Annotated in this window: 45 protein-coding genes and 2 pseudogenes (1 of these 47 cut by a window edge); 26 read left to right on the top strand and 21 right to left on the bottom strand. The window is 68.9% G+C overall.

Annotation, left to right across the window (positions count from 1 at the left end; translation table 11 throughout):
• Positions 1-579 precede the first annotated feature (579 nt).
• Together ACFYZS_RS33635 and ACFYZS_RS33630 are read right to left on the bottom strand one after the other, a co-directional pair.
• Positions 580-1,200, bottom strand: a complete 621-nt coding sequence (locus tag ACFYZS_RS33635; protein WP_389021060.1) for a hypothetical protein — start codon at positions 1,198-1,200, stop codon at positions 580-582.
• Positions 1,201-1,586: 386 nt separating this feature from the next.
• The gene (locus ACFYZS_RS33630) at positions 1,587-1,754 is read right to left on the bottom strand and encodes a hypothetical protein (protein WP_389021057.1); all 168 of its coding nucleotides are present in this window, start codon (positions 1,752-1,754) and stop codon (positions 1,587-1,589) included.
• Between the two features lie 347 nt (positions 1,755-2,101).
• Between ACFYZS_RS33630 and ACFYZS_RS33625 the strand changes: the two genes are divergently transcribed.
• The 3 genes from ACFYZS_RS33625 to ACFYZS_RS33615 all read left to right on the top strand — a co-directional run bounded on the left by ACFYZS_RS33625 (position 2,102) and on the right by ACFYZS_RS33615 (position 4,124).
• A complete protein-coding gene (locus tag ACFYZS_RS33625; RefSeq protein ID WP_389021055.1) occupies positions 2,102-2,740 on the top strand; it encodes a hypothetical protein in 639 nt (212 codons plus the stop codon).
• Positions 2,741-3,291: 551 nt separating this feature from the next.
• Positions 3,292-3,645 carry a hypothetical protein gene (locus ACFYZS_RS33620; RefSeq protein WP_389021052.1) on the top strand — a complete coding sequence of 118 codons (354 nt, stop codon included), beginning with the start codon at positions 3,292-3,294 and terminating at the stop codon, positions 3,643-3,645.
• A gap of 92 nt (positions 3,646-3,737) precedes the next feature.
• On the top strand, positions 3,738-4,124 hold the full coding sequence (locus ACFYZS_RS33615) for a hypothetical protein (RefSeq protein WP_389021049.1): 387 nt from the start codon (positions 3,738-3,740) through the stop codon (positions 4,122-4,124).
• Here ACFYZS_RS33615 and ACFYZS_RS33610 read toward each other — a convergent pair.
• The 3 genes and pseudogenes from ACFYZS_RS33610 to ACFYZS_RS33600 form a co-directional block, all read right to left on the bottom strand.
• Positions 4,118-4,708, bottom strand: a complete 591-nt coding sequence (locus ACFYZS_RS33610) for an IS630 family transposase (protein WP_389021046.1) — start codon at positions 4,706-4,708, stop codon at positions 4,118-4,120. The two genes, ACFYZS_RS33615 and ACFYZS_RS33610, sit on opposite strands and share 7 nt — an antisense overlap.
• Complete coding sequence (locus ACFYZS_RS33605; protein ID WP_389021043.1) at positions 4,705-4,980, bottom strand: winged helix-turn-helix domain-containing protein; 276 nt, start codon at positions 4,978-4,980, stop codon at positions 4,705-4,707. Before ACFYZS_RS33605 ends, ACFYZS_RS33610 begins: the two co-directional genes overlap by 4 nt.
• 19 nt (positions 4,981-4,999) lie before the next feature.
• A pseudogene (locus ACFYZS_RS33600) lies at positions 5,000-5,212 on the bottom strand (helix-turn-helix domain-containing protein); the annotation flags it as partial.
• A 225-nt stretch (positions 5,213-5,437) separates the two neighbouring features.
• Here ACFYZS_RS33600 and ACFYZS_RS33595 point away from each other — a divergent pair.
• The gene (locus ACFYZS_RS33595; protein ID WP_389021041.1) at positions 5,438-5,686 is read left to right on the top strand and encodes a hypothetical protein; all 249 of its coding nucleotides are present in this window, start codon (positions 5,438-5,440) and stop codon (positions 5,684-5,686) included.
• Positions 5,687-5,808: 122 nt separating this feature from the next.
• Here ACFYZS_RS33595 and ACFYZS_RS33590 read toward each other — a convergent pair whose 3' ends face one another.
• A complete protein-coding gene (locus tag ACFYZS_RS33590) occupies positions 5,809-5,976 on the bottom strand; it encodes a hypothetical protein (protein WP_389021039.1) in 168 nt (55 codons plus the stop codon).
• A gap of 332 nt (positions 5,977-6,308) precedes the next feature.
• Between ACFYZS_RS33590 and ACFYZS_RS33585 the strand changes: the two genes are divergently transcribed.
• The 8 genes from ACFYZS_RS33585 (at position 6,309) to ACFYZS_RS33550 (ending at position 12,568) form a co-directional block, all read left to right on the top strand.
• Entirely contained in the window at positions 6,309-6,647 is a 339-nt protein-coding gene (locus ACFYZS_RS33585) for a hypothetical protein (RefSeq protein WP_389021036.1), read from the top strand.
• A 957-nt stretch (positions 6,648-7,604) separates the two neighbouring features.
• Positions 7,605-7,949 carry a hypothetical protein gene (locus ACFYZS_RS33580; RefSeq protein WP_389021033.1) on the top strand — a complete coding sequence of 115 codons (345 nt, stop codon included), beginning with the start codon at positions 7,605-7,607 and terminating at the stop codon, positions 7,947-7,949.
• Positions 7,946-8,257: a hypothetical protein gene (locus ACFYZS_RS33575; protein WP_389021030.1), complete on the top strand. Its 312-nt coding sequence runs from the start codon at positions 7,946-7,948 to the stop codon at positions 8,255-8,257. Before ACFYZS_RS33580 ends, ACFYZS_RS33575 begins: the two co-directional genes overlap by 4 nt.
• 911 nt (positions 8,258-9,168) lie before the next feature.
• Complete coding sequence (locus tag ACFYZS_RS33570; RefSeq protein ID WP_389021028.1) at positions 9,169-9,546, top strand: hypothetical protein; 378 nt, start codon at positions 9,169-9,171, stop codon at positions 9,544-9,546.
• A gap of 170 nt (positions 9,547-9,716) precedes the next feature.
• A complete protein-coding gene (locus tag ACFYZS_RS33565; RefSeq protein ID WP_389021026.1) occupies positions 9,717-9,995 on the top strand; it encodes a hypothetical protein in 279 nt (92 codons plus the stop codon).
• 116 nt (positions 9,996-10,111) lie between these two features.
• Positions 10,112-10,813, top strand: coding sequence for a hypothetical protein (locus tag ACFYZS_RS33560; RefSeq protein WP_389021024.1), 702 nt, complete (start codon positions 10,112-10,114; stop codon positions 10,811-10,813).
• Positions 10,814-11,134: 321 nt separating this feature from the next.
• Positions 11,135-11,728, top strand: a complete 594-nt coding sequence (locus ACFYZS_RS33555) for a hypothetical protein (protein ID WP_389021022.1) — start codon at positions 11,135-11,137, stop codon at positions 11,726-11,728.
• Between the two features lie 489 nt (positions 11,729-12,217).
• Complete coding sequence (locus ACFYZS_RS33550) at positions 12,218-12,568, top strand: hypothetical protein (RefSeq protein WP_389021019.1); 351 nt, start codon at positions 12,218-12,220, stop codon at positions 12,566-12,568.
• Between the two features lie 383 nt (positions 12,569-12,951).
• On the opposite strand, the gene ACFYZS_RS33545 is transcribed toward ACFYZS_RS33550, so the two are convergent.
• The 5 genes from ACFYZS_RS33545 to ACFYZS_RS33525 all read right to left on the bottom strand — a co-directional run bounded on the left by ACFYZS_RS33545 (position 12,952) and on the right by ACFYZS_RS33525 (position 19,126).
• Complete coding sequence (locus tag ACFYZS_RS33545; RefSeq protein WP_389021016.1) at positions 12,952-13,293, bottom strand: hypothetical protein; 342 nt, start codon at positions 13,291-13,293, stop codon at positions 12,952-12,954.
• Positions 13,294-14,243: 950 nt separating this feature from the next.
• Positions 14,244-14,510 carry a hypothetical protein gene (locus ACFYZS_RS33540; protein ID WP_389021013.1) on the bottom strand — a complete coding sequence of 89 codons (267 nt, stop codon included), beginning with the start codon at positions 14,508-14,510 and terminating at the stop codon, positions 14,244-14,246.
• Between the two features lie 1,090 nt (positions 14,511-15,600).
• Positions 15,601-17,475 carry a hypothetical protein gene (locus ACFYZS_RS33535; protein ID WP_389021010.1) on the bottom strand — a complete coding sequence of 625 codons (1,875 nt, stop codon included), beginning with the start codon at positions 17,473-17,475 and terminating at the stop codon, positions 15,601-15,603.
• A gap of 787 nt (positions 17,476-18,262) precedes the next feature.
• Positions 18,263-18,586 (bottom strand): hypothetical protein, encoded by a 324-nt coding sequence (locus ACFYZS_RS33530; RefSeq protein WP_389021007.1) that lies wholly within the window; start codon positions 18,584-18,586, stop codon positions 18,263-18,265.
• Between the two features lie 150 nt (positions 18,587-18,736).
• Entirely contained in the window at positions 18,737-19,126 is a 390-nt protein-coding gene (locus ACFYZS_RS33525) for a hypothetical protein (RefSeq protein WP_389021004.1), read from the bottom strand.
• 351 nt (positions 19,127-19,477) lie between these two features.
• Here ACFYZS_RS33525 and ACFYZS_RS33520 point away from each other — a divergent pair, with 351 nt between their 5' ends.
• From ACFYZS_RS33520 to ACFYZS_RS33505, 4 genes are all read left to right on the top strand, one after another.
• Positions 19,478-20,536, top strand: a complete 1,059-nt coding sequence (locus tag ACFYZS_RS33520) for a polyprenyl synthetase family protein (RefSeq protein WP_389021001.1) — start codon at positions 19,478-19,480, stop codon at positions 20,534-20,536.
• A 68-nt stretch (positions 20,537-20,604) separates the two neighbouring features.
• A complete protein-coding gene (locus tag ACFYZS_RS33515; RefSeq protein WP_389020998.1) occupies positions 20,605-21,981 on the top strand; it encodes an MFS transporter in 1,377 nt (458 codons plus the stop codon).
• Between the two features lie 245 nt (positions 21,982-22,226).
• Positions 22,227-23,303 carry a hypothetical protein gene (locus ACFYZS_RS33510; RefSeq protein ID WP_389020996.1) on the top strand — a complete coding sequence of 359 codons (1,077 nt, stop codon included), beginning with the start codon at positions 22,227-22,229 and terminating at the stop codon, positions 23,301-23,303.
• Between the two features lie 134 nt (positions 23,304-23,437).
• Entirely contained in the window at positions 23,438-24,493 is a 1,056-nt protein-coding gene (locus tag ACFYZS_RS33505) for a hypothetical protein (RefSeq protein WP_389020994.1), read from the top strand.
• Between the two features lie 584 nt (positions 24,494-25,077).
• Here ACFYZS_RS33505 and ACFYZS_RS33500 read toward each other — a convergent pair.
• The 6 genes and pseudogenes from ACFYZS_RS33500 to ACFYZS_RS33475 form a co-directional block, all read right to left on the bottom strand.
• Complete coding sequence (locus ACFYZS_RS33500; RefSeq protein WP_389020991.1) at positions 25,078-25,392, bottom strand: hypothetical protein; 315 nt, start codon at positions 25,390-25,392, stop codon at positions 25,078-25,080.
• Between the two features lie 93 nt (positions 25,393-25,485).
• Positions 25,486-25,590, bottom strand: a pseudogene (locus ACFYZS_RS33495) (HNH endonuclease); the annotation flags it as partial.
• A 130-nt stretch (positions 25,591-25,720) separates the two neighbouring features.
• Positions 25,721-26,749: an ATP-dependent DNA ligase gene (locus tag ACFYZS_RS33490; RefSeq protein WP_389020988.1), complete on the bottom strand. Its 1,029-nt coding sequence runs from the start codon at positions 26,747-26,749 to the stop codon at positions 25,721-25,723.
• An 808-nt stretch (positions 26,750-27,557) separates the two neighbouring features.
• A complete protein-coding gene (locus ACFYZS_RS33485) occupies positions 27,558-28,181 on the bottom strand; it encodes a peptidase inhibitor family I36 protein (RefSeq protein ID WP_389020986.1) in 624 nt (207 codons plus the stop codon).
• A 664-nt stretch (positions 28,182-28,845) separates the two neighbouring features.
• Positions 28,846-29,268 (bottom strand): YidB family protein, encoded by a 423-nt coding sequence (locus ACFYZS_RS33480; protein ID WP_389020983.1) that lies wholly within the window; start codon positions 29,266-29,268, stop codon positions 28,846-28,848.
• A gap of 352 nt (positions 29,269-29,620) precedes the next feature.
• Positions 29,621-31,609: a hypothetical protein gene (locus ACFYZS_RS33475; RefSeq protein ID WP_389020980.1), complete on the bottom strand. Its 1,989-nt coding sequence runs from the start codon at positions 31,607-31,609 to the stop codon at positions 29,621-29,623.
• Positions 31,610-32,071: 462 nt separating this feature from the next.
• On the opposite strand from ACFYZS_RS33475, the gene ACFYZS_RS33470 reads away from it, so the two are divergent.
• The 4 genes from ACFYZS_RS33470 (at position 32,072) to ACFYZS_RS33455 (ending at position 34,212) form a co-directional block, all read left to right on the top strand.
• Positions 32,072-32,323: a hypothetical protein gene (locus ACFYZS_RS33470; protein ID WP_389020977.1), complete on the top strand. Its 252-nt coding sequence runs from the start codon at positions 32,072-32,074 to the stop codon at positions 32,321-32,323.
• A 317-nt stretch (positions 32,324-32,640) separates the two neighbouring features.
• Positions 32,641-33,495, top strand: coding sequence for a hypothetical protein (locus ACFYZS_RS33465; RefSeq protein WP_389020974.1), 855 nt, complete (start codon positions 32,641-32,643; stop codon positions 33,493-33,495).
• Between the two features lie 133 nt (positions 33,496-33,628).
• A complete protein-coding gene (locus tag ACFYZS_RS33460; protein WP_389020971.1) occupies positions 33,629-33,961 on the top strand; it encodes a DUF6233 domain-containing protein in 333 nt (110 codons plus the stop codon).
• Positions 33,962-33,984: 23 nt separating this feature from the next.
• Positions 33,985-34,212, top strand: coding sequence for a hypothetical protein (locus ACFYZS_RS33455; protein ID WP_389020968.1), 228 nt, complete (start codon positions 33,985-33,987; stop codon positions 34,210-34,212).
• Positions 34,213-34,293: 81 nt separating this feature from the next.
• Here ACFYZS_RS33455 and ACFYZS_RS33450 read toward each other — a convergent pair whose 3' ends face one another.
• A complete protein-coding gene (locus tag ACFYZS_RS33450; protein ID WP_389020965.1) occupies positions 34,294-34,506 on the bottom strand; it encodes a hypothetical protein in 213 nt (70 codons plus the stop codon).
• Positions 34,507-35,084: 578 nt separating this feature from the next.
• Here ACFYZS_RS33450 and ACFYZS_RS33445 point away from each other — a divergent pair.
• Genes ACFYZS_RS33445 through ACFYZS_RS33435 form a run of 3 tightly spaced genes read left to right on the top strand, consistent with a single transcriptional unit; the run spans position 35,085 to position 37,748 of the window.
• Positions 35,085-35,390: a hypothetical protein gene (locus ACFYZS_RS33445; protein ID WP_389020962.1), complete on the top strand. Its 306-nt coding sequence runs from the start codon at positions 35,085-35,087 to the stop codon at positions 35,388-35,390.
• 5 nt (positions 35,391-35,395) lie between these two features.
• Positions 35,396-35,995, top strand: coding sequence for a hypothetical protein (locus ACFYZS_RS33440; protein WP_389020959.1), 600 nt, complete (start codon positions 35,396-35,398; stop codon positions 35,993-35,995).
• A complete protein-coding gene (locus ACFYZS_RS33435; protein ID WP_389020956.1) occupies positions 35,988-37,748 on the top strand; it encodes an IclR family transcriptional regulator C-terminal domain-containing protein in 1,761 nt (586 codons plus the stop codon). Before ACFYZS_RS33440 ends, ACFYZS_RS33435 begins: the two co-directional genes overlap by 8 nt.
• Positions 37,749-38,171: 423 nt before the next feature.
• Here ACFYZS_RS33435 and ACFYZS_RS33430 read toward each other — a convergent pair whose 3' ends face one another.
• On the bottom strand, positions 38,172-38,705 hold the full coding sequence (locus ACFYZS_RS33430; protein ID WP_389020953.1) for a hypothetical protein: 534 nt from the start codon (positions 38,703-38,705) through the stop codon (positions 38,172-38,174).
• A gap of 171 nt (positions 38,706-38,876) precedes the next feature.
• On the opposite strand from ACFYZS_RS33430, the gene ACFYZS_RS33425 reads away from it, so the two are divergent.
• Together ACFYZS_RS33425 and ACFYZS_RS33420 are read left to right on the top strand one after the other, a co-directional pair.
• Positions 38,877-39,068, top strand: a complete 192-nt coding sequence (locus ACFYZS_RS33425; RefSeq protein WP_389020950.1) for a hypothetical protein — start codon at positions 38,877-38,879, stop codon at positions 39,066-39,068.
• A gap of 475 nt (positions 39,069-39,543) precedes the next feature.
• Positions 39,544-39,783, top strand: coding sequence for a WhiB family transcriptional regulator (locus ACFYZS_RS33420; RefSeq protein WP_389021093.1), 240 nt, complete (start codon positions 39,544-39,546; stop codon positions 39,781-39,783).
• A gap of 8 nt (positions 39,784-39,791) precedes the next feature.
• Here the strand turns inward: ACFYZS_RS33420 and ACFYZS_RS33415 are convergent, their stop codons facing one another.
• Positions 39,792-40,769, bottom strand: coding sequence for a DUF4238 domain-containing protein (locus ACFYZS_RS33415; RefSeq protein ID WP_389021090.1), 978 nt, complete (start codon positions 40,767-40,769; stop codon positions 39,792-39,794).
• Between the two features lie 102 nt (positions 40,770-40,871).
• On the bottom strand, positions 40,872-41,534 hold the full coding sequence (locus tag ACFYZS_RS33410) for an HNH endonuclease family protein (RefSeq protein ID WP_389021087.1): 663 nt from the start codon (positions 41,532-41,534) through the stop codon (positions 40,872-40,874).
• 1,434 nt (positions 41,535-42,968) lie between these two features.
• Between ACFYZS_RS33410 and ACFYZS_RS33405 the strand changes: the two genes are divergently transcribed.
• Positions 42,969-43,604, top strand: partial view of a phosphotransferase gene (locus ACFYZS_RS33405; RefSeq protein ID WP_389020947.1) — the 5' portion only. It continues 387 nt past the right edge of the window; only the first 636 of its 1,023 coding nucleotides appear in the window; it begins with the start codon at positions 42,969-42,971; its stop codon lies beyond the right edge, outside the window.

Genomic DNA, 43,604 nt, shown 5'->3' with positions numbered 1-43,604 from the left:
ACGGGGCTCGGCTTCGCCGAGCCAGAGCCGGCCCTTCGGGCCGGAGTCCTACGCTTCGCTCCGGACAGGTTCGGGGTTTCGCTTCGCTGCACCCCGAACGGCCTGCTCCGCAGGCCTGAATGACCCCGTTTCACGGGGTCCGGGCCTCCGGCCCGTTGGGCGGGTCCGCTCCGCTCCCCCACCCCGGGCCCTTCCGGCTCCGCCTCCAGGACCAGGACCCGCTACGCGGGCCCAGCCAGCAGCAGAACGGGGTGAGGCGCCCTGGCCGGAGCCTGCCCTGCAGAAGGCACGGCCTTGACCAGAGACAATCCCACCCCTGACCACTGACAAACGCAGATCATCAGGGCCCGGCTCTGCGCTTCGCTCCGGACTGGCTCCGTTCCGCTGCGCGGGGCGAAGCTCCTGCGCTTCGCTCGGGGGTGACCCCGCTTCACGGGGTCACGGCCTACGTCGAATTGAGCAGGGTCCGCTCCGCTGCCCACCCTGACGCACCGCACCGGGGTACATCGGAGTTTCCGTGCGGGCCGGTGCGGTTCATCCATCGCCGTGTCAGTAGTGACAGCTACATCACTGTCAGCCTCAGCGGGCGTTCACCTTGAGGGTGAACGCCCGCTCGATGGAGCCACCCCCCTGGTCCACAGCTTTGATCACGCACTTCTTCTCCATGGCTACCAGCGGAATCTTGCCTTCGAGAGTGCCGTTGATCTCGTTGAACCGCAGACCCTCCGGCAAAATCGCCGGGGTCTTACCATCACTCTCGAAAAGGCTTGCCCGGATGGCCCCCGATCCGCCGGACACCCTTACGACCTGGAGCGGAGCATCAAGCCGCCCACCGGCAGTCACCTGCACATTTGAGACGTCCATCCTGATCGGTGGGTTAACGACCAACACCATCGATTCATCCACCACGCCGCCGTCCTGGTACCGGACACGAACCTGGTACTCATACCTCGATGACTTCTCCGTGATCGCTGCCAGCGTCCCACTCAGAGAACAGTCCGAGCCAAATTTGATGCCCTCCGGCAGCTTCGCCGCCGTTTGGCCATCCGCGGCGAGAAGATCGCAGGCCCTCTCACCAGTCCCACCCGAAGTGTTCAGCAGCCTCATCCCGACTTCCGCACCCGCGGTGAACGTGAAGGCATGAACAACATTCTCCGGAGACGCACTGCCAGCCGCGGCCGACACTTCACTGCCATCCATAGCATCCACCCCGTGTTCGGAGAGTTACGGTCCCCAAGATCGTAGCGACAACACCCCCACACCGAGCGCCCCTTCCTAAAACGGCCACTCCTTCGGCCCCACCCGCGCCCCCGGTTCCGCCGCGCTCCACCAAGGCGGGCCCCAAAGACTCCCGCACTTTGTGACGGGAGGTGACCCCGTTTCACAGGGTCCGGGCCTACGACCCGTTGGGCGAGTCCACTCCGCTCCCACCTCGGGTCTTTCCGGCCCCGCCTCCAGGACATCCCGCTCCGCGGGCGCTGGCTACGCAGCCGGGGAGGGGCTACTGCCATCAGCCGGGTGCCGGCCCCGAGCCGCAGGGGCGTCCGCTGCCGCCTGCGGCCGGACCGTCACCCGACCCCTGGAAGTCACTCAGGAATCGGCTTAACGATCGTGTGCGTGATGACCTGCCCCCGGATCTCCTTCGTCTCCAGCCTCTGACGCCCCGCCACGACAGTCGGCTTCTCCACCGGAGCCTCCTCAGCCGTGACCTCAACCTCTTGCTCGTCCGCCATGACACTCTCCCTCTCTCCCATAAACCACTCCTACCCGCCCAATCTCCCCCACCACAGCCCCCAACAACCGGCGACTACACGCCGCCAAAACAGCCACAACCAAGCCACCACCCCTCGCCCGTACCGGCCCCCAGTCCCGGAGCAGGCCAACACCAGCCCCACGGAACGTCCATGCGCTGCATCAAACTGAACCACGGATGGAAACAGGAATCAGACAGACCCACCACCACGCGATTCGAGTATCTATATAGATTGAGAGACCGGCTACGGCCGGGCCGGCGCACGGGCTCGTCTCAACTGGCCGAGCAAGGCTCTGACCTGCTGGAATCCGGCCCGAACCGCCCGCTCGGCGAGGAATGATGGAGGACATGGGACACACCATGGTCATCGCGGTACCACCCGCCGACCTCGACCGGCTTGACGCCTACGTGGACGCGCAGAAGACCGCCGAAACCCGCTGGCAGGCCGCCGCCGAGCAGCAGGCCGGCCTGCTCGATCTGCGAGGCCCCGCCCTGCGGGCCGCGCGTGCACGGATCCGCGGCGAGCGCGACCGGCTGCGCGAGACAGGGACCCACCGGGTCACCCGGTGGCGGGCCCTGGCCCCCCTGCTCCGCGCCGAGCTGGACGCGCGCGGGCTGCTGCGGGATTGGGAGCCGATCCCCGAAGGAGCGCAGCAGGCCGGGCAGAACCTCGGCGGTACCGGCCCGTACGGAGGCGCCGGATACACCGCGCGCCTGTGCGTCACCCTGCCCGACGCGCTCGCGGTACCGCTGCTGCGCGGGGTGTACTGGACCAACCTCCCCCACGTCCAGGCCCTCCAAGCATGGGGCGACCAGTGGGGAACCGACACGATCAGCAGGCGGGCCGCGCCGGACGAGGCCCTCGCCGAACGGGCCCAGGCCGCCGCGCAGATCGTCACCACCGGGGTCATCCTGCGTGCCGCCCTGGACCGCACCATCAGCCAACGGCCGAACGCACAGGCCGTGTCCACGAAACCGGGCACATGAGTGAACGCCGCCCCCTGGGCGCGGGCCCCCGCCCCACGACACCTGCCGCGCCGCCCACGGCTGCGCGCCGGGTCCGCCTCGCCGTCGAGCCGGCCGAGCAGCCCGCCACGGCGCCGGGGACGCCCACCGTGACCCGCTCCCCGGGCCGACGCACCCTGGGGCCCGGGGCGGATACCGCCGGCCACTGACCGGCCATCACCGGGCCGGTCCCTCCTGCCTGCTTGAGACAGACCGGTGGTACTGCTGCCCCCAGAGCGCTCTGGGCACCCGGCCTCACCCGCGCACACCATATCGGCACGGGCTGCCAGTGGACGTTCTCGGCCTCGGGCAACACCACAGCAGTGCGGGGGTCTCCACCGAACCCGGTGGAGACCCCCGCACTGCTGTGCCGACCCGGTGAAACAAACCAGTCAAGGCCCCACACGGGGGAACTCGTTCACGCCACCGTGTCGATTCCTGGCCGTTCCGCCAGGAGTCACAGCAAAGTGACACTCTGCACTGCAACCCTCTGACCAGGTCAGCAGCACGCCGACCGGAGAGGGAACACAGACATGGCTTACGAGAAAGACGCACTGCCCGTTGACGACTTCATCGGCGAAGGAGTCGTAGACGTCGACAAGTCAGCCAAGATCGACACCAACCAGGTAGCCGACGCGGCCCTTATCCCGGCAGACCAGGTCAAGCCCGAGGACATCGGCACGCTCAGCCTCCGCTACGTCGACGGTGTGCCCCAGCTCGTCGTCAGCAGCGGGACGGCCATCCCGGCAGGGCTCACGGTCGTCGACGCGGCCGGAAACGCTGTAGCGGCGTATACGGCTGCTCCATTGAAGACTGCGCCGACCGCGAGGGTAGCGGACGGTTACATCACCTTGGAGATCAGCGACACCATCCAAATGCGCCCCTAGGAAACAACTCTGCCCTGTGGACAGACAGCAGAGCGGTTGATCGTTCCCGTCCGTATCCCCACTCCCACACGCTCACCAACACTGGAGACTCCATGTCCAAGACCACACCCGAAGCCAACGACCACGGCCCCGCCCCGACACAGATGTCACCCGAGCAGGCCGCAAACCTCGGCCTGACTCCCACCCCCGAGGGCGCAGTCCCCACGGAACTCGTGCTCATCCCGGCATCTGAGGTCAAGCCCGAGGACATTGGCACACTGTCGATCGAGTACCGCGAGGGTCAACCGGTGATCGTCGTCAGCGGCGGGACTGTTATTCCGGCAGGGCTCACGGTCGCAGATGCGTCCGGCGACGCTGTCGCCGCGTACACGGCTGGTCCCATCGAGACAACCACACCAGCGAAGGAGAGGCTCTTTATCGGGTCGCTGTCCTGGGGCGCCGACAATAACTCCTTGAAGGACCGCTCTTCCGACTACTGATCTTTTCGTAAGTTCGGTGGGTCTGGTGGGTGGATGGTCAGGCCGGTGTGGGTGAGGAATGACCACGGCAGTTGAGGGTTTGTGTTGATGCGTTGGATGCCTTGCTCGGTGGCGTCGGCGACGTCCGCGAGGTGGTCGCCGGCGAGGTTGGCGAGCTCACGCTTCTTGAGCGAGGACCACAGCAGTTCTACCGGGTTCAGCTCGGGAGCGTAGGCGGGTAATCGCTCCAGGGTGAGCCAGCCCTGTTCGGCGACCCACGCCCGCATCGCCCGGCTCCAGTGAGCGGACAGGCCGTCCCACACGAGGACCACGTTTTCGCCGCGGTAGAAGATCTTCATCTGCTCCAGGACCTCGATGAGCCCGGCAGTGTCGTAGCTGCCGGGCTTGAGGTGAAAGCACAGGCGGGCCCCACGGTCGGGGTCGGTGGAGTGGTAGCCCAGTGCCCCGGCCATCGACGCGCGCTTCCAGTTCAGGCGGTGCCGTAAGAGGGGGGTGCGGCCCCGGGGCGCGTAGGTGCGGCGGATCTGCGGGAGGAGCGAGACGCCTGATTCGTCGAGGAACACGATCCAGGCACGTGTGTTCACGGCCCCTTTTTGATGCGCGGCCACTCATGCGCGATCCAGCGGGCGATCTCCGACTCGTCCCGCTCGACGGCCCGCCGCTCGGGCCGTTGCAGGCTCCATCCGAGCCGGCCGGTCAGCAGTCGCCACACCGACGCCCGTGAGAGGGACACCCCCGTCACACGCTCGACCACCACACCGACCCGTTCCAACGTCCACAGATCGGCCTCGAAGCCGTGGGCCTGGGCACCCCGCTCCAGCGCGGCCCGCACCTCTTCCACCTGGGCATCGCCCAACTTCGGCCGGCGACCGGATGCCGGCCGTCGCCTGAGCTCCGCCGTTCTCCCATGCGCGTCTCCACCGCCGCACACTTTCGGCATGGACTCCCACCATCCCCGCGATCTCGGCGTTCGAGCGGCCCTGCCCGAACAACTCGGCCGCACGGACTCGCCGAGCCTCCGCCAACTGCGGCCTCGACAACGGAGGAACAGACCATCCAGAAACCGTGGACGATGATTGAGACGACACGACAGAAGACTCTCACCCATCCACCCACCAGACCCACCGAACTTACGAAAAGATCAGTAGGCCGTCTCTTTCAGATCTCCGTTGGAGGCCACCGCTGCACGCTTCGATGAGCTGCCCATGGCATCGTCTCAGGTATGCGACTTGGGCACGGGTCGTCCGATGGCTCGATAGGCAGAACTGCCGCGGACCGGGGTTACGTATGCGGGTCAACATCGTTGGCCAGGCATGAACAACAACACCAAGCGCGTAATTGCCGCTGTCACCCTCGGGGCCGCCGCATCCCTGGGCATGCTCACTACGACCGCGCAAGCCGAAACTTCCGACCGCGGGTGCCATCGCTCCGACGTATCAGAGATCGCTGGGGCTACCCGTTCCTCTGATTCCATCGTCGTCAACCTGGCGTGCTCGGGGGCAGAAACGATGGACATCGGAGGGTACGCATACAAGGACCGCAACCTGCTCGAGGAGTTGTAGGCGACGGATCGCGTTCTCGGCCGTGCCCGCCCCAAGCTGCCCTCACCCGGAGGGGTGAGGGCAGCTTGGTGTTCCCGCTGATGGTTCCACGTTCGAAGAATTCACCGACGCGCCGACAGGGCTCAGAGCAGGTCTTCATCCGTCGCAATGACCGCGTGCACGAAGGCCGCGTCAATCTCACTGCGCTCGGACACTGCGACGTCGTCGGCCGCCTCCATCAGCAGCCAGTCAGACAGGGGAGGCAGCGCAAGCAGGGTGCGTTCCAGTCTCATGTCCTCGTCCTCGATCAAGTCGAGGCTGTCCCCCAAGGTCTCCCTCAAGGCGTCCGCCGCCTTGTCGAAGTCGACAGAGCTTCACCGGTCCCGCTCCGGGATTCATGGGGCGCGACGGTGAACTCGTAGAGGTTGGAGTACACGGCTCTCCGGGGACTGGACATCACCAGCGGCCCCGCGTTGCTGCCCCGGCTCACTGAATAACCAGTCAAGGCCCCACACGGGCGATCTCGTTCACGCCATCATGTCGATTCCTGGCCGTTCCGCCTCGAGCCGGCAGCAAGGTGACACTCTGCACTGCCACCCTCTGACCAGGTCGGCAGCACGCCGACCAGAGAAGGGACAGAGACATGGCTTACGAGAAAGACGCACTGCCCGTTGACGACTTCATCGGCGAAGGAGTCGTAGACGTCGACAAGTCAGCCGCGATCGAGACCACCGAGGTCGCCGACGCGGCCCTTATCCCGGCAGCCCAGGTCAAGCCCGAGGACATCGGCACGCTCTCCATCGAGTACCGCGACGGGGTACCCGTGGTTGTCGTCAGCGGCGGGAGGTCACTCCCCAACCGAATCGCGATCGCCCGAGCAGACGGACAGTCCAGGAAGTACCCCCCAGCGGAGCAGTACATCCAACACAAGGACGAGCTCTTCTACGTGATGGATGTCTACCACGACCTCGACCGCCACTGATACGACAGCCTCACCGCATGCGGTTATGGTCTGATAAGACCGTATGCGCGCGATGCCCCGGCGAGGGCCGCCCCGCCGGTCCAGGGCCGGCAAGGGGCGGCGAGCCGTTCCGCAAGGGTTAAAGAGCCCTCGCGCTATACGTCGTGCGGGAGGGCGGCCCGCCGCCGTGACGGCCCTCGGCCTGCGGGCAGCCCCAGCCCTACGGGGCGCGGGTGAACTCGACGTCGCTGCCGCCACAGCCGGCCGCGATGTCCCACAGCCGGTCCCGCTCCGCCTCGTCCACCGAGAGACCCCAATGGTTTTCACGCCTTGCCAACGATCTTGACGGCCCGCCGCCACCGGTGATCCCAGGTGACGCGCGTCGCGGGCACTCACCAAGCCTTGAACCCGGTGGATCGTCCACCAGCAGCAGCGCCGCGGCGGGCTCGAAGCGGGCAACCGCCCTGGCCGCCATCGGCGTGGAATGGGCGCAGCCGAGCTAGATGTACATCGGCACCTCCGGCGGGGCCGCGGCTCCGGTCAGGTCCGGCCCGTCCAGCACGGTGCCGGCGCGTCCGGCCGCTGCACGGCGGCGATACAGCGTGTGCAGCGGATACCGCCGCCGGGGTGCCACTCCATCACCGGCGCGATGCCCCCGTGTTCCCGGCACCAGACCGCCAGAACCAAGCCGCCGCGGTCCTGCCGGCGGTCCTGGCGGACCACGCGCAGGACGTCCTGGCCGCGTTCTAGACCGGCAGATCCGCTGGCGAGAACGTCACGGTCCGCCCCGCAGGCGGCGAGCACTACCGCTTCCGCCTCTCCGAGCCCCCCCGGCCCCGACGAACTCCACACCCCTGTCCCACCCGCCGGGGCTCGAGGGCTGTCGGGAACCACGCTGATCGGCCGTAACAGGAATCGCCCCCGGCCCCACCGCGGCGCGCACTATCGTGGAGGGCGACGAGCGGAGAGGACGCAATCATGACCACCGCCCCCGGGCCCTCCCGAGGCATCCCCCCGATGCCCGAGCGCAGCATTCCCGCGCTGCGGGCCGCGATCGCCGCTCACGCGCCGCAGCTGCTGGCCGACTTCGAGGCCAACTGGCGGGCGAAGATCGCCGACACCTACGACATCGGCGCCGGCCCCGCCTTTCTGGCGCGCTGGTGGGGCGAGTACGCCCTGGCCCGGGATCCCGAGCTCGACCACCACGTGCGTGATCTTGAGCAGCGGGCCGCCGAGTGCGCCGATCCCGACAAGGCCAAGGACCTCCTGGAAGAAGCCTCCCGGATCCACCACCAGGTGGCGTCCCTCGGGCCCGGCGAGTGAGCGCAGAGTTCACCGGCCCGCCCTGGGCCGCGGACTGGACCAAGCTGGCCGCCGAATACCGCGACGCTCTGCCGACCCGCGTGCGAGATTTGATCATCGACGCCGTCACCGAGCTGAAGGCTTCCCGCCACCCCTACCGCGACGACCACCTCGACACGACGGTGGTCAGCATCGAACCCGCCCGCTCCACCGAACCCCGCGGCGCGCACATCCTGTACTTCGACCGCGGCCACGGCTGGCTCCGCTACACCTTCACCCACCGCACCACAGACCCCCAGATCGTCATCGAGCACATCTTCTGGCAGTAGCCCGAGCGGTCGCCCTCGCACCCCTGCGGCTGCCGCAGTCGGCCGGCCTCAGGGCGCAGGCGGCGAGACCCGCCGGACAGCCAGCACGCGCCAGGTGCCTTCACCCCGATCGCCGCCGTACCCCTGCAGCGCGGGGTGTACTGGACCAGCCTCCCCACACCCAGACCCTCGAAGAACGGGCGAACCACAGGGAACCGACCCGGCCGGCAGCCGCGCTGCCCCGGCCGAAGCCCTCGACGAACGCGTCCGTACCGCCGCGCTGACCACCACCGGCCAGGTCATACGCCAGGACCTCCACCACCCCGTGAGCGGCCGATCAAGAGCGACCCTGAGCCCGTCCGCGACGCTGAGGAAACAGCCGGGCGCCGCCCCCTGGGCCTGCTGGCCCCCACCGCCCAACAACCCCGCACAGCCGGCTGCGGCGCTGGAGGGCCACCTCGCCGCCGAACCGGCCGAGGATGCCGACATCGCACCCGGGGAGTCCACGGTGACCCGCTCACCCCGGCCAGCGCGCCCTGGGACCGGGAGAGGGCACCGCCGCCCGCTGACCGGCCATCACCGGCCGGCGGCCGCCTCGCTGTTTGGGGCGGCCCGGTGGTACTGCTGCCCCCAGAGCGCTCTGGGCACCGGGCCTCACCCGCGCACGCCAACTCGGCACGTGCTGCCAGTGGAAGTTCTCGGCCTCGGGCAGCACCACAGCAGCGCGGGGGCCTCCACCGAACCCGGTGGAGGCCCTCGCTCTGCTGTGCCGACCCGGTGAAACAAGCCAGTCAAGGCCCCACACGGGGGAACTCGTTCACGCCACCGTGTCGATTCCTGGCCGTTCCGCCAGGAATCACAGCAAAGCGACACTCTGCACTGCAACCCTCTGACCAGGTCAGCAGCACCCCGACCGGCAAGGAGACAGAGACATGGCCTACGACAAAGACGCACTGCCCGTCGACGACTTCACCGGCGAAGGAGTCGTAGACGTCGACAAGTCAGCCAAGATCGACACCAGCCGAGCAGCCGACTCGGCTCTCACCCCGGCAGACCGGGTAAAGCCCCAAGACATCGGCACCCTCTCCATCGAGTACCGCGACGGTCAGCCCGTGATTGTCGCCAGTGGCGGGAAGGCCATCCCGGCACGCCTGACCGTCGTTGACGGGGCGGGGAACTCCGTAGCGGCATACACGGCAGGTCCGCCCCTCGCTTCCGATGCCAGAACCAGCAAGCATGAGATTCCGGCGTACCTCACTCAGCATGGCACTGGCCCCTGGGGCGACTATCTGGAACAGATTGATCGCTAGTTGTCGTTGTGATTCCCCGGATTCGGGGCCAGGCCGGGGCCACCGTCAGAACGGCGTGTACGCCGCCCCGGAGTCCCCGCGCGTCTTGGCCTTGCGACACGGGCGGCACAGCCCTTGAACGCTGCCTTCCATACTCGCGTCCCCACTCCCTCACCAACAAAGAGAGCGCCATGTCCGAGACCACACCCGAAGCCAACTCAGCAGATCACCAGACCCAGTCGTCGGCCGTGACCAATGCCCGTGACGCCCTGCTGGCGGCCATTGGCCAGGAGGCCCAGCTCGTCAAGGAGAAGTCCGCGGGGCAGGCATCGGCGGCACTTGTGGAGCTTGCCCGAGCCTACGCCCTGGCGACCGGCCCGGCCGCCGGGACCGTGGCGGCAGCACGATGCCTTCCCCACGTGAACGTCGGCACCATCGGCCACGTCGACCACGGAAGGACCCCCCTCTAAACCCGCCGACCGCCTGACGAACAACCCTTCGCTCTAAGCCCCCGCCTGTCCCCGGTCTTCCAGCAGTCGGGACCGCCTCACCTCTCACCTCGCCGCATCGCCCTCAGGAGCACCCCATGACCAGCAACGAAGCAGAGTCCACGCCTGTCGCAGTCGACGAAGGGGTACAGGAGATCCCGCCGCAGATCACCGTGACCGAAGTACCCGCCGCGACGGAGGCCCGCGACAGGCTTCTGGCGGCTATCGGCGCCGAAGCCCAGCTCGTTGTGGAAAAGTCCACAGGCCAGGCATCGGCGACGCTGGTGGAACTCGGTCGGGCATACGCCGTGACGACCTCTTCGACCTATAGCGAAGGGGTAAGGGCGGCGAAGGCGGTCATGTGGACTGGTGAGGAGGTGGGCCTGTGGGGTGCGCAGGATTACGCGAGGACCCTCGCAAACACCGCCACCCCCACCGACCTCAGCACACCGGAAGAAACCGAGCAGCCTCCGACGGCCGTCGGCGTCTCCGAGGGAATCCAGCAGACCCCCGCGCGGATCATCCTGCCGCCGCTCGCGCCCGCCGCCGCCGACGCCCGCGACAAGCTCATGGCGGCCATCGGCGCCGAGGCCCAGCGGATCACAGAGAGGGCCGACGGACAGGCATCAGCGGCTCTGGCAGAACTCGCCCACGCCTATGCCCTCGTGACCGCAGGTCCGAGGTTGCTGACCGAAGACAAACTCACAGCCGACAGCGTGGCTACCAGGAGAATTGCGGTCCAGAACGCCATTCACGCCGCCCAACTTTTGCGTGATAGCGCCAACGTCACTGCCGACTGATTCGCTCCGCTTGGCGCGCGACGACAGCCGGGGCACGTACCGTGCCCTCATCCCCGCCGACCACGAGCCGCCGCTGGACACCCGGCTGCAACGGCATGGGCGCTGGCGCGCGCCGTCGGCAGGGAAGTGTCCGACGGCGTACTGCGGCGCTCCCTGCACCTCCCGGCACAAGCGGCGCAGCCCGGGTCGATTCGGTCGGGGCCACTCAGGGGCAGAGTGTTGTCCGGCCTCTGATCTGCCAAGCACTCGGGCATGCTGACGCTTCGTCATGGGAAGATCTGCAACGGTCCGGCAGCGAGTCGGCCAGAGGGAGGCAGAGCTGTGTCTGGCGAGCACGACATCACCGAAGTCGCCCCCAGCCCGACCATCGCCGAGAGCACCGATGCGAACCTGATCCCCGCATCCGAGGTGAAGCCCGAGGACGTGGGCATGCTGAGCCTGCGGTACGTGGACCGCGTGCCCGTACTGGTCGTCAGTGGCGGGAGGTTCATGCCGGCACGACTCACGGCCGTGGATACGAACGGGCGGCCTATCGCGGCCATGGCCGAGAGCACCGATGCGAACCTGATCCCCGCATCCGAGGTGAAGCCCGAGGACGTGGGCATGCTGAGCCTGCGGTACGTGAACCGGGTGCCCGTACTGGTCGTCAACGGCGGGAGGTTCATGCCGGCACGACTCACGGCCGTGGACGCGACCGGGCGGCCTATCGCGGCCTTCACAGCCGGGCAGCACCTGACAGCCTCGACACGGATGAATGCCGTGGCGCGAATGGCGCCGGTCGAGATGTTGTCAATGCTGGAGGATGTGATTCATGAGCTTGACGTTGAGCCTGAGCTGATCCAGATCGAGGCGACCGTAATGGACGTGCAGAATGGCCTCCTGAAAGAGCTGGGCTTCGACTGGTCTCTACGCTAATCGGGAATCGCGGCAAAGCTGGTGCGAAGCGCAATCCGGCTGAAGTTCGGGATCCGCAAGAACACGGGTGATTCGCTCTTCTTCTGCCTTGCATCGAGCTGCGGGACCTTCTCATCCGCTGCATCCCGGATCACCGAGAGACTTCAACCTCGCCAAGCCATCTGACCTGCGAAAACATGTGAGTTACTTCAGTCAACACACCGCAGGTTCAAATCCTGTCTCCGCTGCCAACACAACAGCCTCCTCGACCTGACGGTCGAGGAGGCTGTTGGCATGCCAGGACCACCACCGGGGCCCGGCATCTGGCCGGATTCGCCGACCGACGCATCGCCGACCTGGAAGCCCAGCTTCTTGAAACGCGCCAGAAGCCCCCTGGCCAATCACCCTCATGACCGGAAGTCGCTCTTTCGCTCTCCGTAGTCGATCCGCTTCGCTAGGGGCAACGCCCGGCTGAACAGCCGGGACGCACAGCCAGTTCAAGGGGTACTTGTGACCAGCACCGAAAATGAGCCGACCGCCGCCACCGGCCAGGAAGCGGTCCAGCAGATCCCAGCCGTGATCAGAACGCCCGAGGTGCCCGCCGCTACCGAAGCCCGCGACAAGCTGTTGCAAGCCATCGGCAGGGAAGCGGAGCAGGTCGCGGACAAGTTCCCGGGCCAGGCGTCCAAGGCGCTGGAAGAACTTGCCCGCGCCTTCGCTCTGGCGACCACAGGCACCACGACGGTCGCCAAGATCACGGCGCCGGACGGACAGGGCATCACGAGCCGCACCCTGCAGCTCAGCGGTGGCGGTGTCTTCCTCCCGGACGGTGGCGGTGAGGTGCTGGTGCCCTTCGAATAGGGCAGGATCGACCGGCCCGTCGATCTCGGGGCCTCATACAACGGCGTGCGCACGCCGAACACCTGAGGAGCGTGCTGCTAAACCAGCGGCGCCACCTCGCCTGAGCTACAGCCTCACGGCCCCGTCGGCGTTCGCGGACGGGGCCGTCGAGCACCCGGAGCAACCCCAACCACACAGCACACCTTCGGCCTCGAGCAATCTGCCGTCACGGACGCCTACGCGATGCATCGCCCCAGCTCAGCGTCATCGCCGACAACTCGGCGTTCGGAAAACTGGACGGCACGGTAGAGGCCCGCGGCGTGAACGCGAGTTGAGCGTCCCGGCGTCGGCGCCCGCCGGGACCAGGCGCACGACGGCGAGTGGCAGAGCCGGCCGATGGGCTACTACAGGTTCACGAACTTGTCGACGTCAACGACCCCTTCACCACTGAAGTCGTCTACCGGCAGGACTTCCCTGTCGTAGACCCGTGCTTCCACACGAGTACCGAAGGTCGACCGGGCCGTCACCAGGGCGTAGGCCCGGGCGAGCTCCGCCAGAGCCGCAGACGCATGGCCGGCCGACTTGTCCGCGACGAGCTCGGCTTCCTGAGCAACAGCTCGAAGCAGTGCATCGCGAGCCTCGGCTGCTGCCGCCGACACCGGGATCACCGGAACGGCCGCAGGAACCTGCTCCATCCCTCCACTGAGACTGGGCTGCTCTTCGGTCGGGATGGGCTGGTCAGCCACAGCTGTCTCCAAGGGTGCGCACACGGATGTGGGAGATCAGCATTCCGAGACCATCCCAAGCCAACAAGGGTAGAAACGGGCCAGATGGCCTGGACCAAGGGTGAACATGGCGCCGCCGGTTGACTTGAGGTTTGGCCGGTGTGGCCGTCCGCGCCGTCTGAGTCCTGGCGCTCTTGATCATCTATGGCTGCCGGTAGGCCCTGCCGCCCCCAGAGGGGGCCATATCCACAATTGGCCGAGCTCGCGCACTCGGCCCTCACCAGCGAAATCCTCGGAAGGCCGGATCGAACATTCGTCTCGAGTAACCAAAACTCGAGCCTCGCCGGCGAGGGCGGGGCTGCCGCGCGGCCTTGGAGGCAGCGCGGCAGCCGGCGGCATCGGGTCGGAACCGGTGGGCGCGCAGCAACGGTGCGGCTGCCCTGGCCCGCCCGGATCGCACCCCCGCCAATCCGCGCCGCAGCATGTCACCTGCGCTGCACCGGCACAGGGCCGCCTACGGCGATCACGGTTTCACGCCGCGCCCCGCACGCGAGCGACGCCGGCGCTCGACCCGCATGATCGGGGGCTCATGCCACGGACGGCATGTACGGCTACGGCCCTGCCACCGGCAGCGAGGGCTCCTGGTCTGCCGGACCGGCTCGGTGGCGCCGAAGGCGTGGAAGAGCGCGGGAAGGTCGCGAGCTGCAGCCTTGTCGACAGCCTTGGCGTGCAGCTGGCGGTGCGCGTGGTGCTTGCCGGTTCCGGAGGGACAAGGTTAGTGGCGGGCTTGGCGATCAGGCGCAGGCCTGCGGGGGGCGCGGAGTCGGGGCGGATCTGGCTGCTCAGCGGCGGGTTCAGGTGCCATCGATGATGCACCGCCTCCGACGAAGTCGCGCCAACCCACGCCACGACAGCGATCTCCGAGAGCAATCGGAGAAGACGGCCGTCACTTCCCCCAGCCGATCAGCCAGTCACCGAATCGGAGTCCACGGCCCCAGGTAATCCGCGTATTGGACCTTGCTGTTCACGTCGAGCTGCGCGGTGTAGCGGGCCACTACGCGGCCCTCAGCGTCCACGACGTCAATGCTTGCGGGGATGGTATGCCCTTCGCCGATGGACAGGACAGGCACACCGTCCACGTAGGTCGGTTCCAAACCGGGCGCATCCGCGGACGCCGGGGTGGGCTCCGACTGGAACGCGGCCGGACCCTTTGAGTTGGGTGTGAACTGCTCAGCCATGTTGCTCCTCCTTACCGCCGGCTCCTTGCCGGCTCCCCAAAAGCATCCCATAACTGAAAGTAACGGATACGTCGCCTACCGAAAGCAGGGTGAGCGGATCCGTTGATGCCCGATGAGCGCGAGCGTGACATCCCCGCCAACACCGTCCCCGCAACATCCGCCCCCAGTGTCCTGACAGACCCGTGGGCTCAACTTGTGCCGCAGGGCACCCCGGGCCCGGGATTTACTGCGGCCGTTGGGAAGCCCTTGCATGTGCGCCAAGGCGGGCCCCGCCTCCGGGTGCTCCGCGCCCGTGTGCCAATGCCGCCCCCACCCGGATCCGGGCCCGTTCCTCTCATAGACGGTCATTTGTGTGAGTGCCTGTGCGAGATCCTCGCGAGCTGGGGGCCGGGCGGCGGGCTCGCTTGGGAAAGGACGTGGGCCGGCGCTGGTGACCGTGCCGGTCCACCCGTCCGGTTGATCGGATTCGCGCCAGAGAACCTCCAGGCGTCTGTGCGTGAGTTCTTCGGCCTTCCGGTGACAAAGAGCCTTCGCGGTACCAGCCTCGTTCGAGGATGCGGGATCGTTGAGAGCGCCGTCGGGGACGCCCGACGGTTCGGTGAAGTAGATCGCGTACCGCCACCTGTCGACGGTTCGGCAGAGCACGAGAGCCGTCGGAGTCCCGATGGTGTGCCATTACGGCTGCCGGTTGCTTGCTCTGTCCGCACGGTACTGGCCTTGCTCGGGTCCACCGCCACGATCAAGCAGCTCGGGTCAGTGGGCGTTCGCCCCCGGATTCCCTTCTTGCTGCGGATGCGGGCGCGTTCCCTGCGTTGCGCGGCCAGGACATCGGGTTGGCGGGCGTCGGCTGCAACTGGCGGCGCTTGGATCGATGGAACCGTGGTTATCGGTGAGATGGATCCCGGGTGGGGGTGGGCGGGTGATCGCTTCAGTGCAACGTCCTACCCCGACGAGCACACGACCCCGGGGCCGTGGAACCCGGCGCCCACCCGACGCGACAGCCGGGCGACCGGTCTGCCCCGCCGCCGGCCAGAAGACCCGAAACGGCCCGCCGGGCAACCGGCGGACCGTCACGAACATGTGCGGGGTGTCAGATGGTGTAGCGCACGTAGCGGTCGCCCTTGAACAGGTAGACGTCGTTCCTGTTGCCCGGGACCGCGCAGCCAGCCTGGAGGGTGTCGGCGAATTCCGTGTCCGTCAGCCGCGGCCATCCCGCGCTGATGGTCCTGATGCCGTTGTTGATCTGTTCCCTGTCGCAGTTGTAGCGCACGTACTTGTCGCCCTTGAACAGGTAGATGTCGCTCGTGCTGCCCGGCACGCGGCAGGCGGCGTCGAGGCCGCTGGTGAAGATGGTGCCCTTCAGGCCGGGCCATCCCTCGCTGATGGTCCTGACGCCGTTGTTGATCTGTTCCCTGTCGCAGTTGTAGCGCACGTACCTGTCGCCCTTGAACAGGTAGGCGTCGCTCGTGCTGCCCGGCACGGCGCAGGCGGCGTCGAGGCCGCTGGTGAAGATGGTGCCCTTCAGGCCGGGCCATCCCTCGCTGATGGTCCTGACGCCGTTGTTGATCTCTTCTTTGTCGCAGTTGTAGCGCACGTACTTGTCGCCCTTGAACAGGTAGGCGTCGTTCCTGCTGCCCGGCACGTCGCAGGCGGCGTCGAGGCCGCTGGTGAAGGCGCTGCCGAGCAGGCCGGTCCAGCCGGTGGCGATGAACCTGAAGCTGCCCTCGGGCGCCGGCCCGGGAGGCATGGCGCCGGTGTACTTCACGAGCAGGGAGAAGTCGCCCATGCCCGAGGAGCGGGCGTTGAACTGCAGCCTCATGCGCTGGCCCTCGGTGTAGTACAGCGCTTTGAGGTCGGAGCGGCTGAGGGCGTAGCCGCGGGTGAGGATCAGGTCGTCGTCGTTACGGAAGTACTCCCAGAAGTCGGCGATGAGGTTGATGGCCATGATCGCGTAGCCGGCCAGGTCCTGCCCGGGCATGATGCCCGTGGCGTAATCGGCCAGGGTCAGCGCTTTGGCCGCATCCTTCAGGGCTTTGCCCAGCTGCTCGTACCATGCGGCGGTGGAGTCGTCGGCCTCCCAGCAGGTGATGACCACCGCGCAGAGGTTGCCGGTGTAGTTGGCGTCGAAGAACGCCTTGCTTCCCGTGGCGTGGTCGCCGCGGATGGAGTAATTGTTGCCGCCGCGGACCTCGCCGGTCTCGCTGGTTCGGGTGGTGTGCTCGTAGCCGACGGTGCTGGAGACGGCGGTCCAGTAGATCTCGTCGCGTCCGCCCCCCTGGTCGCCGGCCGCCTGGTGGCAACGGAACCCGTCCCACTCCAGTTTTGCCCTAAACGGCGTCCCCGCGCTGGCGGCAGCCTCGTCGGTGCCGGCCGCGCGCTCGTCAGCGGCCTCGTCGGTGCCAGCAGTTTCCTGGCCGGCTTCGGCAGCGCCGAACTGGGCGCCGTTGAACAGGGTCAGCCCGTAGCCGTACGCTTCGGCGGCTTCGGTGAACTCGGGCGTCTCCAACGGCTCCCCCGCCAGCAGGCGAGTGCGGTTCATCCATGCGACGTTCGGCTGGTCGGCCGCAAGTTTGCCAACAGCGTGCGCCTGCGCGGCGAACTCCTCCGCAGTGAACGGCTCGTCGAAGCTGCGGTGGGCAACCACCTGCGGAAACCGCGCCACCGTGAGGGTGTCGCGCTGCTCGCGGTACACGCGCCCGATCGCGCGTACCTCCTCCTGACCCAGCACCTCCTCCAGCGGCGCCAGCAGCGCGCGTTCCCACTCCGTCAGCTCCAGCCCCATGTCGGCACGAGCCGCCGCGTGTAGCCACACCCCCATCGCCGTGCTCGCTTCCGGATCCCGGCGTCGCTGCCGGCGCCCCTCGACCCCCGGCTGCTGACCGGACAGCACCCGCCGAAACCGCTCCAGCCGCTCTTCCCTGCCGCCTGCGGCGTCCGCCTGTCGCGCGCTGGTTCCCGTACTCATCCCGAACCGCCACCTTCCCGTCTTCGGGGTGGCGGCCACCCGCCACCCAGTTGCTCGCGCGCCCGCACCGGCCGCGGCCTCGTGGCCCTCACATCCGGGATCACACCCTGTCGCCAGGCCGCCAACCGGGGAGCCCCGCGAGCGCGGGCGCTCCCGAACCCAGAGCCCACGCATGTCGGAGACATGCCACGCGCCCACAGCACACTCCCGTGATTACAGAACGTGATCGCGCGATCACATCATGGCGCGGGTCGACTGCTGACACAAGGACGAGACGACGTCCCTGGTGTCTTATTCACGCGTTTCCCTTCTGCCTGTCCGCTCGGTACGGACCCTCCCGAATACCCGTCCCGCTCCCCAGCGGCGCCCGCCGGTTTCGGGACGCCTTTCGGGACGGCCCTCGGGGAGGATCGCAACGGCCAGTAGCGACGTCTGGCCGATCTTGATTCCGGTTCGATGACTCTCCCTGTTTCCGCTGATCAGGGCCCCTACCTTCCTACTTGCCCTTCGCCATAGCTTCGGCAGAACAGGGCCGAATCGGGAGGATTCTCCGGCTCCGACGTTCACCACAGGGAGCAGTCGGTGACCGGTGGCGCACTGTTGGCTGGGCGTCTGGTGCGATGCGCACCTGCACCACGGCGAGAAGGGCCCCGCCGCGACATCGCGGCGGGGCCCTTCTCGCCTGCCGGCGCAGGCGCGACCGGCAAGGTATATGCGATCAGACGTCTGATTCGACCGACCATCGGGTCAGATCGGAGCTGCCGATGCTGGGATCTTGACCGGCCGTCTACCGGTCGAAGAACGGCATGATGCCGCCGCTGGAGAGGTCGATGTTGAGGTGGGCGATGGGTTCGGAGATATTGCGGGGATCGAAGATATTGAACCTGGCCGAACCGGCCACGTTTCCGGAACGGTCCTCCACGCGGACAATCGCCGGAATGACCGGCCCGCCGCTGACCACGATCACCGGGACGCCGTCCCGGTACTCGATTGCAAGCGTCCCGACGTCCTCGGGCTTGACCTGATCGGCCGGGATGAGCGGAGGCTGGGTTGCTTCGGTCCCGAGCGTGGCCGGGGCCGGCCCCTTGGAGTTGGGCGTGTTGTCCGACATGGTCTCTCCTCACCGACCGGCTGCCTGCCAGCCGGTCAGAGCGTCCCATAACCCAACGTGACCGATCAATCACGGTTTCTGCTCAACGCCAACGACACCAAGACAACAGCAACATCACTACGCGGCTAGCGGCTTTGGTACCCGAGGCGGTCACCACCGCGGCCGCCGCCCGCCCCCGACCCCGATTATCCCGACCTCGGCCGCCGCGGCGGTGACGGACAGCCCGCCTTCCAAATGGTCGAGGAAGCCACGCCGGCGGTCGGGGGTGAAGCGGGGCGCCCGAGCGGGCGCGGGCTGCCCGGCGCCAAGTTCCTTGACTGCGTCGCAGGCCCTCGCGAACGCCGGATCATCGCGGCGCCAATGACTCGCCTTGCCAGCGCCGCCGAACAGGATCTGCGCGGCCAGGCTCGGGGTGCAGCCCAGAGCGAGGAGCCGCAGGTACTCGGCGCGTTCGGTGATTCCGGTGGCGCCGACTTCGTCAGGGTCGGTGCCGGCCAGGAGCAGGACGAGAGCGGTGTCGGTGCGGGCGGCGGTGAACACCTCCCGCACCTCGAGGCCCGCGGCCCGACCAGGTAGAGATGACCGCTGAAGGGGAACCGGCCTACCACGAACGGGTGATCTCTTTTGGAACCGCTCCACCACGGTCGTGTCTGCTGAGCGTGGAGGGAGCTTCTGCGGCTGGGGTGCTCGGTGGGTCTAACCACCCGGACGTGCGGTTTGGGATCGGGATCACGTGTTTTGCGGCTGTGGTGTGCGCCCGCGCGCTTGCCGTACGCGCTGTACCCGGGGGGCCTGCGCCGTGCTTCATGAGCCTGTCCGGCCGGGCACTTCAGGCGTCGCTTCCGATCAATGACGCCACTTCGCTGCACGTGGGTCTCGGAGGTCTTGTGCATGTCTGTCATACCCCGGCCGTTAGTTCCCCAACGGCTCGCTGAGTCTCGGTCGGTTCCCTCACCGCCTGCGAGTGGCGGTATCGATTCCCTGGAGGGGCTGCTGGCGCAGGAGTTCGCCCGCCGCTGGCCCGAGAACACGGCCGGACTGGACGCGGTGCACCGGTACGCGCTACTGCCGTCCGGAAAGCTGCTGCGGCCCCATCTGCTGGCGCGCTCCGCGCTGGCTGTGGGCGGGAGCCTTGACGCGGTGCTGCCGGCGGCCGTGGGTTTTGAGGCCACGCACACCGGGAGTCTGCTGCACGACGACATCATCGACCAGGACGCGGTCCGCCGAGGGCGCCCCGCCGTGCACACGGCCTTCGGCCCGGAGATGGCCATCGTTGCGGGAAACGCGCTGTTCTTCACCTGGTTCGCCGCGCTGGCCGAGTGCGCCGCGAACGGCATACCCCACGGGCGGATCGTTGCGGCGATGGAGATCCAGGCGGCGGCGGGCCAGCAGATCTGCCGTGGTGTCGCCCTCGAACTCTCCCTGGTCGGGAACCTGGAGGCGTCGCCGGAGACCTATCTGGATATGGCCCGGGCCAAGACGGCCGTGCTGTTCGAAGCCGCCTGTTCGGTGGGGGCCGTCCTGGGCGGCGGCGAGGAGCGGCAGGTCGCGGCGTTTGGTGCGTTCGGCGACCATTTGGGCTGCGCGTTCCAGATCCGCGACGACCTGCTGCCCTACCGCAAGGACGTGAGGGGCGTGGGCAAGCCGGCTGACAGCGATCTGCGCAACCGGCGCCCCACGCTGCCGGTCCTGCTCGCTCACCGTGACGGTACGCCCGCTCAGCGGGCGGTACTGCGCGACTGCATGACGCCCGGGCTCGAGCAGCGGGAAGCTTTCGGGCGGCTGGCCGGAGTACTGCACGCGACCGGGGCTTTGGAGAAGGCCGAGCACAACGCCCAGTACCACGTCGAGCAGGCCCTCCGCGCGCTGGCGCAGATCCCGCCCGGTGCCCACCGTGACGCACTGCTGGCACTGGCATCGGACGGCAGTCCTGTTGCGCGGTCCGCATGAGCAACCGCCTGCAGACTTCTGCCGGCGTCGGGCCGGTGCGGCCGTGGGTGGCGACGGGTGTGCTGTGTATGGGGCTGTTCGTGATCGGGGTGGACATCACCGTCCTCAACGTCGCCGTCCCCTCGCTCGCCGCCGCTCTTCGTCCCGCGCCCGGAGTGCTGGAGTGGATCCTCGACGGCTACACCCTCACCCTGGCCTGCGGGGTACTGGCGGCGGGCGCTGTCGCCGACCGGTACGGCCGCAGGCGTGCCTTCGCCGGCGGGCTGGTGCTCTTCGCCCTCGCCTCGCTCGCGGGAGCCGTCGCGGCGAGCGCGCCCGTGGTGCTGGGCGCCCGCCTGGTGATGGGCGCGGGCGCCGCTCTGGTGATGCCGGCGACGCTGGCGACGATCAGCACGCTGTTCCTGCAGCCGCACCTGCGCAGGCGGGCCGTGGCCTGCTGGGTGCTCGTCGCCGGCCTCGGAGGACTGGCCGGGCCGCTGCTCGGCGGGCAGCTGATCCAGCACTACGGCTGGCGGGCGGGTTTCTGGCTCAACCTCCCGGTCCTCGCCGCCACCCTGCTGGCGTGCCGGTGGGTCCCCGAGACCCGGGAACCCGACGCGCCGCGCGTGGATGTCCGCGGGGCCGCCTTGGCTGGGGCGGCCTCGCTGGGGCTGGTCTTCGCCATCATCCACGGGGGCCACCACGGATGGGGATGGCCGGTCGCTCTCGCGCTCACCGCGAGCCTCGCCTGCGGTGCCGGATTCGCGGGGCATGCCCGCCGGAGCCCGCAGGCCCTGTTGCCCAGCGGGCTGTGGCGCACGGGAAGGTTCAGCGCGTCGGTGGTGGTACTGGCCTGCACGGCGTTCTGCCTCTTCGGGGCCCTGCTGATGGCGACCTTCCACGCGCAGACCCGGCTGGGGGACTCCCCGGCATCGGCGGGTGGGCGCTTGCTGCCGCTCGCGGCCGGCATGGCCCTGGGGGCTGGGATCGCGGCGGCAGCCGGGCCGTGGTGGGGCGAGAGGATCGTGACGGTCGGCGGAATGCTGCTGATGGCCGCCTCCTACCTGCCGATCGCCACAGCCTCCGACGTCGGTGCGGGCAGGCTCGCCCTGTTCCTGGTGGCCGCCGGCAGCGGTGCCGGCCTGGCCGCGCTGCCCGCGACGCTGGCCGTACTGGCGTGCGTGCCCGCAGGCCGGGCGGGCATCGGCTCGGCCGTCAACGACGCCACCCGCGAGATCGGCGCGGCCCTCGGCATCGCCGTCACCGCCGCCCTCCTCACCGGCCCCTACACCACCGGCAACATCGCCGAACAGAACACCGCACTCCAGCAGACGGCCGCCGTCTCCAGCGCGGTCGCGCTCCTGGCCGCCGCGGCAGCCGGCGCACAGCGGAGCCGAGCCGCTGCATCAGCCGATCCAGCGGTCAAGGAGACGACGCCTGTATATGGAAGCGCACCCCACCGCTGAACCTGCCCCTCGGCCGGTGCCGAAGCCCCCCGGCCCCAGCGGAGGTGGTGATTGCCGAAGCCACCTCGAACCCGGTCACCGATCGAGCAGCCGCCATCGCGCGCTGCCCTGGGCCAGTGCCACGCCCGGCGCCTCGCCGACGAGCGCGTGACCGGGCCCCGTACAGACCAGGCCCAACCACACGCCAGCGTTCATGCCCACGCAGCGGTCCAGGCCGTTACCCCCCTGCGGCAAAGGAGAAAACCATGAGCTCTCCCGTCCTGTCCGACAGCGGATTCACGCACCTGCTGTCCTTCTACTGTCCGCTGCCCGCAGAGGTGTGCCCCGAGACCGAGCGCATGCGGGAAAGGACCCTGCAATGGGCGCAGCGGTTCGACCTCGGCCAGGGGGACGCCCAAAGGACCCGGATGCTGGCCCTGAACTCCAGCGTCTTCTCGGCCCACATGTATCCCCACGCGACGGGAGAGCTCGGGCAGGCGCTGTCCGACTACGGTGCCTGGGCCTGGATTCCCAACGACCTCACCGGGTCGGGCCGGCCTGTGGGCGACATCCTCGTCGCGCTGGGACGCTGGGAGAGCATCATGTGCTTTCCCGACTCCTCCCCCGAGTCCGCCAGTCCCGAGGACTTCGACCTCTTGGACCTGCCGCTGCGCGAGGTGTTTGCGCGGCTGCGGGACCTCATGACTGCCGTTCAGTGGGAACGCTTCCGCAGCGAGCAGCAACTATGGCTCTACCAGATGGCCCGGGAGGCCGCCCTCCTGGAGCGCGGCGTCACCCTGTCGGTCAACGACTACCTCGTCATGCGTATCGGCGCGGCCGGCGGATTCGCCGCCTCCGGCTACATCGACGCCGTCGAGGGCATCGAGCTCAGCGAACGCCAGTGGGCCCGGCGCGACGTCCGCGCCGCCACCGGAGCGGCCGTCCTCGTCGGCGCCCTGGACAACGACCGCTACTCCTACTACCGCGAGCACAACCTCCCGGTGAAGAAGCAGAACCTGTTCCACGCGCTCCTCGGCGAACACCCCGGCGACAGCGTCGAGGAGGCCGTGACCAAAGCCGTCGCCATCCGCGACCGCCTGATGTCCCTCTACCTGAGGCTGCGCGAACAGATCCTCCAGGACGCCCCACAAGACCTGCACCGCTATATGACCGGCCTCGACCTCGTCGTCAGCGGCAACATCAACTTCGGAATGAAGACCGCCCGCTATCTCCTGCCCGACTCCCCCTACACCGTCAGCCGCGTCGACAAGCCCAGCGACCCCACGCCCGACCCGCTGCCCTACCCCGCCCTCGCCTGGTGGTGGAACCAAGTCCGCTGCTGACACGACACGCCGAGGACCTAGGGCGAGGTCACTCGCCGCGGCCCGTGCATTGCTGTGACATTCCGGGCCCACCGCCCCCGTACCCGACCAGGCACCACAGCCGAGTCGTTCAGAGCCGCTGCAAAGAGGTAGAGATGTCCACGAACGCCTTCTCCGAGCAATCCCCGCCGGTCTTCTGTCCGCTGCCGTCGGCGCCGTATCCGCCGAGCGAGGAGCTCATGGGTGCCTCGGCCGAATGGCTGGGCAGGCTGAGCCCGGGCCGGACTCCGGAAGAAACCAAACTGCACGCGGCGATCGGTGCCGGACTGTCCGTGTTCTTCTTCCCCGAGGCCCCGCCGGACCGCCTGCTGAGCATGAGCAAGTACAGCGCCTGGTCGTACCAGCTCGACGACATGATCGACTCCGGACGGCTGGGCTCAGCATCCGAATTCGCCCCCGTGCTCATGGCCTTCGCACGCATCATGGAAGCCCCCGAAGCCCGCCTGCTGGGCGACATGCCGCTGGCCGTCGCGATCGCCGACGTCTCCAGAGACCTGCGCAGCTGGACGACGCCCGTGCAGATGGCACGCTTCACGGCCAGCTTCCGGCAGTGGATGAACGGATTCGTGTGGGAACTCTCCCTGCGCGAACGCGCCGTGCCCGTGAGCGTCAACGAATACCTCGCCGTACGCGTGCTGGCCACGGGCTCCCCCAACGCCGTCGACATGGCCCTGATGTGCGCCGGCCTCGAACTCCCCGAACACCAGATGGCCGACCCCACCCTGGTGGCGGCACGGGAAGCGGCCATGGCCGCCGCAGCGCTGGACAACGACCGCTACTCCCGCGCCAAGGAAGACCACAGCGCCGAGGAGAACCTGGACATCTTCGACGTCATCCTCCAGCAGAACCCGCACCACACCTTCGAGCAGGCGCTCACCGAGGCCGTGGCACTGCGCGACCGCATCATGGCCTTCTACCTGAACCTGTCCGCACAGCTGCGCGAAAGCGCCGAGGAGGGCCTGCTCGGCTACCTGCACGCCCTCGATCTCCTCATCACCGGAAACCTGGACATGGGCGCCACCCACGCCCGCTACCTGACCCCGGGCTCCCCGGCAGCCGACTTCCCCCGGACGGACAAGCCCAGCGACCCCGACCTGTCCCCGGTACCCGTCCCCACCTTCGCCTGGTGGTGGGACCACCTCGCACAATGACCGCCATCCCAGCCCGCCCCGCCGCGCCGCGCCGCGCCCGCGGAACCGTGCACGTGCCCACGCCCGCCGCGCCATCGGTGTGGGTCCTGGACGGCCGGACCCGTGGGCGGGCCGCCGCCGTACACGCCGAGGGGTGCCGACTGGCCACCGACCCCGCGGTGCCATCCAGAGCATCCCCCGCCCGGTCAGCCGGCAGCCGCCGCCGGACCCTCGCCGAACCCGGGTACGTCTTCGAGCCCCACCTCCAAGCGCAGCCGCTGAAACGGAGCGGGTGGCGGTAGACGCCGCCGTGGTCGAGGGCGCGATCCGCGCTGACCTCGGCGACCAGGCCGGGGTGGACGAGGGGGGTTTCGAGGACGTCGTGGCTCCCCCACATCGCCTGGAACTTCGCCCCCGTCCACGGATGCCCGGGCGTGGCCGCGGTCAGGTGCGCAGCCCGTCGGCATGAGCCTTGGCCGCTGCTCCAAATGGCCGTGGCAAGGGACCTCCACGACCGTCCACGCGGCCCGGGTGAACCGACGGCCGACGCGGGGCGCCACCGTGGCAACAGCACCCCCCGAATGCGCAGACCGCGCCGTCAGCAGTCAGCGAACCTCACCCTCAGGCGCCGCCTCCTGCAGGTACCTGTTGTAATCCCCCTTCATACGAGAGGTCGACACCACCGGGACAGCCGGGGAAGCCACCAGAGCGTAGGCGCGGGCAAGTTCCACCAGCGCCGATGCAGCCTGCCCCGCAGACTTCTCCACCACCAACTGGGCTTCCGCGCCGATGGCGCGCAGCAGGGCGTCACGGGCGTCCGCCGCGGCCGGCACCTCGGTCACCGTCACCGCCGCCGGGATCTGCTGCACGCCGTCACTGACGCCGGACTGCTCTTCGATGGTGGCGGGCTGGTCAGCCATAAGTGTCTCCAAGGATGCGCACACGGTTGTGGATGATCAGCATTCCGAGACCACCCCAGGCCAACAAGGGAAGAAACGGGCCAACTGGCCTGGAGCGAGGGTGAACACGACGCCGCCAGTTGACCCGAGGTCGTTCGCGTACGCCTCCCGACGCGCCGCCGTCCAGGCGGAAGCGCCGCTGTCGAAGGCGGCGGCCACGACAGCGGACCGCGTCATGATCATCATGGGCCGGTTGTACCGGCCACCGCACCATCAGCAACAGGCAACCCTGGCTCCGGTTCAGCGCCGGTTCACCGGCGAAACGCCACTGCACCCGACCCCAGTCCGGTCAGCCTGCGGCCGCCGCCGGACCCTCTCCGAACCCGGGTACGTCTTCGAGCCCCACATCCAGGCGCAGCCGCTGGAAGCGGAGAGGGTGGCGGTAGACGCCGCCGTGGTCGATGGCGCGGTCGGCGCTGACCTCGGCGACCAGGGCGGGGTGGACGAGGGTGGTGTCGAGGACGTCGCGGCTCCCCCACGTCGCCGAGAAGCGCACACCCTCCCACGGGTGCCCGGGCGCGGCCGCGGTGAGGTGCTCGGCGACCTGCCGGGCGGCGTCCGGGCGCAGCGGTACGGTCCGGCCGACGGCGCGTAGTCGGCCGTTCTGGTCGTGGCGGCCGAGGACGAGGAGCTGCGGGCGGGTCAGGGTGCCGGTGATCGCGCCGACGATCGTCTCCGTGGTGTCGCGTCTTCTGATCTTGGTCCAGCCGCGGTATCCGGGCAGATAGCGGCTGTTCAGAGGCTTGATCAGGATCCCCTCCACCCCGGACACGTCCGTCCAGGACTCCAGCCACTCCCGCGCCGTGGCCAGGTCCATCGTCTGCGGGCAGAGCGTCCACGGGGCCGTCAGGGCGTGCTCGGAGAACAGGTTCTCCAGCAGGGCGCGCCGCTCGGCGTACAGGCGCGCGAGGAGCTCCTGGCCGTCCTGCTGCAAGAGGTCGAAGGCGACGAAGTAGGCCGGCCACTTCGCGGCGAGGGCCAGGGCGCCGCGGGCGCGGGTCGCGGCCCGGCGCTGCAACGCCTCGAAGGACAACCGGCCGGCCTCGGTGTCCCAGACGACTAGTTCGCCGTCGAGGACCAGGCCGTGAGGCAACTGCGTCTCAGCGGCCGCCACCAGGTCCGGCCACCGGTCCTGGACCAGCGCTCCGCGACGGGTCTGCACCAGCACCGTGCCGCCCGGGCCGGCCGCGGTGAACAGCAACGCCCGGTGACCGTCCAGCTTCTGCTCGTACGCCACCCCCGCCCGCAGTGCCGCCGGACCCGGCACGGCTTCCGCGGCCTGCGCCAGCATCGGCTCCACCGGCGGTCTGAGCGTCACGGAGCCTCCCTCGCGGCTTGTCGGCCCCCTCTTCCAGGGTCCGCCAGACCAGCCGGAGGCGGCTCTGCAGGACGGCCGTCGCATCATCCATCCGAGGGGCGCAGCGGGCCCGTCTAAGGCGCCCTGCGGGGTGTGTGCGGCACGGTGGCGGCATGCGTCGCTGGTCCCTGCCTCTGCTCGTTGTCGCGCTGCTCGCGGCCCCGGGATGCGTCACCGTCCATCCCGCACCCGCGCGGCCCGCCGGGGCCTCGGCCGTCACGGTCCCGGACGACCACAAGCACCCCGTCGACCCCCGGCGCGCACGGCCGGACACGGAAGCGGCCCTGCCCCTCTCGCCCATGCCCGAATCTGCGGCCCCTTCGGCCGGCGCCGTTCCGGAGGCCGGCCGTGCTCCCGCGCCGGCCCGTCCCGCGCCCGCGGCCCGCGAGGCGGCCGCCGAGACTCAGCCCGCCCGGCGGACTCCCGAGCGCAGGACCGAAGGCCCCGTACGGCCGCGCCGGACGACCCCTCCCCGGACTGGCATGCGCGCCGCCGCCAAGCCCAAGCCCAGGAAGGCGAAAGGGCCGAGGCATACGCCCGCACCGCACCGCCCGGTACGTACCCCAGGGGCGGGGACCGCGGACATGAGGAAACTGTGCCGCGCCGCGCACGGCGTCACCAGCCCTACCGTGGCCGCGCTCTGCCACCAGACATACGGGTGACCGAGCGCGCTAATTGACACAAGTGGGCAAGTAGCGCGCTCAGCCATGTGTGGCAGCGCCGGGCCGGCGCCTCTACGGCTTCACCCCAGCAGGGCTACGAGGCCCACCTAGGCGGCGGGCACGGCGGGCACGGCTGGCACGACCGCCGTGTGCCCCGCCGGCAGGAAGTGCCCCATCGCATGGTTTTGACCCCGGGTATCGAGCGGGGCCTTGTCCAGGAGGAGTGAGCCGACGTGGTCGTTCAGGTTCACGGCCTGGGGCTTGTAGTTGTACCGGTACGTACCCTGCTCCGTGCGGCTGTAGGAGGCCAGGCGGCCGCCCCACTCGCTCGTCACGTCGAGGCTGGGGAGCTTCTCCGCAGGGGCCAGGGCGATGACGTCGGCAGACTCCTGGATGGTCCACTCGTTGCGCAGGGTCACGGTGTAGGCCTTGGTGTTGTTGAAGGCCGAGCGGCCCTTATGCGCGGGCTGCCTGTCCTTCAGGTTGTACTCGACCTGATCGGCGGCGCCGTTGTTGCCGAACAGCCAGATCCGGGCCGGGCCGGAGGCGTTGTACTGCTCATGTTCGTAGAGGCACAGGTGCGCGGTCGGGCAGGCATCCAGGCCCTGGGCCGTCTTCACCCGGATCTCCGGGGTGGGAGCGGCGGCGGGGGCGGCGGTGCTGTTGCCCGCCAGGGCCAGGGGCAGCGCGGCAGCAGCGAGGACGCCGACCAGCACGATACGGATCTTCATGCCCGACCTAACCGGACCGCGCCTCTCACAGACACGGACACGGACAGCCGAGCAGACGACGCCGCGCTAGCGCAGGTAGGCCGCCCAGATGTGCCGGGACGCGATAGTTGGGACCACGAGGGTGTGGTACCTGGCGGTTCAGGCCTCACGGGACGTGCTTGTTGGCACCGTCGGGATAGGATTCTTGGCACTAACGGCGTCTTGGCCAACCGATCTGTGACTGCTAACGAGGCGCTGACCTGGGGTGACGACATCTCGCGCGGTCAACCGTCATCGGTGGTACCAGGATGCGTGGCCAGGTTCCAACTAGCGTGTCCCAGCTCACCAGAACTCTGATCCACGGGCCACCTGCGGGCCAACTATCACGCTCAGGGGCCAACTAACGTGCTCAAGGGCCAACTGTCTCGCTCAGTACCTGTTCCTAATCCCCGTATCCGCAGGTCAGGGCACTGATGCGGTGAGTCGGCAAACCGGAAGCGTTCGCCGAACGGTCACAGTGACCGCTCGGCGAACGGAACTTCTGGGGAGTCTGAGGCCGGTGGGGCAGAACGCATCGGTGATCGCGATCACTTTGGCCCAGGCCATCCCGATGACCACAGGAATAGGCCGTCTTCTACGGCCCGGGCCTTGGGACGCCACGCCCCGGGCGAGGCGGATCCTCGACCTATACCGGGGGCACGGCGTCGAACATCATCGTCACGGCGCCGGTGTAGTCGCCCGGCGTGAAGCTCGATCCCGCCGCGGTGATCCTCAGCGGCGCCCTGTAGTTGACATCCGATTCGGCTTCCCCGACCACGAGCTGGGGTGTCTGCGTCAGTTCCTTGTTGTTGAAATCGACTTTGAGATCGATCACGGAGGCGCCGCCGATCAGGCGGGGGAGCGCTTCGGCGAGGACCGCAGCGACCTGGCCGGACTCGAGTCCGAGGGATTCGGCGGTCCGGGCGAGTTCTTCCTCCCCGACGGCCAAGGTGATCTGTTCGGCGGTCACCGGCTCGTTGGGCCCGGAGCCGATCCAGGACTGCACCTGAGTTTCCAGACCGGCGTCCGCGAGGTCCTTCACGGGGATCGACAAGGTCGTCGGCGTCACTGCGCCGTCGTTTACGGGATCTGTCATGACGGGATCCCTTCCCACCGCCCGACCGTCCGAAAGGTCCCTTCCCGCCGACGGCCGAACCTGGACGACCTACCGCCCACCGACCGGAACAACCAGCTATGGCACTGGCGTGGCACCTGACCCGCAGCAACGGCCGATCCGCCGGCGACGAGGAACCGGGCGAGTGTGCGGGAGGTTTCACCGTCCCAGACAACGATCGGGCGGCCGCCGAGCTTCGCGGCGAGGTTGCGGCCCGCGGTCGCCTCGTCGAGGGCGTCGGCGGGCATGCCGCAGGTGCGAAGGTGCCGTGGGCGACGGTAGGCGCGAGGATCCGGTTGCCGGCGGGTCACCAATACAGGCGGTGGAGGGTGCCCTCGTGCCAGGCCAGCGCAAGGCCCTTTCGGACGGGAATGGGTTCGACGGTGGTGGCCTTGTGTCCGGTCTCGTCGTAGACGCCCGTGTACAACTTCGGGGGGAGCCCCATTTCGGGATCTCCCCCGCCGACGTTGGAGAAGGTGATGATGCGTTCCACGGGCTTGTCGTGTGCCCCGTGCTGGGCAACCACCGCGAAGGGCGGTGCCTGGGTGCGCACGAGTTCGTGGTTCGGCTCCTCCCTCCAGTCCGTCCCGGCGGTCGTGCAACTCATGGTCTTGTAGTATCCGCCGAGACTGTCGTAGAAGATCCAGATACGACCCTTGTACACCGTTGCAGCCGTGCCGCCGGGACCGTGGTCGATGACGCGGTAGGCGCCGAGTTCGGACCAGCCGGTCCCACTGTCGGGATCCAGGCGGTGGATACGGAGCCAACCGCTTTCGCTGTTGATCAGAGCGGTCTGCCGACCGATCGCCAGGAACGCGCATTCCTCGTTGGACCCGACGCTGCTTTGCTTCGCGGGGAACTCGACCCACCTGTTTGTGGGGTCGATGCGCGCGGTGTAGCGGCTGCCGCTGATCCAGGTCAGGAAGAGTTGGCCGTCGTGGGTGCCGATGTTCACCTGCTCCTCCGCGCGGATCACCTGCCCGAGGGCCCCGACGACGGGCAGGGGCTCGGCCCAGTGTTCGCCGTCGTAGTGGGTCATCTGGATGATGTTCGAGGAGTCCTTGTACACCACGTACAGGGTGTCGATCACCCTGTCTTCCTCCTCCGGGTCGTCCGCCGGGCGTGTTGTGCGCAGGGAGGTCATGGAGGGGCGGCTCGCGGACACCAGGTGGGGGATCTTCACCGGGGTGGACCAGGTGTCGTTGTAGAAGATGGAGTGGCTCAGTCCGGTGGCGATGACCGGACCGAAGGACACCTCGATGGTCAGGGTGTGCTTGCCGCCGCGGCCGCCGTCGAAGACCAGGTCGGATTGCCCGCCGTTCGTGCCGGCCATGCGGGCCAGCGCGCTGCGGGTGTAGGCGACGGTCTTCTCGGCGACGAAGTCGTCCTTGTTCAGCGACATGATCCAGTTGACCAGGGCCGCGGTGGCCGCGACCACCGCCATGAACACCGCCTCCCAGGTGGGGCCTTCCTCCAGGGCGGCCTCGGCGAAGTTGCGGGCGATGTCGGCCAGTACCCTGCGGACCTGGCTGGGGCTGCTGTGGTCGGCCTCCCACACCTGGGTGTGGCCGATCATGAACTTCTCGGCCGCACCCTTGAACCAGTACGCGTCCGTCCCGAAGTCGCGCACGCTGCCGGTGGAGATTTTGCCGTACTCGGGGGACAGCGTGATGATCTGCACCTTGGTGTCGCCCGCCGACGCCGACATCCAGTAGATCTCGTCCCTGCCCACCTCCCCCGACGACTCACGGTCGCAGCGGAACTTCACGAACCGCACCCGCGCCTCGTAGACGTCGTCCACCTCGAACTCGGTGCCCTTGACCGGGGCCCCGGTGACCACCACCACGTTCTCCTCACCGGTGAGCACCCCGCGGCCCAGGTCCTCGACGTCGACCTGCCGCACGGTGGGCAGGTCGGCGACCTCGGCCTGGATCGCGGGCAGCAGCGCGCGCACGTCCTCGACGTCCACGCCCTCCTTCAGCGACCGCTCGGTGATCAGCGGCGGGAACAGCGAGGCCGCGCCCGCTCGGGAGGCGGGCTCGGCGTAGATCCGCCCGAACTCCGCCAGGGTCTCCTCGCCGAACAGGTACGCCAGTTGGTCGGTCAGCCGCTGTTCCAGCGCGGTCAGCTCCAGGCCCTGCTCGCGGCGGGCCGCGCCGTGCAGGAGGGTCCCGATCAGGACGTTCGCCGCCGGGCTCTGCCGCAGCCGGCGTCCCTCGCGCGAATCGACCCCGGCCCCGGATAGCTGCTCGCGCAACCGCGCGGCGCGTTCCGGCGAGGTAAGGACAGTGGACATAGGGCCTCCCGCTGACGTCCGCGATGACTGGCGACACGAGGGAGGAGCCGCGCATACTGCGCCGCCCACCGGTCCACGCCCTCGGCCGCTTGCGTTCAACGACCGGGAACCGCACCCCCGATATTGACAGATTGACACAGCATGATCACTGCGGGTAGTCGGAATGCGGTCACGATCACCGGCAGGCCAGGCCGCGTCTGCCGGCGGGGTCGACGCCGCAGGCGTCGGCGTGTCCCGCCCACCCGAGCCGACCGCCACCCCGCGCACGGTTGGCCTGATCCCGATGCGCGCCCGGTGATGCGCGAACTCCTCGACCTGAACAAGGCGCCGGGGTCTGCATGACACAGCGCCCAGACTGCCAGGGACGACCAATCGGAGCGCACCGCCCCCCTCAGTCACACCACCGCGATGACGGGAGCGTGGCACTCGCGGAGAAAATCGAACACATGTTTCACTAAGGGTGTGAGACCACCGTTCCGTTTCCCCGAGGACCTGATCACGCTCGAAAGGGCGTGGCAGCCGACGTACGCCGACCTCGCGCAGGCCAGGGCCGGTACGACCGTGCTGCGGCGCCGGCTGATCGCCCTCTCCGGAACCTTGTGCACCCACCCCTACTGGGCGGCCCCCGCCGCCTGGCGGGCCGGCGGCGTCGAGCTGCGGCGCGCCGCCCGCACCCACACCTCCGCCCCGGCGGAAGGGGAGGCAGCAGCATGAGCGAGCAGACCACCGCCAAGCCCCGCCCTCAGGTCGTCACCTGGGCTCCCAGCCAGACCGGCCCCTGCACCCGGTGGTCAGTTGACTGCACTAACGCGGTCTGCCAGGGGCTCCGTCAGCAGAAAGTTTGCCGTGACGGGTTCGAGGATCAGGGTGGCCTTGGCTCAAGCTGTTAAGGAGGCACGCCTCGTTCTCTCCGACAGCACGCCCGCAGCGGCGCTGAGACGGACGAAGGGAGGGGGACGTTTCGTACGCGCCCACGACAGCCCGGCGTGTCCCACCTACCTTGGGCATCGGGGTGGGGAAACCATGAACGCGTGCTCGCCTCTCTGCTCCCCGGCATCCGGGAGCTCCGCACTCCACTGGCCACCGGCTACCTTTACCTGTTGACGCTGTTCTTGATAGTGGCAGGCAGCATCCCGACTAGAGCCGAAGCGCATGAACCCCTCAGCCTGCTCTACAACGTCGTGGAATGGATGGGGAAGCCAGCGGCGTTCGCTGCCGGCACTTTCGTCGCCTACCTCCTGGGAAGCGTCTTGGAAGTCCACGCCATCACTGTCAGTCGCGCCTTGTGGGCTCTTCGTAAGAGGTACTGGCTGCCTGACCGGCGGAAGCTCAACCACGTGTTGGAGTCACAGGCAGGCAGGAGCCAATGGAGGGACCTGCCCGGCGACAGGCCTCACGACAATCCCTTTCTGCATCTCATGGCTGCCCAGGAAGCGCTGACGAAATCAGCTGTGGATACCCTCGCGGCGTATTGTGCGGACAGGCTCGGGCGTCCCGTCAGATCAAGCCGGACTTTCGCTGAGGCACTGGCTCCTCTGATCGGAGATCTGCCTCAGTTGCGTACTCGACTGCACGCAGCGAGCAAGGATCTATATGGGGACTACGACCGTCTGGCTGCCGAGGCCGATCTCAAAGTGAACGTCGGAGCCGCGGCCATCGTCTTGAGCGTCCTGGCAGCCATCCAGGTCGAGCCGTGGTGGGCTCTTGTATGCGGCCCGATGATGCTTCTCATCTACCGCGGCCTCTCTCTAGCCCGGCAGGCCAACGACGTCCTCGTACAAGCGATCGTCACAGGGGTCGTGCAGTCGCCCAAGTTTGATGCGTATATCGCCTCTGTCTTGGGAGACTCCCAGCGCGAAGACCCAGCACGAGACAGCGATTACTAGCCTCGCACGCCTGCTCACCACCTCCGAGTTGGTGCAGAGAAGCCACGCTCCGACGTGCCGGTACGGAGTCGGGGCCTCGCCGCTCTGCGCGGCGTGCAAGGCCGCACGGCAGGCGCAGTACGGGGGCTGAGCGGTGTCCGAGCTCCCGCCTGACCTGCCGCGTCTGCGCACCGTGGTCCACTACCTGCGCCTCGAGCTCGTCCGCGCCGAGCGGGCGCTGAACACGGCGGAGGAGCGCGAGGCCCTGGCCGCGCGGCGCAGGCCGCCGGCCGAGCCGCCCGCGTGGTTGATCGAGCGCGGTATCGGGGCGGGCCGGCTGCCGGTCCGTGTCCAGGTCGGGGGCTGCTGGGACAGCCGAAAGCGCTGCGCCCCCATCGGTACCGATCAGGCGCGGCGGGCGTTGGCCGAGGGGATTCCTGCCTGCCCGCACTGTCGCCCCGACACCGCCCTCGGGATGCCGGAGTGAGCGGGCGTCCGCAGGGTGGAGGCATGCCCTCTGACCTGCGCATCGTCGTCTACCCCTCGGATGCCGAGGGCGGGCGCCGCGTCCGCGTCGACGGGGAGATCCTCGGCCGCGCCCTCGGCCCCGGCGACCTCCTCGAATTCCTGCGCCGCGCCGACCTCGACCCCGACGACGTCCGCCTCGACGACGAGCTGCTCATCGAGTGGCGCGGCGGCGGACCAGCAGTGTGGAGCCCGGACACCGGCCAGGAGTGAGCACAGCAGCGGGCCGCTAACCGCAGAGGGTGGTGGCCCGCAGTGCTGGCGTCAGTCAGCGGCACCGGTCGCCGCGGCCGGCTACCGGTGGATCACCGTGCACGACTCCCCCTGTACAACGTTGAACTCCACGCACAGCTTCGTGCCCTGCGCGCACTTCCTTCCGCCCTTGAACGTCCAGCCGACCGTGGAGAGCTTGGTCATGGCCGCGCTGACCGGGGTGGCGTCCTTCCACCCGGTGAGCTCCGACCGGTAGCCCTTCGGGGTGTAGGTGCTCACGCTAGTGCCGGTCACGACGCCAAGGCCGATCACCTGGGCGCAGCAGCGTCTCCGGCGGCTGGCCGCTGGCGCGGCGCTGGCTCGCTGTTGCAGCGCCTACGAACAACAGCATCAGGAAGCCCAACACGCTCAGCGGCCACGCGATGAACCAGCCGGCGATGAAGAGCAAAAGTCCTACCGCGACCAAACCCCTTATCCAGTCCGGTCCCTGCGCTTCAGCCACCGCATCCCACCCCCTCAGGTATTCGAGGCCACAGGGTACGCCCGCGATGGTCCGCCCGCGGCTGAACGAACAGACAGACGTAGCGCCTGGCCGTACGGAGGTGGTGGACACGCGCCGCACGGGCGTGACGGCTGCGGGCAAGGATCATCGCGCGTGCATCGCCGTGGCGGTAGCGCATCGGCAGGCGGCGTCCGGGCCGCCCGGCAGATCACCGCCAGCCCTTCACGAATACCGCAAAAACCCGTACACACGAGCGACCGTTAACCGTTGGGGGTGAATCTGTGATGGCGAGAGGAGATCAGGGACTTGTGCGGCGTCTGGTGGCGAGGGGGCGCCGACAGGTGCTCCACCGATAGATGGAGCCAGTTACATGACGGCGTTCATGGAGGCGGTCGGCTATGCCCCGGCCGCCCTGAGCGCGCTGCACGCGCTGGGCGCGCTGATGCGCCTGTGGCAGCACCGCAGGGCCGGGAAGTCAGGCCCCTGCGGGTGCGCCGTGCCGGCCGCCGGTGAGGACTCCAGCCCAAGCAGCGAGAGCGGTCCGCTGGTTCAGGACCGCTTCTCAGCGGCCCCCGCTGCCGTGGTCACGGTGACGCTCGAAGGACTGCCCGCGGGGGCGGTCACCGTGGTGACCGTGACCACCGCTCTCGGAGCTCCAGGGCGGGGCCGGTGGTAGGGCCGGTGGTCGGTGACGGCCTCGACGGCGAGTCCGCCGTCCTCATCGACGTCGCGCAGCGGCTGCTCGATCTGTACCCGGAGTTCTGTGCGCGTGAGCCGTACGCGGTGCAGCGCGACTTCCCCGGGCTGTCGCTGGCGTCGTGTCAGGACGCGGTGCAGGAGGCCTATCTGGCGACGGGGCGGCTCGCGGTCGCGGGCCGGCTCCCCCAGGGCACCGATCTGGCCGCCTATCTTCGCCGGGCCGCGCGTAACCGGGCCAGGTCGGAGATCCGCCGCCAGACCCGGGCCGACCAGCGCCTGCTGGTGCGGGGGCGTGAGGCTCCCGGTGCCACGGCCGCGGCCGACTTCCTTATCAGGCAGGACCTTCTTGAGGGCCTGGTGATCCCGGCGATCCGGGCGATGAAGGAGAGCAGACGGCGCAGGGTGGTGGAGTTGCAGAGCCGTGGCTGGAGTGATGAGCGGATCGCGGCCGAACTCGGGATACCCCTTTCGCGCCTGCACCGCGACCGGTACGACGCGCTGCGCTTCCTGCGCCGCAAACTCGCCCGGCATATCCGGGCCGGGCTCGGAAAGAACCACCAGCACGGACAGAAGGGTGACTGATGTGAGCACGTACGACGATCACGGCGGCGGGCGAGGTCGCCCGGAGCCGGTGGTCCCGGCCGGGCTCGCGCACCTCCTGGCCCAGCTCGCCGGGGAGCCAGACCACTGGGACCGCCCCGAAGGCGACTTCGGACCGCTCTCCCACCTCTACAAGCTGAGCGGCAGTGAACGCGCGCTCGCCAACTCGCTGTACCGGCTCGGCACCAAAGCCATGGTCCGCGGTGAGCTGGAACGCGCGGTCGAATGCCTGGGCGCGGCGGCGGAAGCCGGGCACCCCGGGGCCTTGTTCAGGCTCGCTGTGGTGACCGCGAGGACGGACGGGCCGCTGGCCGAGGTAAGGTTCCTGATCGCCGAGGCAGCCCGCCACGGGCACCGGGACGCCCAACGCCTCCTCGCCGCCACCGCCGGCCGCCCCGCCGGGGCACTGGACACCGAAGACCCCGAATACGCGGGCGAACTGCGCCTGGCGCTCGGCCTGACCTCCCGCACCGAGCAGCAGACCGTACGCAAGCACACCCCCGCTGTCGTGAACGCCATCCAGTCCGGCACGCAGTACGCATTCGGTGGCGGTGCCGCGGCCCTGCTCATGCCCGTCCCCGTCCAGCGCCTGGCCCACCACGACAGCAGCCCGAGCCTCAGCCTCAGCATCCCCCGGACACCCCCCGGTACGGAACGCGGCACCCGAGTACGCCCCTCGACCGCTCCCCCCACAACCTCGGCACCCGATCCGGTCGCCCGGGGCGCGGACGCCGGTCGCCGGCGCGAGGCGGCGCCGGTGTCCGGGCTGGTGCTGCCCCTGCGCACGGCCAGCGCACCGCACACGGCCGCGGAAGGAGCCGGCGCGGCGGCGCAGGAGGGCGATCCGTGGTGGTCGGCGCACGCGCTGCGACCCGCTCGCCTGACCGGCCTGGCCCGCAACATGCCCGTGGTCCAGCAGGCCGGCCGTCAGTGGGAGGCAGTCGCCCGAGCCCAGGACATGCTGCACCTCATCGTCCAGGCAGACGGGATCTCCACCCGCGAGGTCACCCGGCGCAGCGGGCTGAGCTTCGCCTCCGCCACTCGCCTGCTGCACTGGCTGCGCGGCCAGCAGCTCATCGAAAGCATCGCCGGCGAACACCACCCCGGCCCCCGCCTGAAGCTCACCACGACGCCCGGACACGAACACGCACTCGTCCGGGTCACCCTCGACGAGCTGTGCGCGCAGCTGGGCGCGGCGGTCTACTACTCCCGCTACACCGATGGCGAGCTCGCCGTGGTGACCTCGGCCTCCGGGCCCGAGGCTCCTCCGGTCGTCGAGGGCGTGCCCTTCCCCGAGGTCGCGCACGCCTCCGCGGTCGGCAAGAGCCTCCTCGCGCAGCTCGACTTCGCCGGACGCATGGACCACCTGGCCCGCTACAAGCCCCGCGCCCTGACCGGCCGGACCATCACCGACCCCAGACAGCTCTTCGCCGAACTCGACGTCCACGGCCCCCAAGCAGGCCAATTCGACCTCCTCGAATACTCCGACAAGGAAGTCTGCGCCGCGTTCCCCCTGGCCATGCCCGGCCGCGCCGCCTGCATCGCCCTGTCCCTGCCCGCCCACCTCCACCCGCGGCTACTGGAGACCGCCCACACCCTCAGCCAGCACTCCGCCGGCATCCATTTGGCGCTCTTGCTCGCCGCCACCGCCGACACCAGCCCCACCAGCCGGCCCGCCGCGGCCGGGCCAGGACCTCGGGCAGCCGGAAGCAGAACCGCCCTCGCACTGCCCTGACCACCGGCCTGCTGATGGCGGGGCCAACCCGCCAATCAGGACGCCATGGCACCCCGGCCGCAACCACGGACGCCACCACAGCAGCACGGGGCCGCCACCAGACCCGGTGGCGGCCCCGAAGCTGCTCTCTGGAGATCCGGCAGCCAGGCGGGGGCGTGACCGTGCGGCGATGCACCGGCTTCCCCGGCCCGGGACAACAGAGGGCCGGCGTAGCCGCGCGGGCCTGATCATCGAAGGGTGGCGACAAGTGCGCTGGCGCCTCGCGGTCATGGCGATCACGCGGAAACGTAGGGGTTCGGGATGGATGGGACCCGACGCGCGGCCTTCGCAGCCGAGGACGCAGGTTTCGAATGCGGCCGGACCCACCCCACCCGCACAAGGTGGAGCCCGCCGCCATCTTGGCCAGGGGCTCCGTAAGGGTGGTCACTGCGATAGGTGGCGGGCGTAGCGTTCGTGGGCGGACTGGCGTGTGCAGCCGAGCGCGGTGCCGATCGCCTCCCAGGAGACCATCGCCTTGCGGGCTCTACGGACCGTTTCGAGGGCGAGGGCCGGGGTGGTGTCCTGGAGACGGGCGATCGCGCGCAGTGCGGTCACGGGGCTGGTTGTCGATAGTTCGGTGATCCGGTCCTGGAGGGTGATGAGCATCTGCTCGACGTCGCGGGGGATCAGGCCTTCGATGGTGGTGACGTGGTATTCCCAGTCCGAAAACGGGCCGGTCCTGGCCTCCTCGCCCTCAGTCGCCGTGACATCACCCCACACCACCGGGTGGATGGTGTTTGCGCGCCAGCCGCATCCGCAGGCGCTTTTCACCGCGACAGCGCGTTCGGAGACCGTGCCGTCGCTGTCCCACCACGCGGTACTCCCGCCCAAAGCCTCCACCGGCGGCGCCTCACGCCCATCGGGCAAAACCGCGACGACCACACCCTCATGACGACCCGTCTCATCCACCCACACCACGCCCCGACACCCCTCTCACACCCACGGCGGCGTCAGGATTCCCTGACACCGTCACGATGTCAGGGAATCCTGACGAGTGGTGGCGCTTTCCGTGAACCGGTACGCCCCGACAGGCCTGGGCGAACGGCCGGCGGGGGTGACCGGCGGGGCCGGACGGCCGTTGTTGCGGGTATGGACGAGACACTGGACCTGCTGGACACGCTCCTCGACGGAGTGAGCGAACCACGGCTGAAACTGATCAGCGCCGACGAGGCACGCGCCCTGATCGTGCTCCTCGGACTGCTCGAAGAAGGCGACCAGAGCGAAGACGTACGCCGGGCCGCAGGCGACATGCGATTCCGCCTCGGATCCCGCCTCACCTGACCCGCATCCCGCCGCACCGCGGCATGCCTAACAGGCAGCTGCCCGGGTCGTGGCAGCCGCATCCGTGCGGAGCGCTCCACGCCGTTCAGGAGACGCCGCAGAGAGAGGCATGGCCGGGTTCGTGCCTCGCTGCGTCGGGCCTCACTGTTCCCCGCGGCTCCTCGCAAGGCGTCGCGGCTGGCGGCTGCCCGCCTGGGTCCAGTCGGCGAACCACCAGGCTGCGGTGACAATGGCAGCCCAGAGAAGGCCTTGCAGCACGGCTTGTGGCCACGGGGCCCACTCACCCCACCGCTCGACTCCCGTCAGCGTTCCCCAGGCCACCACGAGGACCACGGCCGTACGTACACGTCGATGCTTGAACATGCGCACAACCTGCCCCGGACGCCGAAGGCCAACAGAGATCAGTACGGCATTGTCAGATCAGGCCGTGGTGAAAAAGTGCGCTGGTCCCCTCGCTGGCCGCATAGAGCCACGGATCCCGGTCAGGTGCGCGAGTGCCCGAGCGGCTTGCCGCGAGGAAGACCCGGACCTGTTCTTCCCCATCGGGACCAGTGGCCCAGCCCTGCTCCAAATCGAGGAAGCCAAGGCAGTGTGCCGCCGATGCCCGGTCCTGGAGCGCTGCTTGGAGTGGGCCCTCGAAGGGGGCACAGACTGGGGCGTGTGGGAGGTGGCCAGCGCTCCGGAGCGGCACAGCACATGGGCTTCTCCGCCCTGAGGCCGGAGCTACTGGGCATCTCCGGACGCCAGGGCCTTTCGAATGGTGCGGTCCAGTCGGCTGCCGGGTCGGTAGTACACGTAGCGCGTGGCTGCCCGTATCTGCAGCCTGTTCATGACGTCTCTACCCTCGTCGCTGAGTACGCCCTGGACGTGTTCACGGCCGAGGGTCAGCAGGTGCTTGGGGCCAAGCGGTATCACCATGGTGGTGGCGTCGCCGATCGCTGTTCCGTAGACCCGGCCGTCTTGGTCCATCCGAAGGGTCTGTGCTGGCGTGTCCCCGATGAGCAATTCGCCGGAGGCAGGGGCGTGGATCTCCAGGCCGGCAGTAGCAATGCGCTCGCGGACCTTATGGAACATCTCCTCCATGCGGATGCGGAGCAGCGCACCGCTCTCGAACAGCTCGTCCGTGGGGCGCAGAAGCTCGTCGATCATGTGCTGCAAGCCTTCCGTCCCTGTCAGGTGGAGGCCGAACTCTTGAAGTGCGGCGGCCCTGATGAGGTCTTGGCCGCTGGTGAGGAGCCAGCGGCTGCTCAGGGACCGAAAGTCGGTGTAGATGCGATCGAAGGCATCACGGTAGAAGTAGGAGCGCACCCAGTGGAGCGCCACCAGGTCGCGCAATACGGGGTGGTGTTCAGGCTCGTCGAAGAGCCTCCCCGAATCAAGGGACGCGAACGCACGGGGCAGGTTCTGCTCAGTGCGGGCCCACGTGGCCTCCAGGGATCCCGAGGCAAAGGGCACGAAGTCCGGCGCCCAGCCACATCCCGCTGGGCCCTTCAGCTTGTGCGCCTGGTGCGGATGGTGAAGGTCGAAAGGGTAGAGCTGGGGCCCTGCTCCACGAGACCCCGGGGCGGTGAAGCGCTTGAGCAGCACGCGGGACACCAGGTGCTGCCGACGGACGGGACGGCCCGGCGTGTGTTCCAACTCCCGCACTCGGGACCAAAAGGAGTCCGAGGCCGTGCCCCGTACATCAGGACTTCTCACCATGTCATCAAGAATCCCAGAGCCGACAGACAACGGAAACGGAATATCAGAACGCGGCAAAGGGCTGCCACCTGTCGAGGTGGCAGCCCTCACCTTCAGACTGCCCTACGGAGCGGGGGTGAACTCCACGTTGGTGCCACCGCAGCCGGCCGCGATGTCCAGCAGGCGCTCGCGCTCTGCGCCATCGGCGGCCAGGCCCCAGCGGAGCTTGGTGGCCGTCCACTCCGCCCCGTACCGGCACAGCGCGTCCGGCGCCGGCGGCAGCCACTCAGCCGGGTCCTGGTCGGCCTTCGACCGGTTCGAGCGGGCCATGACAGCGACCAGGGAGGACAGTTGGCCCTGGTCGTTCGCGTACGCCTCGCGCCTTTGTGCGGTCCACGAACTGGCGCCCGAATCCCAGGCCTCGGCGAGAGGGACCATGTGGTCGATGTCCAGGCCGGACGCGTTGGTGACTGTGGTGTCGTCGTAGTACGACCACCACACGCCCCCCGTCAGCGCGCAGCCCGGCCCGATCTGCGGGTACTCCACCGCCTCCGACAGCAGCACCTCGGCGCGGGTGTTGCAGCCGTCCGCCGGGATGTCGCCGGCGTTCCAGTGCTTGAAGCTGGTGCGCTGGTAGCCGGTGCGGTCCTCGACCGCGAGCGGCAGCGCGGACACCGCGACACCCATGGGGAGGACCTGCGGAACGGCCGCGGGCTGTTCCGCGGCATACGCCGCGGTCGGCGGGGACAGAGCGAGAGCAGCGGCCGCCACAACGGCCCGCATCATGATCATCATGAGGCATGTTGTATCCGCTGCGACCCCGCCGGCGACAGGCGCACCCAGTCCGGTTCACCCTCCCGGGGCTAGCCTTTCACCGGCGAAACGCCACTGCACCCCGGCGGTCAGGAGTCGTCTTCCCTCCTCGGCCAGCGCGGCCCGGACCGGCCGGCGACGGCCGCCCAGTCCGTCGCCTGTGCACGCCTGTGCCGCCTCCCACCGCTCGTCGGTGCACTTCGCCCCGCAGCTGGCGCACACGGGACGGCACGCCTCACGCTCGGCTGCTTCTTCGCGGCCTGCTCCTGCGCCGCGCCACACCTTCGGGTGGTACTCCTCCCGAGCACGCGCGAACTCCTCCCGGGCGCGAGCGTCGGCGGCCTCGCGGCGGGGGTTGCCGATCGCCTGCCACAGGGGCTCCTTATGGTCGCGGCCGAAGCGGAGGAACACCGGTCCGGCCGGGCCGTGCTCGGTCAGGTTCTTCAGCCCGGTCGCGATGATCGGGATCCGCCCGTCGTACCGATGGTGGCCGGCCTTCTGCTGCTCGCCCTCCCACAGGTGCCTACGACGGCCTGGCCTGCCTCTTCGGAATCCGCTACTCCTTCGGCTTCCGCCCCGTGGCGGAAGATCGAGGCTTCCCGGACGGCTCCTCAACAGGCACTCCAACACTCATGACAGTCACAGTGCCAGGCGCACTCCCCGCCCGGCACCCAGCCCACCACCTTGACCAACAGATAGGAGCACCCCCCTTCCGCCAGCCTCAGACTTCTGCAACCCACCTTCTCCTCCCGCCGTTCCCTCTCCCTCTGTTCCAGTCCCTCAGCCCCCTCCCTATCCTTCCCCTCAACCTCACATCTCCTGCCACCCGCTTCCTCATCCCCCGCTCTTCCCTCCCCCCTCCTACCTATTAAGTCCAGCTAGTCACCAGCGAAGATTCTGGGTCTGACGAGGCAAAATGCCAGCAGCCCGCTGAAACCGCTTCCCCCTTTGCTTCCCCCCATGCCTCCCCCCTTGCTTCCCCCTCCGCCTCCCCCCATGTTTACCCTCCGTAGTGCACGCGTGCCCGCAGCCGTAAGTAACTCTCAGGCAGCACCGGCCGACACTGCCCCGAGGGCGAGCTCCCAACCCCGACCATGCGCGCCAGCGGCACAAGCCTGTTGGGGAGAGTCGCGGAGGATCTCCCAAGCAAACGCGGCCGGTGCGCTCGCAGCCGTCGTCGTCATGTCCGCAGCTGGGCCGACCTCGGCGGTTTCCAGCTCTTGCACGCACCATCCAAGGCGCAAGGCGTCGACTACACGATGGCGAGCCTGGAGGGTTCTGGCTCCGCCACGAGCGGAGTCCGGCGAGCCGGCGGCTATCCCCGATCGCTTCTTGCTCCGAACTCTCTGTGGGGACCTGAGTGACGAGTTCCGGTGCGGGATTCGGTGTCGGCGTACCGTGCTGCGGGTGACGGATACGACTCGAGAGGACGGTCTGGCGGCAGTACTGCCCACCCTGTCCAGCGCCTTCGGGCTCGGAGAGGTACGAGATCAACGGTTCCTTGCGCACGGCCTGATGAACCGGAACTGGCGGCTCGTGACGACCACGGGGGTGTACGCGCTCAAGGAGATCACCGACGTCCCTCTGCCGAAGGCTCGCAGGAACCTCGCGGTCCGCGTGGACCTGACCCATGAGGGCATCCCGGTGCCGACGCCGCTATTCGGCGCCGGTGGCGACTTCGTGGTGGAAGTCGGTGGTAATGGCTACTGCGTCCTGCCGTGGGTGGACGGCGAGCACCTTCAAGGGACTGACCTCCCGCTCGACCAGGTCCGCGATCTCGGTGCTCTCCTGGGCCGCCTACACGAGGGCCTGCAGCGGCATGGGCCTGGCTCGGTCCCGGAGCAGGCGCCGGTTGCGAAGGTCCGCGACGTGGCCGAGGCCGACCGGGCCGCCGCTGCTCTCGCGAGTCGCTTCCCGGCCGATCCGGTCACCGACTTGGACAAGGCTGCCGCCGAGGCCCTGCACGGCCGCCGCGGCCTCCTCGCGCGGTACGCCGATGCCCGGCCGGACGGCGAGGTGCCGGCCGGGCCGTACGGTTGGACG

The organism is Streptomyces sp. NPDC001903 (assembly GCF_042891345.1).
GTDB lineage: Bacteria > Actinomycetota > Actinomycetes > Streptomycetales > Streptomycetaceae > Streptomyces.
The sequence above is the reverse complement of the archived record's forward strand: the minus strand, read 5'-3'. Positions and strand labels throughout refer to the sequence as shown.

Excerpts from the sequence above, each read along its gene's own strand:
- ACFYZS_RS33635 (WP_389021060.1), bottom strand. The coding sequence starts at position 1,200 with ATGGATGGCAGTGAAGTGTCGGCCGCGGCTGGCAGTGCGTCTCCGGAG.
- ACFYZS_RS33630 (WP_389021057.1), bottom strand. The coding sequence starts at position 1,754 with ATGGGAGAGAGGGAGAGTGTCATGGCGGACGAGCAAGAGGTTGAGGTC.
- ACFYZS_RS33625 (WP_389021055.1), top strand. The coding sequence starts at position 2,102 with ATGGGACACACCATGGTCATCGCGGTACCACCCGCCGACCTCGACCGG.
- ACFYZS_RS33620 (WP_389021052.1), top strand. The coding sequence starts at position 3,292 with ATGGCTTACGAGAAAGACGCACTGCCCGTTGACGACTTCATCGGCGAA.
- ACFYZS_RS33615 (WP_389021049.1), top strand. The coding sequence starts at position 3,738 with ATGTCCAAGACCACACCCGAAGCCAACGACCACGGCCCCGCCCCGACA.
- ACFYZS_RS33595 (WP_389021041.1), top strand. The coding sequence starts at position 5,438 with ATGAACAACAACACCAAGCGCGTAATTGCCGCTGTCACCCTCGGGGCC.
- ACFYZS_RS33585 (WP_389021036.1), top strand. The coding sequence starts at position 6,309 with ATGGCTTACGAGAAAGACGCACTGCCCGTTGACGACTTCATCGGCGAA.
- ACFYZS_RS33580 (WP_389021033.1), top strand. The coding sequence starts at position 7,605 with ATGACCACCGCCCCCGGGCCCTCCCGAGGCATCCCCCCGATGCCCGAG.
- ACFYZS_RS33570 (WP_389021028.1), top strand. The coding sequence starts at position 9,169 with ATGGCCTACGACAAAGACGCACTGCCCGTCGACGACTTCACCGGCGAA.
- ACFYZS_RS33565 (WP_389021026.1), top strand. The coding sequence starts at position 9,717 with ATGTCCGAGACCACACCCGAAGCCAACTCAGCAGATCACCAGACCCAG.
- ACFYZS_RS33560 (WP_389021024.1), top strand. The coding sequence starts at position 10,112 with ATGACCAGCAACGAAGCAGAGTCCACGCCTGTCGCAGTCGACGAAGGG.
- ACFYZS_RS33540 (WP_389021013.1), bottom strand. The coding sequence starts at position 14,510 with ATGGCTGAGCAGTTCACACCCAACTCAAAGGGTCCGGCCGCGTTCCAG.
- ACFYZS_RS33535 (WP_389021010.1), bottom strand. The coding sequence starts at position 17,475 with ATGAGTACGGGAACCAGCGCGCGACAGGCGGACGCCGCAGGCGGCAGG.
- ACFYZS_RS33530 (WP_389021007.1), bottom strand. The coding sequence starts at position 18,586 with ATGTCGGACAACACGCCCAACTCCAAGGGGCCGGCCCCGGCCACGCTC.
- ACFYZS_RS33520 (WP_389021001.1), top strand. The coding sequence starts at position 19,478 with ATGTCTGTCATACCCCGGCCGTTAGTTCCCCAACGGCTCGCTGAGTCT.
- ACFYZS_RS33515 (WP_389020998.1), top strand. The coding sequence starts at position 20,605 with ATGGGGCTGTTCGTGATCGGGGTGGACATCACCGTCCTCAACGTCGCC.
- ACFYZS_RS33510 (WP_389020996.1), top strand. The coding sequence starts at position 22,227 with ATGAGCTCTCCCGTCCTGTCCGACAGCGGATTCACGCACCTGCTGTCC.
- ACFYZS_RS33505 (WP_389020994.1), top strand. The coding sequence starts at position 23,438 with ATGTCCACGAACGCCTTCTCCGAGCAATCCCCGCCGGTCTTCTGTCCG.
- ACFYZS_RS33500 (WP_389020991.1), bottom strand. The coding sequence starts at position 25,392 with ATGGCTGACCAGCCCGCCACCATCGAAGAGCAGTCCGGCGTCAGTGAC.
- ACFYZS_RS33485 (WP_389020986.1), bottom strand. The coding sequence starts at position 28,181 with ATGAAGATCCGTATCGTGCTGGTCGGCGTCCTCGCTGCTGCCGCGCTG.
- ACFYZS_RS33475 (WP_389020980.1), bottom strand. The coding sequence starts at position 31,609 with ATGTCCACTGTCCTTACCTCGCCGGAACGCGCCGCGCGGTTGCGCGAG.
- ACFYZS_RS33455 (WP_389020968.1), top strand. The coding sequence starts at position 33,985 with ATGCCCTCTGACCTGCGCATCGTCGTCTACCCCTCGGATGCCGAGGGC.
- ACFYZS_RS33445 (WP_389020962.1), top strand. The coding sequence starts at position 35,085 with ATGACGGCGTTCATGGAGGCGGTCGGCTATGCCCCGGCCGCCCTGAGC.
- ACFYZS_RS33425 (WP_389020950.1), top strand. The coding sequence starts at position 38,877 with ATGGACGAGACACTGGACCTGCTGGACACGCTCCTCGACGGAGTGAGC.
- ACFYZS_RS33415 (WP_389021090.1), bottom strand. The coding sequence starts at position 40,769 with ATGGTGAGAAGTCCTGATGTACGGGGCACGGCCTCGGACTCCTTTTGG.
- ACFYZS_RS33410 (WP_389021087.1), bottom strand. The coding sequence starts at position 41,534 with ATGATGCGGGCCGTTGTGGCGGCCGCTGCTCTCGCTCTGTCCCCGCCG.